The organism is Streptomyces sp. NPDC047061 (assembly GCF_040643955.1).
Classification (GTDB): domain Bacteria; phylum Actinomycetota; class Actinomycetes; order Streptomycetales; family Streptomycetaceae; genus Streptomyces.
In genome coordinates this window covers 113948-170706 of sequence record NZ_JBEYVI010000022.1, presented here as the reverse complement: position 1 = coordinate 170706, position 56759 = coordinate 113948, and the positions used below count along the sequence as shown (strand labels likewise).

The following is a 56759-nucleotide window of genomic DNA, read 5'->3' as shown; positions in this document are numbered from 1 at the left end:
CTCCGGGGCGGTGGACGCGGACGGCTCGCGCACCGCCTGGCGCGTCGTCGCCGGGGACCGGGTGCTGCACGCCGACGCGCTGGTCGTCGCCGTTCCGGCGCCCGTCGCCGCCGGCCTGCTGCGCGCCGAGGCGCCCGCCGCCGCGGCGGAGCTGTCCGCCGTCGAGTACGCCTCGATGGCCCTGGTCACCCTCGCCTACCGGCGCGCCGACCTGGCCCTCCCCGAGGGCAGCGGCTTCCTCGTCCCGCCCGTCGACGGCCGCACCATCAAGGCGTCCACGTTCGCCTCCCAGAAGTGGGGCTGGATCGCCGACGAGGACCCGGACGTCGTCGTCCTGCGCACCTCGGTCGGCCGGTACGGCGAGACCGAGGTCCTCGGCCGCGAGGACGCCGCTCTCGTCGACGTCTCCCGGCACGACCTGCACGCGGCCACCGGCCTGGACGCGGCGCCCGTCGCCACCCGTGTCACCCGCTGGACCGACGGCCTGCCCCAGTACCCGGTCGGCCACCACGCACGCGTGGCCCGCGTCCGCGAACAGGTCGCCAAGCTCCCGGGACTCGCGGTCTGCGGGGCGCAGTACGACGGCGTCGGCATCCCCGCCTGCATCGCGAGCGCGTACGCGGCGGTGGACCAGCTGGCGGGCGACCTCGGCGGCGTCGAGGAGCTGACGGCCAACCCGGTGCAGAGCCTGCACGGCGGAGCGGGAGAATAGGGACCATGAGTGACGACGCCCCCACCACCGAGTCCGGCAGGATCCCGAACAAGGGCAAGCTGGCCAAGGACCTCAACGAGGTCATCCGCTACACCCTGTGGTCGGTCTTCAAGCTGAAGGACGTGCTGCCCGAGGACCGCGCGGGCTACGCCGACGAGGTCCAGGAGCTGTTCGACCAGCTCGCCGCCAAGGACGTGACCGTCCGCGGCACCTACGACGTCTCCGGACTGCGTGCCGACGCCGATCTGATGATCTGGTGGCACGCGGAGACCAGCGACCAGCTGCAGGAGGCGTACAACCTCTTCCGCCGCACGAAGCTGGGCCGCGCCCTCACGCCGGTCTGGTCGAACATGGCGCTGCACCGCCCCGCCGAGTTCAACCGCTCGCACATCCCGGCCTTCCTCGCCGACGAGACCCCGCGCAACTACGTCAGCGTGTACCCGTTCGTGCGGTCGTACGACTGGTACCTGCTGCCCGACGAGGACCGCCGCCGGATGCTCGCGGACCACGGCAAGATGGCCCGCGGCTACCCGGACGTGCGCGCCAACACGGTCGCCTCGTTCTCGCTCGGCGACTACGAGTGGCTGCTGGCCTTCGAGGCCGACGAGCTGTACCGCATCGTCGACCTCATGCGCCACCTGCGCGCCTCCGAGGCCCGGATGCACGTCCGCGAGGAGGTCCCGTTCTACACCGGGCGCCGTAAGTCGGTGGCCGATCTGATCGCCGGGCTCGCCTGACAACCAGCGGGTCATCGGCCCGGCCGGGGGTCCGGCCCGCCGCGCAGCGGCAGTCGGGAACGGTGTCCCCCGGGAGATGCGGCACGGGCCGCCGCAAGGACGTCGCGGAGCTGGTCGCGGGCCTCGCCTGACCGGTCGTCAGTGTCGGCCGGCCTTGCCCTTCAGGGAGTCCCGCAGGGCCTTCCGCCGGGCAAGGTCGGCCGCCGGCTTCGGCTCGGCGTGGCCCGCACAGGAGGCGCGCCGGTCCGGGAGCCTGCCCTCCAGCAGGTAGGCCTCCAGGTAGCCGTTCACGCACTTGTTGGGGCCGCCGCCGATGCCGTGTGTGCCCGCGTCCCGCTCGGTCACCAGCACCGAGTCGGCCAGCCGCCGGTTCATCTCCAGCGCACCCGAGTACGGCGTGGCCGCGTCCCGCTCGGCCTGCAGGATCAGCGTCGGCGGCAGCTCACCGGGGCCCGTGCGCACGTCGAGGGGCTTCTGCCGGGCGACCGGCCAGTACGCGCACGGCAGGTTCATGAAGGCGTTGTCCCAGGTCTCGAAGGGCGCCACCCGGGCCAGCCGGGTGTTGTCCCGGTCCCAGGTGGCGAAGGCCCTCGGCCAGGATGCGTCGTTGCACTCGACGGCCGTGTAGACCGCGTTGCCGTTCTCCGCCTCGGCGGCCGTCTCCGCCACCGGCGCCGCCAGCCGGACCAGCGGCTTGGCGTCCCCCTTCAGGAACTTCGACAGCGCCTCCGCCCGGCTCGGCCAGAAGTCGTCGTAGTACCCGGCCGACAGGAACGCGCCCTGCAACTGCCCCGGCCCGACCTTCCCGCCGGCCGCCTTCTTCGCCAGCCGCCGGCTCGCCTTGTCGTAACTCGCCTGCACCTTCGCGGCCGTGTCGCCGAGCCCGTACACGTCGTCGTGCTTGGCGATCCACGCCCGGAAGTCCGCCCAGCGGCCCTCGAACGCGGCCGACTGCTCCAGGTTGTCCCGGTACCAGATCCGCTCCGGGTCCGGGTTCACCGCCGAGTCCAGCACCATCCGCCGGACGTGCGAGGGGAAGAGGGTCGCGTACAGCGCGCCGAAGTAGGTGCCGTACGAGGCACCCATGAAGGTCAGCCGGTCCTCGCCGAGCGCCGCGCGCAGCACGTCCAGGTCCCGGGCGTTGTTGAGCGAGGTGTAGTGGCGGAGCTTGCTCCCGGAGCGCTTGAGGCAGCCCTTCGCGTATGCCTTCGCCTCCTTGATCCGCGCCTTCTTGTACGACTCGGAGGGATGCGTCGGCGACTGCGACGGTGCCTTGAAGAAGTGCTTGGGGTCGACGCAGGACAGCGGGGCGGAGCGGTCCACGCCGCGCGGGGCGTAGCCGACCAGGTCGTAGGCGGCGGCGATGCGCTTCCACTCGGGCAGCACGCCGATCATCGGGAAGAGCATGCCGGAGGCGCCGGGGCCGCCCGGGTTGTAGACCAGGACGCCCTGCCGGGGCACCTTGCGCTTGCTGTTGTGCGGGTCCTTGTGGGTGGCCACGACCCGGCTGACGGTCAGTCTGATCTGCTTGCCGTCCGGGTGCGCGTAGTCCAGCGGGACGCTCACCGTGCCGCACCGGAAGGTGTCCGGCGCCTCCAGGTCGGCGGCGCACTTTCCGAAGTCGATGCCCTCGGCGCGTGCCCGCGCGGCGGCCACGGCGGTACCGCGCATTTCGGCCGTCGACGCGTCCGGGACGCGGGGGGCGCTCCCGGCCGGGGCGGCGGCCAGGGTGGTCAGGATCAGGGACCCGGCGGCCGAGTACAGGGCGGGGGCTCTCAATGGCGTATCCCTTCGGTGCACGGCTGCGGTGGCGTGGCGGCAACGGCGCCACAGCGACTGCACGGCAGCAATAAAAGGGATATTTCGACCGGTTGTCGGCGAAGGCAAGCACCATCGGGCCGGTGTCGGCGCATTGCCCCCTATGCGCCCCCGCTCACTCCCGCGGAAGCTGGTCCCGGTGTGCGAAGGCCGCACGCAGCTCCGGCTCACCGATCGCGCGGATGCCGCGCACCGCGACGGAGGTCAGCAGCGAGTGGTCGTCGACCGCGCGGTTCGCCCGCCGGTGCAGCGCGCCCAGCAGCCGCAGCCCCGCCGGGGAGGCCCAGCGCGAGTACGGGTGCACCTCGACCCGGGCGATGGCCAGGCAGCTCAGCGTCAGGGCGAGGGGCAGCGCGAACCAGACGGCGACCAGGTCGCGCGGCATCTCGGTCGGGGCGGGCAGCGTGAGCGCGGCGACGCCCAGCCCGAGGACGGCCAGTGCGGCGGCCCGGACCTGCCGGACGCCGGACGCGACCGTGGTCCGCGCCGCCGCGTCGGGCACCGCGAGCCCCGCTCGCACCAGCCCCTCGCCGAGACTGCGCACGGCGTCCGTGTCGGCCGCCGCGGAGCGCACCGGCGCTATCCGCGACTGCCCCTCGGGTCCTATGGCCCCTATCACCGACCGCTCCATCTCGTCCCGCCCCCGCGGGTCCACGACGGTCGCCCAGCCGGTGTGGGCGAGCAGCAGCCGCCGTTGCCTGGCCATGGACACCAGCGTCAGGTCGGCGACCCGCGCGGGCCCGCCGGACAGGAACGCGGCCTCGTACAGCGTCAGATCGTGTCCTCGGCCCGCGTCCGCGTCGACGACCGCCGTCCGTACGGCGGCCAGGCACAACCGGGTGCAGGCGGTGCCGGCGACGGCCCAGGCCAGGAGCAGGAGAAGGACCCAGAACATGACATGTTTCTATGCCAGCGGCCTGGCCACCGCCATGCCCTGTTCACATTCCGGACCGAGTGTTGTCGGTCTGTGACGTTCCGCTTCCCGCGCAGGTCAGGGGTTCTGGGACGGCTGCTCCGGGCTGGCGGTGGCGGGCGGCAGCGTGTACGTCGAGGACGGCGACGCGGCCGGTGCCGGTGCCGCCGTGACCGGGGTCGCGTCGGCGGGGGCGACGACCGGCGGTGAGGCCACGGGGGAGGGGGTGGTGGCCAACTGCTGCGCCAGCGTGGCGAAGTCGACGTAGCCCGTCGCCTCCAGGACCTTGATGTGGTCCAGGACGGTGGTGTTGGCGTCGTCGGCGAGGTCGCGGACCAGCGTGTTCTGGGTGGCGGCGCGGACCTGGGCGACCACGGAGAAGACCCGGCCGTGGGCCAGCCGCACGATGTTCGCGAACTCCCGGTCGAAGTCCTGTCCCTGCGCGGCGCTCAGCGTGGCGAGCCACTGCTGCTGCTGGGCGTTGGGCCCGTTCGGGATCGGCACGCCGAGCTGGGTGGCGACGGTGCGGACGTGGGCGTCGAGGGAGGTGTGCCCGTCGACGAGGTGCTGACCCGCCGTCCGTACGGCCGCCGTGGTGCCCTTCTCCTCCGCCATCTCCCCGGCCGGCAGCTCCCAGAGCCCGGCGAGCCGGACCTTCACGATGAAGTCGCGGTCCTGCGCGGACAGCGGGCCGTACGCCGTCGACACGGTCTGGGCGCTGAGCACGTTCACCGAGCCGGTCGGGTCCGAGCGGTCGGCGTACGACCAGATCGGAAACACCAGGGCGGCGAGGGTCGCCGCGAGACAGACGATGATCAGCGTGGTCCCGCTGAACATGCCTCGTCCCTGGACGGGGGGTCGGGGTCGCGCGCGCATGATGCCTCCTGCACCGCACGGTGGGGCTTCGCCGTGCGGGGTTGGCATATTACCGACGGGAAGCTTCGGCCGGGTTCCGGGTGCGGGCCGGTGGGGGTTGATCGCGCAGTTCCCCGCGCCCCTTACGGGGCGCTGCCCAGCCGCGCCCTTCCGAGCCACCCAGCTGCGGGCAGGCGTGCCGCAGGGCGGCACGGGTGGGCGCTGGGGGTCCCCCCGGCCGAAGGCTGGGGGAGGCACCCTGCAAGCGCCGGTAAGCGTCCCCCCGGCCACTAACCCCGCCGCAGCAGCACCCTCCGCGCAAGCGAGCGTCGAGGGGCGAGCCCCGCACGCTCCAGCCACCACTGCTCCAACCGTCGACGAGACTCGGTGCCCCCCTCCCGCAGCAGCACCCCCGCGAACTCCAGCGCGTCCCGCCGGTAGCCCCCCGTCATCGGCCGCTCCTGCGCATACGCCAGGAACGCCGCCCGGTACCCCGCTCCCAGGATCCCCGGCAGCTCCGGCGCCACCTTCGCCACCACGTCCGCCCGCTTCGCGGCCAGCGCCCGCGCCTGCACCCCCATCCGCACCCGGTCGAACCCCTCCGGCACCGGTGTCCCCGCGACCAGCGACGACAGCACCGCCGCCTGCGCGAGCCCGACCCGCTGCCGGGTGGCGTCGGGGACCTCGGGCGCGGTCGCCGTGGCCGAGGGCTCCCACTGCCCGCCGCCCGCCGCACCGCCCGCCGCCACGGCCGCCCGGATCGCCGCCAGCTCCCGCTCCAGCTCGGCCGGTTCGGGGAAGTTCTCGTCCCGCTCCAGCAGCACGCCCGACGGCGCCACCCGGGACGCGAGCCGGGTCAGGACGTCCAGGACCGCCGGGGGCACCGGATGGGCGTGGCTGTCGTGCCAGACGCCGTCCCGCTCGAAGCCGCCCGCGACATGGACGTAGGCGATGGCCTCGACGGGGAGTTCGGCGAGCGCCTCGGCCGGGTCCTCACCGCGGTTGACGTGGTTGGTGTGCAGGTTCGCCACGTCGATCAGCAGCCGTACCCCGGTGCGGTCCACGAGGTCGTACAGGAACTGGCCCTCGGTCATCTCCTCGCCCGGCCAGGCGATGAGCGCGGCGATGTTCTCGACGGCGAGCGGCACGGGCAGCGCGGCCTGGGCGATCCGGACGTTCTCGCAGAGCACGTCGAGGGCGTCCCGGGTGCGGGGGACGGGGAGCAGATGGCCCGCTTCCAGGGCGGCCGACGCCGTGCGCGGACCGCCCGCGCGGACGAACGCGATGTGCTCGGTGACCAGCGGCGAGCCCAGTGCCGCCACCCGCTCGGCGAGGGCGGCGAGCCGGTCCTCGTCCGGGCGGTCCGCGCCGCCGAGACCCAGTGAGACGCCGTGCGGTACGACCGTCACCCCGCGCTCGCGCAGCCGCCGCAGCGATTCGGGGAGGTGGCCCGGGCAGGTGTTCTCGGCCACGACCTCGACCCAGTCGATGCCCGGCATGCGCTCCACGGCGTCCGCGATCTCCGGCCGCCAGCCGATGCCCGTTCCCAGCCGCTCCAGAGCCATGGCCGTCCCCCCTGCTGCTTCGAGTGAGGGGGGTATGGCCCCGGAGCGCGCCCGCGAACCGCGTTGCCTGCCGCTTCAGAGCAACATTTGAGGTTCGGGGCGCGCTCCGGGGAGCTCTCCGGCTACTGGCCGAGCAGGCCGAGCGAGTCCGTCGGGTCCGGGCGGCCCGTGTTCACCGTGCCCGGCTCGCCGGGGGAGGGCTTGGACGTGGTCCGCACGTTGCCGCTGGCCTGTGCGGCCGGCGCGGAGGGCGCCACCACCCCCGGCGCCGGCGCCGCCGGACCGGTCGGGCTGGCCGTGGCCGCGCCCGCGACCTCGTTGGCGATGGCCTCGAAGTCGACCTTGCCGGTCTTCTCCAGGATCGTGATGTGGTCGAGCACGGTCTGGTTGGTGTCGGAGGCGAGCTGCCGCACCAGGCTGTTGCGCGTGGAGTTACGTATCGCCCCGACCGCGGGGAAGATCTTGCCGTGCGCGGCCCGCAGCAGGTTCACGAACTTGTACTCGTACTCCGCCCCGGTCGCTGCCGACATCTCGTTCAGCCAGCCCTGCTGCTGTTCGTTCGGCACGTTGGGCAGCTCGACGCCCAGCTGCGCCGCGACGATCCGGACCCGCCTGTCGAGGTCGGTGTGGCCGACGATCAGGTGGTCGCCGGCCTCCTTGATCGCCGTGCTCGGCGCCCGCTGGATCGCCTGCTGTCCGGCCGGCAGCTCCCAGAGCCCGGCCAGCCGGACCCGCACGATGAGATCCCGGTCGGCGGCGGTCAGCGGGCCCCACTGGGTCGCCACGGTGCCCGCCGCCACGTTCGCCTGCCCGGTGCCGGAGCGGTCGGCGTACGACCACACGGGATAGGCGAGCGCGCAGAGCGTGGTGGCCAGGGCCGCCATGATCAGGGCCGTTCCGTTGAAACGCCGCAAGGGATGCCTCCCCGTGTCGCTGGTTCAGTGCCAGGACGTACGAGTGAGGCGACAGCGGTGTTCAAACAAACGGCAAAGTTTCCAAGGAAAGGTAAAAAAGCCGAGGTCGGGATAGATGGTTTGACAATCGAGCATCTCCATGTTCAAGCTTATCTGTCTCGAAAATCGAGATACATGAACATCGAGGAAAGCGGTCGTCATGCACGTCCTGGTCATAGGCGGCGGTACCGGCGGGATGTGCCTGGCACACGGTCTGAAGAAGGCCGGTGTCTCCGTCGCGGTGTACGAGCGTTACGGCTCCCGGAGCGACGGCCTGTACGGCTACCGGGTCGGCATCGACCCCGCCGGCAGCCGCGCCCTGCACGAGTGCCTGCCGCCCGACCTCTTCACCACGTTCGTCGACACCTGCGCCCGGGACCCCCGGTACTTCAACGTGCTCACCCAGTCGAAGCGCACCACCGCCTCCATCGAGCTGCCCGAGGCGGCCGACGCGGTGGACAGCGAACGCTCCGTGTCCCGCTCGACCCTGCGCCAGGTGCTGTTCACCGGCATGGACGACGTCGTGCACCACGGCAAGGAGTTCACCCGCTACGAACAGCACCCGGACGGCGGGGTCACCGCCCACTTCGCCGACGGCACCACCGCGACCGGTGACGTCCTGGTCGCCGCCGACGGCACCCGCTCCGCCGTACGCCGGCAGTACCTCCCGCACGCGGAGATCAGGGACACCGGGATCACGGCCGTCGCCACCAGGACCCCGCTCACGCCCGAGACCCGCGCCCTGCTCTCGGACGAGGTGCTCAACGGACTCTCCCTGATCTTCGGCACCAAGGGCCTCGTCGGCATGCTCCACGTCATGGAGTTCAAGTGGGACGCCGAGGGCCGGCCCAAGAACCCCGCCGACAAGGCGCTCCTGGACAACTGGTCGGGCCTGCGGTTCGACAACACCCACGACTACATCAACCTGTCCGTGTGGAGTTCCCACGCCCACTTCCCCGAGGACACCGCCCGGCAGCGCGGCAAGCAGCTCGTCGACACGGTTCTGGGAGTGACCCGCAACTGGCACCCGGACCTGCGCAGGATCTTCGAACTGTCCGACCCGGCGGCCGCGTTCCCGCTGAGGATCGCCACCTCGGTCCCCGTCGACCCGTGGCCTACGACCACCGTCACCCTGCTCGGCGACGCCATCCACACCATGACCCCGGGCCAGGGTGTCGGCGCCAACACCGCGCTGCGCGACGCCTCGCTGCTCTGCCGGGAACTGACCGCCGCCGCCCGCGGCGACAAGCCGCTGCTCACCGCGATCGGCGACTACGAGGCGGAGATGATCCCCTACGGCTTCACCCGCGTCGCCGAGTCCCTCGACAACAACGGCACCAGCGGCGACGACCCGCTCTACCGGCCCGTCACCGGCCGCCTCGCCCTCTTCGCCACCCGCAGCTTCTTCAGCGCGACCGGCAAGGTCCCCGCCCTGCGCCGCAGGTTCCTCGCCGACCTGTACGCCTACCGGGGCGCCGACACCGACTGACCGCGCGCTAACCGCGGAGCGCGGGGTGGTCCGCGACCACCGTGCAGCTGCCCGGCGCGATCTCGGTGAACCCGGCGTCCCGCACCAACGGCAGCCCGCTGCCGGTCAGTTCACGCCACTCGGCCGGATCGGCGGGCCGTACGGCGAGCGGGAACCCGGCGTCCCGCCAGGCGTCCCGATCCTCCTGCGACAGCGCCCACCAGGCCAGTTGCGCCCCGTGCCCGGCCTGCGCCATCGCCTTGCCGGCCGACATCTCCAGCTCCGGGTTCAGCCACAGCACGGGCGCGGACCGGTCCGCGCCCACGGGCGGCTCCGGATCGTCCAACTCCGTCCCGGACACCTGCAACTTGGCCAGCTCCTTGGGCCACCCGTCCAGGGGAACGGGCGGAAACACCCGTACCTCGGCGGACTTCCCCGTGAGGGTGATCCCGGGCAGCTCCCCGGCCCGCCGCCACTCGGCACCGCGGGCCCGCCGCACGACCTTCCGGATCCGCGCGTCCTCCCAGTCCCGAAGGGCCTGCGCCCACTCGCCGTCCCCGAGCGCCCGCGGGTCGCTGAGCAGGGTCAGGACAGCCCGAGCGGCGGTTTCGAGTGCGTCGGTGCGCGCAGGAGGAGCGGACTTCTCTATCCGCACGACAAGGGGCAGCACAAACTGGGGTGCTTCGTCACGTGCGGTGGGTTCGGTTCGAAAAGGACTGCCGTCGGGTGACTTCGAATCAACGCTCACCACATCACCCTAAGGGGCGCGGGGAACTGCGCGACCAGCCACGATCAGCCCGCAGACCGAAGCGGTGCACACCCCCACGGCGAAACCGCACGACAATACGTGCATGCACCGTGATCTTGAACTGGCCCGCGTAGGCCGCCGCTACGGCATACGCGGCCCCTGGGTGTTACGAGGCGTCGACCTCACCATCACCCCCGGCTCCCTCACCCGCGTGGAGGGAGCGAACGGCACCGGCAAGTCCAGCCTGCTCCGTCTCGTCGCCGGCATAGACACCCCCACCGAGGGCCGCATCACCGGCCGCCCCCGCACCGCGTACGTACCCGAGCGCTTCCCCGCCGCCCTGCCCTTCACCCCCTCCGGCTACCTCACCCATCTCGGCACCGTCCACGGACTCTCCCGTCGGTCGGCCGCCGCCCGCGCAGCGAACTGGCTGGAGCGGTTCGGCGCCGCGGCCTACGCGGCCACACCCATGGCCCAGCTCTCCAAGGGCACCAGCCAGAAGGTCGCGGTCGCCCAGGCGCTGCTCGCCGACCCCGAACTCCTCGTCCTCGACGAGGCCTGGACCGGTCTCGACGCCGAGGCCCGTGCCGAACTGGAGCGGGCCGTCGCCGAGCGCACCGCCGCCGGGGGCGCCGTCGTGTTCGTCGACCACGATCCCCGGCGCCTCGCGGGCGTGCCCGACGCGGTCCACCAGGTCGTCGACGGCACCCTCAGACCCCGTACCGAGCCGACGGCCGCACCCGTCGGCCCGCTCACCCTCGTCACCGTCCGGGGCCCGGCCGGCGGCCGGCTGCCCGCCGACGCGACGCGCCCGGCGGCCTCGGCCGAGGAACCGGCCCCCGGCACCTACCGTCTTACGGTTCCCGCGTCCCACTCGGACGTGGTGCTGCGTGCCCTCCTCACGGCCGACCCGCCCTGGCACGTGGTCTCCGTCAGTGCCCCGGACGTCCCACCGGACGAGAGAGACCGCCCATGACCGCACTCCTCCGCTACCAGACCGATCTCCTCCTGCGCTCCCAGCGCTGGCTGCCCCCGGTGATCCTGTACGCCGTGTTCCTGGGCGTGGGCGTGCAGAGCGGTCAGCCGGTGCTGGACTCGCTCGGCTACACGGCCGCCGCGCTGCTGCCGGTGGCCGCCTGGCTGGTACGGATCTGCGTCACCGGCGAACCGGCCGCCGCCCGCGCCTGCGTCATCGCGGCGCGCGGTCCGGCCAGGACCCATCTGGCCGCCCTGCTCACCGCCTTCTTCGCCGCCGCCCTGCTCGGCACCGCGGCCACGCTCGTCGTGACGGTGATCAGCCGGCACGCCACCAACGACCACCGGCTGCCCGTACCACCCCTGCGGGCCGGCACCGCCGGTCTCCTCGCGACCCTCGCCTGCGCGCTGCTCGGCAGTGCCGTCGGCGCGCTCACCAACCGGCCGCTGCTGCGCTCGCCGGGCCGGGCGGTGCCCACCATGCTGCTGGCCGCGCTGCTCTCGACGGTGGTCGCGGGCTCCCCGGCGCACGCGGCCGTCAGCGGCCTGGTCACCGGCTCGGAGTCCGGCCGGATCCCGGTCTCCCCGCTCCCGGTGGCCGCGGCGGCCCTGCTCACCACCGCGGCCTTCGCCCTGGCCTGCGCCGTCAACGGCCGCCGCTCACCCTGAACAGGCGGCCCGCTGCGCCTCCTGCCACTCGCAGCGCGGACACATCGTGATGCCCTTGTACGACTCCGGGTACTCCGTCGGCTCCCGGCACAGCACGCACTCCGCGAACGGCGGCCCCTCCGCCGGCGCCGGCTGCGCCGCCACCCCGTCGGTCGTGCAGTAGCCCTCGTCGCTCATCCCTCCAGCGTAGACAGGTTTCCGCCGGTGGAAGTACAGGCAGCCGGATCGAGGATCGATGGAGGTCCGGCTCGGACATGGCCGGCCCGGTTGGTGTCGGTTCCGTCGGGTCGGCAGTGTGGACGGCGGGCGGAGCTTCCCCCGGGAGGCTCGCCCCGGCCCGAACACCCATGGCACATCACTGCTCTTCCAGGAGCCTCTTCCCGTGAACGCGAAACTCCCCGGCGGCACCCTGCGCCTGTCGGACACCCTCACCCTCACCCGCGTCGGCTTCGGCGCACTCCAGCTCGCCGGCCCGATGGCCCACGGCCCGCCGCGCGACCGCGACGAGGCTCTCGCCGTACTGCGCGACGTGGCCGACGCCGGGATCACCCACCTGGACACCAGCGACTACTACGGTCCGCACCTCGTCAACGGACTGATCCGTGAAGCCCTCCACCCCTACCGCGACGGCCCTGGAGGACGTCCCCGACCCCGGTCACGGCAGCGCGGGCTGAGGGAGGAGGCACACACCATGTCCACCCCCAGCCCCGTGCACCGCACCCTGGTCCTCTCCGGCAGTCTGCGCCACGCGTCCGTGACCACCCTGATCGCCCGGACCGCTCTCGCCCAGGCCGGTCCCGGACACGAGGTGACCCTCGCCGCCCGCCTGGACGGACTGCCCCTGTTCAACGAGGACCTGGACACCGACCGGCCGCCACCGCAGGTCGCCGCCCTGCGCGCCCAGGTCGGCGGCGTCGACAGCCTCTTCGTCCTCACGCCCGTCTACAACGCCGGCATCTCGGCGGCGCTGAAGAACGCCATCGACTGGCTCTCCCGCCCCCGTGACCACTGCGAACTGGCGGCCAAGCCCGTCGCGGGCCTGGTCGTCGGCTACCACTCACAGGGGGCGGAACACCAGCTCAACACCATCCTGCGGGCCACCGGCGCCACGCCCCTGACCGTCCCCCTCCCGATGCTCGGGCTGCGCACCATCGACCAGCGTGACATCACGGGGGACCCGCGGGTGCACCGAACCGTCCGGGACACCCTCGACGTCCTCCGCCGGGCACCCGCGCACGCACCGGGGTGACATCGGCCCGCCCGGTCACCGGTGACCGGGCGTCTGCCCGATCAGCTCGGACACCTTCACGAACCGGAAGCCCCGCGCGCGCAGCTCCGGCACGACGGTCCGCACCACCTGGTCGGTGGTCGGGGCGGCGCTGCGGGTGCAGTGCATGACGACCACGGAACCCGGCTTCACCCCGTCCAGCACCTGTTTGGTGACCGCGTCGGCGTCCGTCGCGAACGCGTCCCCGCTCACCACGTCCCACTGCACCGCGGTGACCCCGAGGGCGCCGACCGCGCGCAGCGCCTGCCGGTCGTAACAGCCGCCGGGGAACCGGAAGTACGGCATCGGGTGCGGAACCCCGGCGCGGAGCAGCGCGGCGTAGGCACGCTCCACGTCCGACTTCATGTGCGCGGCGGAGACGGTCGGCAGGCCGTAGCAGTCACCGGTGAAGGCGTAGTGGCTGTAGGAGTGGTTGGCGACCTCGAACTGCGGGTCGCGGCCGAGGGAGCGGGCCTGGGCCGGGTACTGGTCGGCCCAGCGGCCGGTCATGAAGATCGTGGCCGGCACCTTCAGCCTGCGCAGGGTCGCGATCAGCGCCGGGTTGTCGAAGTGCTCGCCGGCGGCCGCGCGGGGCCCCTGGTCGGCGGTCATGTCGGCGTCGAAGGTGAGGGCGACGGTCTTGCCCAGGGTGCGCGGGCCGTTCATGAAGACGGGCGCCGCCCCGCCGGGGCCGGGGGTGAGCGTGGGCGGCGGGGTGGCGGACGAGGAGGCCCTGGCGGGGGCCGGGGGGCCGGCATGGGGTGCCTCGTTGGCGCCGCAGGCGGCGAGCGCGGCGCCCAGGGCGACGCAGACGGCGGTCGTACCGGTAAGACGGCGTACTGGTCGGATCACCGTATGAACGTAGGGCGGAATGTCCGTTTTTCTCGGGTGGCGCGGCGGACCGTGCGGCGCCGGGTCACCCGGGCGGCGGCCCGGTCCGCAGGGTGCTGTCGGCGATCCCGGCCGGGGCGTTGCCGTTCGGCCCCGGCTGCTGCCGTCCGGCCCGCTCCAGGAACCGCAGCAGCTCCACCGGGAACGGCAGGACCAGGGTGGAGTTCTTCTCGGCGGCCACCGCCACGATCGTCTGCAGCAGCCGCAGTTGCAGGGCCGACGGGGTGTCCGCCATCTGCTGGGCCGCCTCGGCCAGCTTCCGGGAGGCCTGGAGCTCGGCGTCGGCGTTGATGATCCGGGCCCGGCGCTCCCGGTCGGCCTCGGCCTGGCGGGCCATCGAGCGCTTCATCGTGTCCGGCAGGGACACGTCCTTGATCTCGACCCGGTCCACCTGCACGCCCCAGCCCACGGCCGGGCTGTCGATCATCAGCTCCAGGCCCTGATTGAGTTTCTCGCGGTTGGAGAGCAGGTCGTCCAGGTCGCTCTTGCCGATGATGGAGCGCAGCGAGGTCTGGGCCATCTGCGAGACGGCGAACTTGTAGTCCTCGACCTTGACCAGCGCGCTCACCGCGTCGACCACCCGGAAGTAGACGACCGCGTCCACGCGCACGGTCACGTTGTCGCGGGTGATGCCCTCCTGGGCGGGGACCGGCAGCGTGACGATCTGCAGGTTGACCTTGTACAGCCGGTCCACGAACGGGATCACCAGATTGAAGCCGGGCGTCCGTACGTCACCCGTGACCCGGCCGAGCCGGAACAGCACGCCGTGCTCGTACTGCTTGACGACCCGCGCGCCGGCGGCCAGGTACAGCGCGCCGAAGCACAGCGCCGCCACCACCGCGACCAGCAGCTCCTGAACCATCACGACCCCCAGGTAAAGAGGTCCGATATTTCCGTTGCTGTAACGATATGCCCGACAGGAGGGTCGGGGCCACGGCCGCCGGGAAGCAGGTCCGGGCCGGGATGCCGAGGGGCGTCGGCACCCCGGCCCGGGGCGGCCGCCGGTTCAGACGGCCGTGACCGAGGGGTCATGACCTTGGGGTCATGACCTTGGGGTCGTGGCTCAGGCCGCTGTGACCTTCACCGGCTCGGTGTTCGCGTCGCTGTGCCGCTCGGCCCAGCTCTCCAGCGCGGTCCGGCAGGCGTGGTCGAGGTGGTGCAGCCCGGAGAGGTCCACCCGGACCGGGCGGTCCTGGGGCAGCGCCTCCAGACTGTCGAGGATCTTCGGCAGCCGCAGGAAGGTCGCGTTGCCCGACAGGTAGGCGTCGACAGGCCCCGAGCCCTTGTCGACGACCTCCAGCTTCAGGTGCGAGGCCTCCCACGCCGTCTTGACGATCGACAGGGCGAGCCCGATCAGCACCCCCTCGAACATGCTCACCGCGACGATGGACACCGCCGTGACGACGAGGACGATCGCCTCGCCCCGGTGCTCGCGCCACAGCACGGCCAGCGCGCGCACCGGGATCAGCTGGGCGCCCGAGTAGACGAGGATTCCGGCGAGCGCCGGGATCGGTAGGTAGCTCAGCACCCCCGGCAGCAGCGCCGCGAACAGCAGCAGCCAGACGCCGTGCAGAACCCGCGACGCCTTGGTGCGGGCGCCCGCCTGGACGTTGGCCGCGCTGCGGACGATCACCGCGGTCATCGGCAGCGCGCCGAGCACCCCGCAGAGCGCGTTGCCCGCGCCCTGGGCGATCAGCTCCTGGTTGTACCGGGTGCGCGGACCGCTGTGCAGCCGGTCCACGGCCGCCGCGCTGAACAGCGACTCGGCGGACGCGATCAGCGTGAACGCGACGATCGTGCCGATCAGCCCGACGCTCGCCAGCTCGCCGAAGGCGCTCAGCGGGGGCGGCTGGACGGAACCCAGCAGCCCGTGCACCTCGACGGTGGCCACCGGAAGGCTCAGGAGGAACGCGGCCAGGGTGGCGAGGCCGACGGCGGCCAGCGGCCCGGGGACCGTCCGTACCTTCGCCGGGGCGTACTTCCACAGCACGAGGACCGCGATGGTGCCGGCGCCGAGGGCCAGCGAGGCCAGCGCCCTGCCGTCCCCGAGGGCGTCCAGGAACGCCCCGGGCAGCCCGGCGATCTTGCCGGGGCCCGACTCGGGGGCCTTGGCGGCGAGCGCCGGATACAGCTGGCCGGCGATGAGCACCAGACCGATTCCGGCCAGCATGCCCTCGACGACCGAGACCGAGATGGCCCGGAACCAGCGCCCCAGCCTCAGGACGCCCATGGTGATCTGCAGGACGCCGGTGGCCAGCACGATCACCCCGAGCAGCGGCAGCCCGAACTCCCGCACCGCCTCGAAGACGAGCACGGTCAGGCCGGCGGCCGGCCCCGACACCTGAAGGCTGCTGCCGCGCAGCATCCCGGTGACGAGACCGCCCACGATGCCGGTGACCAGGCCGAGTTCGGCCGGGACACCGGAGGCGACGGCCACGCCCACGCAGAGCGGGAGCGCGACCAGGAAGACGACGAGAGAGGCGGCGAAGTCCTGCCGTATGTAAGGGAACTTGATGTGGGGGAACTTGGTCATCGCGACGCTCACAGGGTCTCGAACGCGTCGGTGTCGGCGCGGTGTTCGCGCACGGCACCGGTGTGGACCTCGTAGTACCAGCCGCGCAGGGTCAGTTCGCCCTCCGCCAGCTTCCTGTCGATGAACGGGTACGAGCGCAGCCGCAGCAGCTGGGCGAGCACATGGCTCTGCACGCCCTCGGCCACGGCCGGATCCTCGACCGCCCCGGTCGGGCGCGGCTCGGCACTCGCCAGCCAGTCCCGGACGGCGGGTACGGCGGTCAGGTCGTCGCCGCGCACCAGCGCGCCGACCGCGCCGCAGTGCGAGTGCCCGCAGACGACGATGTCGCGGACGCCGAGCACCTCCACGGCGTACTCGATGGTGGCCGCCTCGCTGGTGGGGTGGACCGAGGCGTACGGCGGGACGATGTTGCCCGCGGTGCGCAGCTCGAAGAGCTCGCCCGGGCGGGCACCGGTGATCAGGGCCGGGACGACCCGGGAATCGGAGCAGGTGATGAAGAGCACCTGCGGAGACTGGCCTTCGGCGAGCCTGGCGAACTCCTCAGGGCGCTGTCCGAACGTACGGGCGTTGTCGATGAGGGGCTGCATGGTGTGTGGGTTCCTCCTGGCGCGCTACAGCGGCGCGTCGGGCTTGCACGACGTCTGTGGGGGGATGAGGGGCATGGAGAGCCCGGGGCAGAGCCCGTCCCGTCAGCAGCGGAAGACCTGAAGCGTGGCCGGTGAGTGGGCTCTCGACGCTCTTGACGTGCCGTGGTGCCTGGCCGGGGGAGGCCCCGGGGTGCGTATGGCCTCCGTGTGCCGGGGGCCGGGCTGACGGTCGTCCGCCCAGCCGGCGGTGGCGCTGCGATGGCGGTCGGCGGTCTGCGGCGGGCTGGGGGGCTCGCCGCAGCGGCCGTGGTCCCGGAGGGCGGGCGAGGCGTCGCGCACGGCCTTCGCCGAGGGGTGCGGCCCGGGCTGGGCTTTGGCCTCGACATGACTGAGGGTGTGCGCGGTTGCGAAGGTTGCCGTAGGTGCGAAGAACTGGACGGCGAGCAGGGTGGCGGCCAGGAGCGCGAGCACGGTCCGGGCCGTCGTACCTCGGAACATGGGCCCCCCTCGCGGCAGTTCACGCCTCTCGTGCGCACCAAGCACAGGTCAATGATTGGTCAAGAAACACGTTAACCCTGCAAAGTTGTTTGCAGGGTTAACTCGGCGTTGCGAACCGAAGAGAGCGTGAAAAATGCCGGTGGCGTGGCCTGATCAGGCTCTTGACCCGAGGAGCTTGATCAAATAAGGGCCGGTCGCGGGGGCTGCTCGGGGTGTGCTCAGGGTTTACTCGGGTGCCACGAAGGCCTTGCCGTCCCGGGCCAGGGCCGTGAGTCGCGATATCGCGCGGAAGTACTTCTTCCGGTAGCCGCCGTTCAGCATCTCCTCGCTGAACAGCTTGTCGAAGGGCATCCCGGAGGCCAGGACCGGGACCTCGCGGTCGTAGAGCCGGTCCGCGAGGACCACGAGCCGCAGCGCGGTCGACTGGTCCGGCACCGGCCGGACGTCCGTCAGGCAGACGGCCGACACGCCGTCGGTCAGCGCGCCGTACCGGCTGGGGTGCACCTTGGCCAGGTGGTCCAGGAGGTGCGGGAAGTCGTCGAGCGAGGCGCCCGGGGTGGCGTACGCCGCCTTCGTCACCTGTTCGTCGGAGTACGGCGCCGGCGCCTCGGGCAGGCCGCGGTGGCGGTAGTCCTCGCCGTCGATGCGCAGGGCACGGAAATGGGCCGACAGGCCCTGGATCTCGCGCAGGAAGTCGGCGGCGGCGAACCGGCCCTCGCCGAGCTTGCCGGGCAGGGTGTTGGAGGTGGCGGCGAGCGCGACACCGGCGTCCACCAGCCGGCCCAGCAGCGTCGACACCAGGACGGTGTCGCCGGGGTCGTCCAGCTCGAACTCGTCGATGCACAGCAGGCGGTGGCCGGAGAGGGTCTGCACGGTCTGCTGGAAGCCGAGGGCGCCGACCAGGTTGGTCAGCTCCACGAAGGTGCCGAACGCCTTCAGCGCGGGCTCGGCCGGGGTGGCGTGCCAGAGCGAGGCCAGCAGGTGGGTCTTGCCGACGCCGTACCCGCCGTCGAGATAGACCCCACGCGGTCCGGCGGGCACCTTGGCCGCCCTGGCCCTCCCGAAGCCGAGAAAGCCGCGCCTGCCGCCGGCCACCGCGTGCGCCCCGCCGAGACCGCCGGCGAACCCTTCCAGAACCCGTACGGCCTCGGTCTGGCTCGGCTGGTTCGGGTCCGGGATGTAGGTGGCGAAGCGGACCGAGTCGAAGCGGGGTGGCGGCACCATCTCGGCGACCAGCCGGTTTGCGGGGACGTGCGGGGAACGGGCGCACAGCGACAGCGGGGCCGCGTCGGCTATGGGGCTGACCTCGGATGCGGCGGGAGAAGACGACACGGTTACCCATGCTAGTTGCCGTGCCACACTGCACGGCATGCGACGCCTGTTCCCTGTGACCGAACAAACAGCAGCCCGGGCCTCCGGCGGTTCGGCCGAGGAGCTGCGGTTCGCGGGTGGCGCGGGTGCCTCCGGCGGTTCGGCCGAGGAGCTGCGGTTCGCGGGTGGCGCGGGTGCCTCCGGCGCGGAGGCCGAGGGGGCGGCCCACGGGGGTGGGGGTTACGGCTCCTCCGGCGGTGCGGCCGACGGGGTGCGTGCCGAGGGGGTGCGTGCCTTCGCTTCCGGTTTCGTCGATCGGGAGTGGAGCCTCGGGGAGCTGGCGCTCGCCTATGCCTATCCCGAGTCCGCCGGGCGGGAGGTCTGGCTGCGGGCCAACATGGTGTCCACGCTCGACGGGGCCGGTCAGCACGACGGGCGGTCGCAGCCCATCTCCGGTACGGCCGACATGCGGATCTTCGGCACCCTGCGAGGGCTCGCGGACATCGTCGTCGTGGGCGCGGAAACGGTACGGCAGGAGGAGTACCGGCCGGTACGCGAGCGGGCGGAGTTCGCCGGCGCCCGGGCCGCGGCGGGGCAGGCCAGGGTCGCCGCGGTCGCCGTCGTCAGTGCGAGCCTCGACCTCGACTTCTCGCTCCCGCTGTTCACCTCGCCCCTCGTGCCCACGCTCGTCCTGACCGGCGCGGCGGCCGCCCCCGACCGCGTCGCCGCCGCCGAGCGGGCCGGCGCCCGGGTGGTGGTCGCCGGTGACGGCGCCGGCGTCGACCCCGCCCGCGCGGTCCGCGCCCTCGCCGGCCTCGGCCACACCCGGCTGCTCACGGAGGGCGGCCCTAGGCTGCTCGGGCAGTTCATCGCCGCCGGTGTCCTCGACGAGCTGTGCCTGACGCTCTCCCCGATGCTCACGGCGGGGGACGCGCAGCGGATCGCCGGGGGCCCCGGTGTCGCCGTACCCCGGCGCTTCGAACTAGTGTCCCTCCTGGAAGAGGCCGGATTCCTGTTCGGCCGCTACCGCCGGTCCTGAAAACAGCGGAATATCCCGTTCCGCTTAGCTTTCGGCGGGCAAACTGAATCCGGCAGTACCCGTGCGATCACGGGGCAGGATGGTTTCCGCAGGGGTGCCGGCCCCACGGAGGACAGAGGGTCGAGCGACCCTCTAGGGAGAAGAGGCGCCTGGTGTTCACAAGCGTTCTGATGATCGAGAAGGCCCTGACGTCCGCCGACGTGGAGTTCGTCACCACCTTGCACGGGGACGAGCAGGTCGCCTTCCATGTGCTGCTCCAGCCGCGCGGCGACCAGGCGGACCGCCTGCTGCGGGCCATCGACGACATCGCACTCGGCGAACTCGACGAGGCCGCGCGCGAGCGGGAGACGCCGGAGGGCGATGCGGCGAAGGGGCCGGCCGAGCAGGCGCTGGACGTGTCCCTGACGGCCCTGCGGGCGGCGGGGAGCACGGCGGAGGGGCGGATGGTCGAGGACCACCCGCTGGACGCGCTGCGGAAGCTGGTGGAAGAGGTGGGTGCGGACGAGGTGATCGTGCTGACCGACCCGCACTACGTGGAGGAGTTCTTCCACCGGGACTGGGCGTCCCGGGCGCGGCACAAGGTGGGGGTGCCGGTGCTGAAGCTGTTCTCGCACAGCAAGGCGTAGGCGCCGTAGGGGGTGCGGTGCGTCGGCGGGTGCGGGTGCGTGGGGGCTGGTCGCGCAGTTCCCCGCGCCCCTTTGGGGCGGCTGTTCTCGCGTCGGCTGTGATGTGTTTGCTGGTCGCGCCCACGCGGCGGCAGCCGCATGTCGATACAGCCCCGCGCCCCTTTGGGGCGGCTGTTCTCGCGTCGGCTGTGATGTGTTTGCTGGTCGCGCCCACGCGGCGGCAGCCGCATGTCGATACAGCCCCGCGCCCCTTCAGGTAGGGGTGCCGAGAGTCCCTTGCAAGGCCGAGCGTGCTTCAGCACATAGGCTAGGCACGCTTTCGCACGTCACCGTCTCTGGGAGAAACACATGGCACCCGGCCTTCCTTCCGCCATGGAGCGACCGCACTTCATCGGGATCGGCGGCGCCGGGATGTCGGGGATCGCCAAGATCCTCGCCCAGCGCGGTGCCGAGGTGGCCGGGAGCGACGCCAAGGAGTCGGAGACCGCCGAGGCGCTGCGGGCGCTCGGCGTCACCGTGCACATCGGGCACGCGGCCGGGCACCTCGCCGACGACGCCAGCTCCGTCGTCGTGTCGTCGGCGATCCGGAAGGACAACCCCGAGCTGGCCCGCGCGGCCGAGCTGGGGATCCCGGTGGTGCACCGCTCGGACGCCCTCGCCGCGCTGATGGACGGTCTGCGTCCGATCGCGGTCGCCGGTACCCACGGCAAGACCACCACCACGTCCATGCTCGCGGTGTCCCTGACCGCGCTGGGCCGCACCCCCTCGTACGCCATCGGCGGCGACCTCGACGCCCCCGGCTCCAACGCCCTGCACGGCGAGGGGGAGATCTTCGTCGCCGAGGCGGACGAGTCGGACCGCAGCTTCCACAAGTACGCGCCCGAGGTCGCCATCGTCCTCAACGTGGAGCTCGACCACCACGCCAACTACGCTTCGATGGAAGAGATCTACGAGTCCTTCGAGACCTTCGCCGGCCGGATCGTGCCCGGCGGCACGCTGGTGGTCAACGCCGACCACGAGGGGGCGCGCGAGCTGACCCGGCGGGTGGCGGGGAAGGTGCGCACGGTGACGTACGGCGAGGCCGCGGATGCCGACGTCCGGGTGCTGTCCGTCGTACCGCAGGGCCTGAAGAGCGAGGTCACCGTCGCGATGGACGGGGCCGAGCTGACGTTCACGGTGTCCGTGCCCGGCCGGCACTACGCGCACAACGCCGTCGCCGCGCTGGCCGCCGGAGCCGCCCTCGGGGTGCCGGCCGCCGAACTGGCGCCCGCCCTGGCCGCGTACACCGGCGTCAAGCGCCGTCTCCAGCTCAAGGGCGAGGCGGCCGGCGTCCAGGTCATCGACTCCTACGCGCACCACCCGACCGAGATGACCGCCGACCTGGAGGCCATGCGCGCCGCGGGCGGGGACGCCCGGATCCTGGTCGTCTTCCAGCCGCACCTCTTCTCCCGGACCCAGGAGCTGGGCAAGGAGATGGGCGACGCGCTGGCCCTCGCGGACGCCTCGGTCGTCCTCGACATCTACCCGGCCCGCGAGGACCCGATCCCCGGGGTCACCAGCGAGCTGATCATCGAGGCGGCGCGGGGCGCGGGTGCCGACGTCACCGCCGTGCACGACAAGGACGAGGTTCCCGCCGTGGTCGCGGGAATGACGAAGCCCGGTGATCTGGTTCTCACCATGGGCGCGGGAGATGTGACCGACCTGGGCCCGAGGATCCTGGAACGCCTGGCGAAGTGAGGGGCTGAGAGTCATGTCGTACGACGTCGAGAAGCCGGACGAGCAGTGGCGGGCGGAGCTGTCGCCGGCCGAGTACGCCGTGCTGCGTCAGGCGGCGACCGAGCCGGCCTTCAGGGGTGAGTACACCGACACCAAGACCAAGGGCGTGTACTCCTGTCGCGCCTGCGGTGCCGAGCTGTTCACCTCCGACACGAAGTTCGAGTCGCACTGCGGGTGGCCGAGCTTCTACGACCCGAAGGACACCGACGCGGTCGAGCTGATCGAGGACCGTACCCACGGGATGCTCCGCACCGAGGTGCGCTGTGCGCGCTGCGGATCGCACCTCGGGCACGTGTTCGAGGGTGAGGGGTATGCGACCCCGACCGACCAGCGGTACTGCATCAACTCGATCTCGCTGCGGCTGAGCGCCGACGAGAGCTGAGTCCGGCCGGGCCCGTCATCGGACGGGCCCGTGGGCCGGCTGCCCGTGCCGCGGCGTCCCGAACCGCCCCCGGGAGGGGTGACGCACGGATGGCCGGTGCCCGGACCGGCGCTGTTTGAGATTCTGTGAGGGTGTCCGGTGTCGCGCGATGGTTCCAGTCCCGCCGGGGACCCGCGTCCGCCGACGGCGGGGGCGGACAGGGCGGCCGCACGGCGGGCGCCGACCGCTCCGTCCCGCTGCGGGCGTTGCGCACGGCCGCGGCCGGTATCGGCACGAGCCTCGACGAGTCCACCACCTGTACGGAACTGACCCGGGCGGCGGTACGGCTGGTGGGCGGCGGCGCGGCCGTGATGCGGCGCGTCGGCGACACCGTCTCCGGCTACGAGTCGATCACCGGCGGCGCCGATCTGCTGCCCGACGCCCGCTGGGCCACCGCGGTGGCCCGGGACGCGGGCACCCCGGCGGCCGACCACTGGGTGGACCCCTGGCTCTCCCGTCCGGTCGGCAGCCGTACCCGCCCGGCCCTGTGCGCGCCCCTGACCAGCGGATCCGACCAGTACGGTGTCCTGGTCTGCGCCCGCGAGGGGACGGCCTACGCCCCTGCCGAGGCCGAACTGCTCGCCCTGCTCGCCGAACGCGCCGCCTCCCACATCCGGCACGCCCGCGAGTACGAGCAGGTCAACCGCACCGCCGGTGACCTGCAACGCGCCCTGCTCTCCGAACCGGGCCGGCCGCACCCCAACCTGGACGTCGCGATCCGCTACCTCCCGGCGGGCGGGCGGGTGCTGGTCGGCGGCGACTGGTGCGAGACCGTACGACTGCACTTCGGGCGGACGCTGCTCGTCGTCGGCGACGTGATGGGCCACGGACTGGAGGCCGCCGTCGACATGAACGCGTACCGGTCCTCACTGCGCTACATCGCCTCCTCCGAGCTGCCCCCGCACCGGGTGCTGCGCCAGATGGACGACATCGCCGCCACCGAGGCGGACCGCAGACCCGCCACCTGCCTGCTCGTGCGCGTCGATCCCGGCCGCGGGCAGGTCACCCTGGCCAGCGCCGGCCATCTGCCGCCCGCGCTGATCACCAGGGAAGGCCGTACCGCACTCCTGCTGGTCCCCGTCGGCCCGCCGCTGGGCACCGGCTTCGGCGGCTACGAGTCGGCCACCCACCGGCTCGAACCCGACGAGGCACTGGTGCTCTTCACCGACGGCCTGGTGGAACACCGCGGTGAGGACATCGACCGCTCCCTGCAACGCCTCGCCGATCTCCGCTTCACCCCCGCGGCCGGCGTGGACAACCTCCTGGACTCCATCCTCACCCGCCTCGACGCCCGCCACGCCGAGGACGACGTCGCGGTGCTGGCGGCGCGCCCGCATCCGCGGGAGGGCGGGTTCAGCCTGGAGGGCGCGGTGGAGGAGGGCTAGCCGGCGGTGCGGGCGGCGGCCGGTTCCCTGGGCAGCGTCAGCGTGAACACCGTGCCTGCCGCCGGGTCCTCGCCCAGCCCGATGGTCCCGCCGTGCGCCTCCACCAGCGCCCGGGCCACCGACAGGCCGAGCCCGCTGCCGCCCCGGTCGCGGCTGCGGGCCTTGTCGACCCGGTAGAAGCGGTCGAAGACCCGGGCGCGGTCGCCGGCCGGGATGCCGGGGCCGTGGTCGGCGACGCTCACCGACGCCGAGTCGGCGGTGACGGCGACGGTCACGGACACCGGGGTGCCGGTGGGGGTGTGGACGGCCGCGTTGGTGAGGAGGTTGTCCAGCACCTGGCGGATACGGACCGGATCGAGGCGGACCGGGACCGGGTCCGGACCGGCGGTCACCGCCAGGGGATGGTCGGCGTGCGCGGCACGGAAGGCGTCGGCGGCCTCCCGGACCAGCTCCCTCAGGTCCGCCTCCTCCAGCCGCAGCGGGGTCTCCACCTCGGCCGCGTCGAGCCGGGCGAGGAGCAGCAGGTCGTCGAGGAGGATGCCCATCCGGGCGGCCTCCGCGCGCAGCCGGGCCAGATGACGGTCCCGTTCCGCGGGCTCGTTGGCGGCCGCGTACTGGAAGAGGTCGGCGTACCCGCGTACCGACATCAGCGGGGTGCGCAGCTCGTGCGAGGCGTCCGCGACGAAGCGGCGCAGCCGCTGCTCGGCCTCGGCGCGTACGGCCAGGGAGTGGTCGATGTGCTCCAGCATGGTGTTGAACGCCGTGCGCAGCTCCTCGACCTCGGGCCCGCCGCCCCGCTTCGCCGCACGCAGCGGCAGCCGGGCCGCCGACTCCGTCAGGTTGTGCGAGGCGATGCCGTGGGCCGTGTGCGCCATGTCGCTCAGCGGCTCGAGACCGTGCCGCAGCAGCCGGCGGCCGAACACCACCAGCGCCAGCAGCGCCACCCCGAAGGCGACCACCTGGACCGTGACCAGCTGTCGTACCGTGCCGTCGATGCTGTCCATCGGCGCCCCGCTGACCAGCACCACCCCCGGCTCCACCTCGCAGCCGCGCAGCCGGTACTCGCCCTCCCCGGTCAGGTCCTTGGTGCGCAGCACCTCGGTGCCCGCGGCGATCTGCGCCTTCGCCACCGAGGTGAGCGGGGCGATGTCCGGGGGCAGGTCGCTGCTCTCCTCCGGCTTGCGCAGCACCGGGGTGCCCTGCGAGACGTCGTACACGGCGTAGTACCAGTGGTAGTACTTCTTGCCCTGGAGCGTGCCGTTCTGCGCGATGCTCTTGGACTGGGCGACCTGGGCCAGCCCCAGCTGGTCGTCCAGCTGGGCCGACAGGTAGTCCCGCATGTACATGGTCAGGGTGGTGCCGACGACCGCGAACACCACCAGCGCCAGCGCCCCGAGCCCCAGCGCCAGCCGGGTGCCCAGGCGCATGCTCCGGTACGAGCGCCGCAGCCGGCCGATCCGCGGCAGGCCCGGCCGCGGCAGGCCGATCCGGAACCGGCCTCTCACTCCGCGGCCTGCTGCCGGATGACGTACCCGAAGCCGCGGACGGTGTGGATCAGCGGCTCCCCGCCGGTCTCGTCGTCCATCTTGCGGCGCAGCCGGCTCACCACCAGCTCCACCACGTTCGAACGGCCGCCGAAGCCGTACTCCCACACGTGGTCGAGGATCTGCGCCTTGGTGAGCACGGTCGGCGACTTGCGCATCAGGTAGCGCAGCACCTCGAACTCGGTCGGGGTCAGCGAGAGCAGCCGGTCGCCGCGGCGCACCTCGCGGGTGTCCTCGTCCATCGTCAGGTCGGCGACCCGCAGCACCGAGCGCTGGAAGCCGGGCCCGGCGCTGCGCCGCAGCACCGTGCGCAGCCGGGCCATCAGCTCCTCCACCGCGAACGGCTTGACCAGGTAGTCGTCTCCGCCCCGGGTCAGCCCCGCGACCCGGTCGGCGACCCCGTCGCGGGCCGTGAGGAACACCACCGGCACCATCGTCCCGGAGTGCCGCAGCCGGTCGAGGACACCGAAGCCGTCGAGATCGGGCAGCATCAGGTCGAGCACGACGATGTCCGGCCGGAACTCGGCGGCCCGGGCCAGGGCGTCCTCGCCCGAGTACGCGGTGACCGCCTCCCAGCCCTCGTACCGCGCGACCGTCGCGACCAGGTCGGCGATCGGCGGGTCGTCGTCCACGACGAGGAGTCGTACTTTTTCCACCCGCTCATACTGCGCCACCGGGCCGTGGACGCCAGACCCCGTCCTGCACAGAAAAGACATCGATAAGCAGTTGTAAGTAGTCCGACAGGAAAACGACAGCAGCCACGGGTGAAGCTCGACTCCCAGGACCCGATCAAGGAGCTGCCGACCCGTGACGACCGTCCAATCACCCCCTGCGCCCCCCACGGCGATACGCCCCAGGGTGGTGGCCCGCACGGGCCTGTACGCCGTACTCGCCGCGAACGCGGCCGTGGTCGCCTCCTTCTTCGCCCAGGCGGGCTTCGCCTCCAACGCCCTGATCGTCATCGGCCGCTTCTTCGGCCTCTACGGCGCCCTCGTCATGGCCTTCCAGCTGGTGCTGGTGGCCCGGCTGCCCTGGCTGGACCGCCGCATCGGCATGGACCGGCTGACCTCCTGGCACCGCTGGACCGGCTTCGCGCTGCTCTGGACGCTGCTCGCACACGCCGTCTTCATCAGCTTCGGCTACGCCGACGGCGCGGGCGTCGGCCCGGTCGGTGAACTCGTCGACCTCGCCGAGACGACCGAGGGCGTGCTCCGCGCGGTCGTCGCCCTCGGCATCATCATCGTGATCGGCGCCGTCTCGGCGCGCTACGCCCGCCGCCGGCTCGCCTACGAGACCTGGCACTTCATCCACCTGTACACCTACGTGGCCGTGGTCCTCGCCTTCAGCCACCAGGTCGCGGTCGGTACGACCTTCACGGCGTCGACGGCCGCGAAGACGTACTGGTACACGGTGTGGGGCGTGGCGCTCGGCGCGGTGGCCCTCGGCCGTCTAGTCCTCCCGCTCTGGCGCAACCACCGGCACCAGTTCCGGGTCTCCGCCGTCGTCCCCGAGTCGGACAACGTCGTCTCGGTCCACGTCACCGGCCGCGACCTCGACAAGCTGGGCGCCCAGGCCGGTCAGTTCTTCCTCTGGCGGTTCCTCACCAAGGACCGCTGGTGGCAGGCGAACCCCTTCTCCCTCTCCGCCGCCCCCGACGGCCGCACCCTGCGCCTGACCGCCAAGGCCGCCGGTGACGGCAGCGCCGCGCTGCGCCACCTCAGGGTCGGCACCCGCGTCTTCGCCGAGGGCCCCTACGGCGCCTTCACCACCCTGCACCGGCAGAAGACCGAGTCCCTCCTCATCGCGGGCGGCGTCGGCGTCACCCCCATCCGCGCCCTGCTCGAGGACCTCGAAGGCCACGCGATCGTCATCTACCGCGTCGGCACCGACCGGGACGCCGTCCTCTACGACGAGCTGCGCGACCTCGCCGTCGCCAAGGGCGCCGAACTCCACCTGGTCACCGGCCCGCCCGTCCCCGACAAGCTGGCCCCGCGCGAGCTGGTCCGGCTGGTGCCCGACATCGCCGACCGGGACGTCTTCCTCTGCGGGCCGCCGCCGATGATGAACGCGGTGCTGCGCACCCTGGGAGACCTGGGCGTGCCCAAGCCGCAGATCCACTTCGAGCGTTTCAGCCTGGCGGGATGAGAGAGACACCGTGAAGCGAGCCATATCCGTCGTCGTCCTGAGCATCGCGGGCCTGATCCCCGTCTGGCGCTACGAGCCGTCGATCGGCGGTACGACGTCCACCACCGCCGAGTCCTCCACGAGCGAGTCCTCCACCGCCGATTCCTCCACGGCTGGCTCCTCCTCGACCGGGTCCGGCGCCTCGCCGTCGGCCTCCTCGACCGCGGCTTCGGGCGCCTCCGCCGGCACCGTCGTCAAGGGCACCACCGTCAACACCGACAAGGGCCCGGTGCAGGTCCAGGTGACCTTCTCCGCCGACAAGATCTCCGCGGTCTCGATGCTCCAGCAGCCGAACCATCCGCAGACGACCGCCGCGGTGCCGGTGCTCATCTCGGAGACGCTGAAGGCGCAGAGCGCGGACATCGACACCGTGTCCGGTGCGACGATCACCAGCGACGCCTACAAGGAGTCCCTCCAGGCCGCGATCGACGCGAAGGGCTGAGCGCGTGCAGCGGGTCGAACACGTCATGGGCTTCCCGGTCTCGCTCCGCGTCGACGACGGAGGGGACTTCACCGGGGCCGCCGACGCCGTCTTCGCCTGGCTGCGCGAGGCCGACGAGCGGTTCAGCCCCTTCCGGCCGGACAGCGAGGTCCGCCGGCTCGACCGAGGGGAGATCACCGCGTCCGAGGTGAGTGCGGACCTCGCCGAGGTGCTCGCGCTGTGCGAGGAGTACCGGCTGGCGACCGGGGGCGCGTTCGACGTACGGCTGCCGGGGCGGGGACTCGACCCGTGCGCGGTGGTCAAGGGCTGGTCGGTGCAGCGGGCGGCGGACCTGTTGTCGGCGGCCGGGGCGCGGAGGTTCGTGCTGAACGCCGGCGGTGACGTGGCCGCCGCCGGCGGGCCCTGGCGGGTAGGGGTACGCCACCCCGTGCACGCCGACCGGCTGTGCACGGTCCTCGAACTCACCGACGGGGCGGTCGCCACCTCCGCCCGCTACGAGCGCGGCGACCACATCGTCGACGGCCGCACCGGGCGCCCGGCGACCGGCCTGCTCAGTCTGACGGTCGTCGCCTCCTCGCTGACCGAGGCGGACTCCGTGGCCACGGCCGCCTTCGCGATGGGCGCCGAGGGCGTCGGGTGGGCGGCGGCGCGCCCCGGCTGCGAGGTGTTCGCCGTGGACGCCGGGCGGCAGGTGCTGCGGACGGCGGGCTTCCCGGTCGCGGGGGAGCCGTCGGCGGACCTCCTCGCGGCTCACGACGGGACCTGACTCCAAGGGTGTTGGCGCAGGGCGGCATGGACCAGGCGGAGCATCCTGGACTGTTCGCCCAGCGCCTTGGCCCGGCCGGTCGTCTCGTGACCGCCGCTGTACCAGTCGACGACCACGTCCCCGCCGGCCGCCCGCAGCGCCTCCTCGTACCGGCGTACCTGCTTGGGCGCGGTACGGGTGTCGTGCGTGCCCTGGTTGATCCAGACCGGTGCGACGACATCGGCCACGTAGGTGATGGGCGACGCCCGCACGAAGCGTTCCAGGTCGTCCTCCGGCTTCGCGCCGAAGAACGACGACCAGGCCGCGCGCAGCGCCGGGTTCATGTCCTCGTACCCCGCCAGCCAGTCCGCCATCGGCACGTGCGCCAGCGCGCCGGCGAACAGTCCGGGCAGCCGTCCCACGGACAGCAGCGACAGGAAACCGCCGTACGAGGCGCCCGTGACGAACACCTTGTCCGGGTCGGCCACGCCCTCCGCGACCAGCCACCGCACCGCGGCCTCGATGTCCTCCAGCTCCCGGTCGCCGATCGCCGGCATGAACCCCTCGCGGAAGCGCCGCCCGAAGGTGACCGAGCCGCGGTAGTTGAGCGAGGCGTAGGCCACGCCGCTGTCCAGCCAGGCCTGGGCGGCGGGGTCGTAGCGGTCGACCGTCACCAGGTTGGGGCCGCCGTGCAGATGCAGGACCAGGGGGACGGGGCCGTCGGCGCGGCGCGGCCGGGCCCACCACAGCTGGACGTTCGTGCCGTCCGCCGAGCGGACCGCGTTCGACGTGCACCGCACGCCGTCCAGGTCGAGCTGCGGGAAGAGCCGGGGGACGGGCAGGGAGTCCGGGCAGCCGCACCGAGCCCTCGGCCACGGCGTTGCGCGGCAGCAGCCCCATCAACGCCAGCGAGGCGGCGCTCTTCCCGGAGCCCGACTCGCCGACGACGGACAGGGTCTCCCCGGCGTGCAGGTCGAAGGAGAGCCGGTCGAGGGCGGCCACGGGACCGGCGTCGGTGCGGTAGGTGACGCTCAGGTCGCGGACCGACAGCAGCGGGGCCGCCGCCGCGGCGGCCTCTTCGGCGGCGGTCTCTTCGGTGACGGGTCTCATCACTGCCTGCCTTGGGGGTCGAGCGCGTCGCGCAGCCCGTCGCCGAGGAAGTTCACGGCGAGCACGGTGACGAGGATCGCCAGGCCGGGGACGTACAGGAGATAGGACTGTGAGGTGCCGATCAGCCCGGCGGCCTGGGTGAGCATGTTGCCCCAGCTCGACTTGGGCGGCTGGACGCCGTAGCCGAGGAAGCTGACGGTCGATTCGAGGATGATCGCCGAGGCCACCGACAGGGACACGTTGACCACGATCAGGCCGGTCAGGTTGGGCAGCAGGTGCCGTACGACGATCCGCGGGCCGGAGGCGCCGATGACCCGGGCCGCCTCGACGAACTCCTGGTGGCGCAGCTGGATCACCCGGGACCGGACGACCCGGGCGATCAGGGTCCAGCCCAGGCCGCTCAGCACCACGACGATGGTCAGCGGGGAGGGACCGAGGCCCTGCAGGGACACCGCGAGGACGGCGACCGGGGGCACGATCAGGAACAGGTCGGCCACCCGCATGATCACCTCGTCGGGCCAGCCGCCGAGGTACCCGGCGACGGCCCCTGCGGCCGTCCCCACCAGGGTGGCCAGCAGAGCGACGCCCAGGCCGATCGCCAGGGAGAGCTGCCCCGCGTAGAGCATCTCGCTGAGGTAGTCGCGGCTGAGGGAGTCGGTGCCCAGCCAGTGGGTGCCGGACGGCGGCTCGGAGGCCGCGAGGAGGTTCTGCGCGTTGCGCGGGAAGGGCGCGATCCAGGCGGCGCCGAAGCAGCAGACCGCCAGCAGGAGCAGTACGACCAGCGAGGCGACCGCGAGCCGGTGGCGCAGGAAGCGGGACAGGACGACCCGGGAGGTCCGCGGGTCGCCGGACGTGGCCGGCGGTCCGGGCACGGGCGGCGGGGGCGCCGGGAGGGCGGTGGGCTGGGTCATCGCAGGGCCACCCGGGGATCGAGGAGGGCGTAGGACAGGTCGGCCAGCAGGTTGAAGAGGACGACGGCTCCGGTCGAGCCCGAGGCGGACCGTCTCCCGGTGCAGGGCGGTGGGGTCGACCGACTGGCGCAGTTTCGCCAGCGGGTCGAAGGTCGCCCGCACCGCCCAGAACAGGATGAACGAGGCGACGCAGACCACGGGCACGGAGGCGAGCAGGCGGCGCAGGGCGTACCGGGTCATGGCAGGCCCCTGCGGGGTGAGCGGACCGGTGTCATTTCGTCAGGCCCCATTCCTCGAGGTTCCACCAGGGGCCTTCCACCGGGTTGATGGAGAGCGGTCCGCCGACGCGCGCACCGGTGACCAGGATGTTCGGGACGGCGGCCAGCGGCAGCGAGGGGACGTCGTCGGCGATGAGCTTCTCCGCCCTGCGCGACTCCGTGATCCGGGCGGTGTCGTCCAGTTCGGTCTCCACCTGCTCCAGCACCGGGTCCAGACCGGGGATGCGGATGCGCATGAAGTTGATGCCGGACCGGCCGTTGGCGGCGCTCGGGATGGCCGTGCTGCTGAAGCTGGCGGCGAGGGTCGGGTTGGGGAACGCGTCGGTGAGGTTCCACAGGCCCAGCTGGAAGTCACCGGCGGGGGCGAGCTTGCCGAAGAGCTCCGCGGGCGTGGAGTTCTTGATCGTCACCCGGAACCCGGCCTTGGCGAGCTGGGCCTGGAGTATCTGCTCGGTCAGCTCGCGGCTCTGGTTGCCGGCGAGGGAGGTGACGGTGAACGCGGCCTCCTTTCCGTTCTTCGCCCAGTACCCGCTCCCGTTCTTCGTCCACCCGTCCGCCTTCATCAGCTGCGCCGCCTCGGCCGCGTCGGGCCGGTAGCCGGAGAAGTCGGTGGACGCGTAACGGGAGACCAGGGGCGAGAGGAAGCTCTGGGCGGGGGCGGTGACGCCGTAGGAGCCGAACAGGCGCCTGACGATGGCCTCGCGGTCGACCGAGTAGGCGAAGGCCTTGCGCACCGCCGCCGAGTCGAAGGGGAACTTGGCGTTGTTGAGCCACAGGGCCTGGAGGTTGCCGGTCTGCGACTGCACCTGCATGCGGGCCGCGCTGCCCAGGGTCCTGATCTGGTCGACCGTGGTGAGCTGCGGGGTGGGGTAGAGGGCGTCGAAGGTTCCGCCGGCGAAGGCCTGGATCGCCGCCGAGGTGTCCGAGGCGAACTGGAAGGTGACCTTGTCCAGGTGCGGCTTGGGGCCCCAGTAGCGGGCGTTGGGGACGAGGGTGACGGAGACTCCCTTCTTCCAGGAAGCGATCTTCCAGGGGCCGCCGCCGAAGGTGTAGCCGTCCTTCATGACGGCGTCCCGGTCCTTGCCCTGGAGGAGGTGGGAGGGCAGCACCCCGTAGCCGGCGCCGAAGAGCTGTTTCCAGTTGCCGTAGGGGGACTTGAGGGTGACGACGGCGGTGGTGGCGTCGGGGGTGGCGATCGACGTGATGCGGTCGTAGCCGCTCTTGTCGAAGATCGCCTTGCCGTCGCGGACCTGGAGGGCGGTGTACTTCAGGTCGGCGGAGGTGATCGGCTTTCCGTCGGACCACACGGCCTTCGGGTTGAGCCGGTAGGTGATCTGCTGCTGCTTCCCGACCAGTTTCGTGGTCGGCTCGGACGCCATCAGGTTCGAGGCGACCGGTGTCCAGTTCCCGCCCTTGAGGCGGACGTCGAAGACCTGTGGGACGGTCTCGGTCTGCATCAGGTAGGTGCCCCAGACGGAGGCGCCGCAGGTGCCGATCCAGTCGGCGCAGTCGGGTTCCTGCTCGGCTCCGATGACGAGGCTGCCGCCCTGCCTGACCGGCAGGTTCGTGCCGGAGTCCGACTGGGGGGAGGCAGCCCCGGAGGTGCATGCGGTGGCGGTCAGCGTGAGTGCGGTGAGGAGTGCGCCGGCCGCCGGGAGTCTGGCCGGGAACCGGCCCTGAACGGTCGCCGTGAGCGGTTGAGGCATGGCTGGAAACCTTCCGTGGCGAAGCCGTGGGCTCATCGTAGGGAGCCCCACAAGACTTAGCAATGCAGATAGGCTAGTAACTATGCGTCTGTATTGCCCAGGTGTGTGAATAACGTTTTGGTGCAGGCGTGCAGGCGATAGGGTCGCGACGGCGGCCCGGAACGCCGAGGGAGCCGAGGGAAGGGAAGAGCATGAGTGGTGCGCGCGCGGGCGACGGCAAGGGAGCCGCGGCGGGTGGGACCGGGGGACGGCGGCGGCTGGCGCGGGACACGCTCAGCCGGCGGGTGATCCTGGACGCGGCGGAGAAGGTCGCCTCCCGGGACGGGCTGGAGTCGTTCACCTTCCAGGCCCTGGCCAAGGAGCTGCACGCCCACCCGACCTCGCTCTACCGGCACTTCCGCGACAAGGACGAGCTGGTCCTGGAGCTCATCGACGACCTGCGGGCGCGTTCCTACGGCGGACAGCTGAAGGCCACCGACTCCTGGCGCGAGGACCTGCGCACGCAGGCCCGGTACATCCACGAGCACTACCTGCGGTATCCCGTGTTCGCCTGGCAGATGGCGGCGCGTACGACGCGCCGGCCGACCGAGTTCGCCAACGTGGAGTTCGCCCTCGACTGCCTGCACCGGGCCGGTCTCGACGACGAGGAGGCGGTGGCGTTCGTCCGGGTCTTCGGGAATGTCGTCCGCTCGCTGTCCGCCATGGAGGCCGGGCTCCAGGCCCTCGACCCCGACTCCCGCGACCGGGACACGCTGGCCTGGGAGCTGGAATACCGCCGCCTCCCGGCGGACACCTACCCGCGGATCGCCGGTCTGACGGCCCCGCTGACGGCGATCGGCGATCCCGGGATCTTCGACAACGCGATCGACATGCTGCTGGACTCGGTGGAGACCCGGGTGCGGGACAGGGCGACGGGGGCGTGACCGGCGCCCCGGTCTCAGGGCGCCCGATCGGCGAGCAGGCCGGCGACGAGGGACGTACGGTCCCGGACGGAGGTCAGGTCCACCCACTCGTGGCGGGCGTGTGCGCCACCGCCGTCCGGGCCGAGGCCGTCCAGGGTGGGCACCCCCAGACTCGCGGTGATGTTGCCGTCCGAGCCGCCGCCGACGCCGGTCTCGGTGACCGGGGCGAGCCCCAGCCGCTCGGCGACCGCCCGGGCGGAGTCCAGCAGCCCGGCGGACATCGCGCGTTCCAGCGGGCCGCGGTTGACGCTGCCCTGGCAGGCGAGTTCCGCGCCGGGCTCCCGCGGCCGCAGCGCCCGTAGTTCCCGTTCCACCCGTTCCAGTTCCGTGCGCTCCCAGGCGCGCACGTCGACGTCCAGGAACGCCCGCTCGGGAACGGTGTTGGTGGTGGTGCCGGCGCTGCCCACCGTGGGCGTGACGGTGGTTCCGCGGTCCCGGTCGGCCAGATCGCTGATCGTCAGCACCTGATGGGCCAGCTCGATCAGCGCGTTGACGCCGTTGTGCGGTTCGAGGCCGGCGTGCGCGGCCCGGCCGCTGACGCCGAGGCGGTACTGCGCGACGCCCTTGCGTGCGGTCTTGAGCGCGCCGCCCTCGCCGGGTTCGAGCACCAGGACGGCGCCGCAGGCCGCGGCGGCCTCCTCGACGAGGGCGCGCGAGGTGGCCGACCCGCGCTCCTCGTCACCGGACACCACCATGCTGACGTGGGAGACGTCCCCCGCCTGCGCGAGTGCCTCGAAGGCGAGGACGAGACCGGCCTTCATGTCGAAGACGCCGGGGCCGGTCGCGCGCGTTCCCGTCACGGCGAACGGGATCTCCGCCAGGGTGCCGAGCGGCCACACCGTGTCGGCGTGCCCGAGCAGCAGGACCCGACGGCTTTTCGGTACGGCGGGATCGGCGCCGCGCCAGTACAGATGCGGCACCCCGTCGGAGGCGACCCGTCGCGGGCGGCCCAGCGCGCTGCCCGCCCAGCTTTCGAGCAGGTCGTAGGCGTCGTTCAGCCCTCGGTCCGCACCCGACGGCGTCTCGATGCCTACCAGTTGCCCCAGTCGCCGCGTGAAGCGCTCGGGGGGCGTGAAGCCGGAACTGAAGGACAAGGCAGCTCCCTTCCGGTCGATGACGGTCCCGGACCCTCCCGCCGGCCGTGCGCCGCCGGGATTCCGGAAGCATCACCATGCTCTTAGTCTAGGAGATAGTCAATATGCGTTGCTATCTTTCGCGGGTACGACGGAGAACACCTCGGGCCCGGCATGACACACCACCTTCCGGGGTGTGTCATGCCGGGCCCGAGGCCGGCGGCCTTCTCGGCAGGACCGCGAAGAAGGCGACGGGGCGGAGCGGGTCAGCCGACGTCGGACGCGTCCAGGCGGTACAGACCGCTGTACGCGCTGACCGCCGTGCCGTGCTTCTTCACCCAGGTCGCGATGTCCGAGTTGGTGCCCTGGCCACCGTCGCTGCTGACCACGATGTAGTGCAGCTTGCCGGCCTTCACCAGGCTCTTGAGCTTGGCGAGGGTCATCGCGTCGTCGCTGCCGGACCAGCCGCCCATGGAGATGACGGGCTGACCGGACTCCAGGATGATCGAGGACGCGGTCTGGTCGGTGGCCACCGCGACCAGCCAGGTGGCGCCGTCCTGGTGCTTCTTCAGGTACGTGATCATCGCGGAGCTGACCTGGGTGCCACCGCCCATGCCTCCGGCGGTACGACCGGACTCCGACTGGCTGCTGGAGCTGGAGTCGGTGCCAGTGCTTCCCGTGCCGGTCGGCGGCTGTCCCATGGACTGCCCGCTGGAGCTGCTGGAGCCGGTGGAACTGCCGGAACCGCTGGGGGCGGTCCCGCTCGGCGCGCTGCCGCTCGGGCGCTGGCCGCCGCCGCCCATACCGCCCATGCCGCCACCGGTGTTCGGCCCCGCCGTCGGGTTGGTGCCGTTGGTGCTCGCGGTCGTGGCCGCCGAGACGGAGTAGGCGGCCGGGCCGGCCAGCAGGGCGACGACCGCCGCCACCGCCGCGAGGCCCATCAGCTTCTGCCGCCGCATGAACCGCCCGGCCAGCAGCCCGGCCACCGCCAGCGCACCGCCCAGCGCGGCCACCGCCTCGGCGACCGTGTACACCGTGCCGGAGCCGGAGACCCGCTGGAGCAGCACGACCGCCCAGACGGTGGTGGCGGCGACGGCCGCCGGAAGCACCCAGCCCCACTTCGCGACCGAGCCCTCCTTGAACGCCTTGTACAGCATGACCCCGCCCGCACCGGCCAGGGCGGCGATCCCCGGCGCCATGGCGGTGACGTAGTACGGGTGGAAGGTGCCCTCGGCGAGGGAGAAGGTCAGGAAGTGCAGGACGAACCAGCCGCCCCAGAGCATGAGGGCCGCCCGCCTGGCGTCGGTGCGCGGTGCCCGGCCGCGCAGCACCAGGCCGCCGACGAGGGCGATCGCGGCGAACGGGATCAGCCAGGAGATCTGGCCGCCCATGATGTCGTTGAACATCCGGTACAGGCCCGAACTGCCGCCGAAGCTCGCGCCGTTGCCCTGCGAGCCCACCGAGGAACTCGCCCCGAAGATCCGGCCGAAGCCGTTGTAGCCGATGACCAGGTCCCACACGGTGTTGTCGGTGGAGCCGCCGATGTAGGGCCGCGAGGAGGCCGGGATCAGGTCGACGACCACCATCCACCAGGCGCTGCTCACGACCAACGCGACCGTGGCGACGGCGAGGTTGCGGATGCGCTTGCCCAGCGACAGGTTCGTGGCCCAGAGATAGACGACGAAGAACGCGGGCAGCACCACGTACGCCTGCATCATCTTGGTGTTGAAGGCGAACCCGATCGCGACCGCCGACCAGACCAGCGGCATGAGCCTGCCCGTGCGCACGGCCTTCAGCAGCGCGGCCGCGCCGAGCAGCATCAGGAAGACCAGGACCGGGTCGGGGTTGGTGTCCCGGTTGATGGCGACGGTGATCGGCGTGAGGGTCAGGACGAGGGCGGCGATCGTGCCCGCCACGACCCCGAAGTCCCGCTTCACCAGCCGGTAGAGCAGGGCCACGGAGCCGACGCCGACGGCGACCATCGGCAGCATCAACTGCCAGGTGCCGTACCCGAAGACGCGGGCGGACAGGCCCATCACCCAGAGGGCGAAGGGGGGCTTGTCGACGGTGATGAAGCTGCCGGCGTCGAGGGCGCCGAAGAAGAACGCCTTCCAGCTCTTGGTGCCGGAGTAGACCGCCGCGTCGTAGAAGGTGTTGCCGGTGATCGAGGTGAGGTTCCAGGCGTACAGGGCGGTGGCCAGGAGCAGGATCGCCCACAGCGCCGGGCGGGCCCAGCGCGGGTCCTCGGGGGCGCCCAGGAACAGCCTTCTGGCACGGGAGACCGGCGGGGTGGCGGCCCGGTGCCGGCCGTCCTGGACCGGGGTGGGCGGCGGGGCGAGGGTCGTCATGACGCGTACTCCAAGGGCTCGACGGCGGTGGCTGCCCCGGTGGGCAGGGCCGTGACGTTCTGGGGGACGGTGGTGCGGCGGGGTACGGCGTGGACGCGGGTGCGGCCGGTGACGGTGGCCCGGAACATGCGGGCCATGCCCCTGAGGTCGTCGGCGGCGGTGCGGACGATGTCGACCCGGCTGTCGGGGTCGTCGACCCAGTCGACCGGGACCTCGTGCACGCGCAGCCCGTTGCGCTGGGCGAGCACGAGGAGTTCGGTGTCGAAGAACCAGGCGGTGTCCTCGATGTGCGGGGCGAGGGCGCGGAACACCTCGGTGCGCACGGCCTTGAAGCCGCACTGCGCGTCCGAGAAGCGGGCGCCGAGGCCTGCCTTGAGGAGCAGGTTGTAGGAGCGCGAGATGAACTCCCGCTTCGGGCCGCGCACCACGGCCGACTGCCGGTGCAGCCGGCTGCCGATGGCGAGGTCGCTGTGCCCGGAGAGGAGTGGGGCGACCAGGGGCAGGAAGCCGTCGAGCCCCGTCGACAGATCGACGTCCATATAGGCGACGACGTCGGCGGTGGACCGGCTCCACACGTGCTTCAGGGCGCGGCCCCGGCCCTTCTGCTCCAGCCGCTGTGCGTGGACGTGCGGCAGGCGCAGGGTCAGGTCGGTCGCCACCGTCCAGGTGGCGTCCGTGCTCGCGTTGTCCGCGATGGTGATGCGGAACGGGAACGGGAAGGAGTCTTCGAGGTATGCGTGGAGACGGCCGATGCTGCCGGCGAGGACGTGTGCCTCGTTGTACACCGGCACCACGATCTCGACCGACCGGCGCCGGACGCCTCCCGCGTTCGTTTCGTTCATGACACTGACGATCGGACCGCTGTCTGGGGCGGCTCTGAGGCTTCACTGAGCGACGGATGAGAATCAGGGAACTCACAGCTTTCGCACAGTGGACTCGCCCCTTGTACCCAGGAAACGCCTCGGCGGGGGGTTACCGGGTTTCCGTGGCCGGGTATTCGAGGCTGTTTCGGTGTGCCTGGTCCGGTGGCCGGGACCACTCAAAAGGAGTGGGTGCTCCGGAGCCGATTGAAGTGCGCGGGCGCGGCGTCGCAAGATTCTCTTGAGACACATGGGGGGCCAGTGACTCTGTGACTCAAGGATCGAGGTTCCCTTGGAGACTGGCCGCGGTGACGGGACGGACACCCGCCTTTCCGCGAAGGAATTGCAGTCGGCCTTCCGGGACATCCGGCACGATCACCTGTCCGGCCTTCCGCGCAGCTCGGATCCCCGGGCTGTCCTGGTCGTGGGCCAGCCGGGCAGCGGCAAGACGGAGAGCGGGCACCGATGGCGTCCGCTGATCCCGGGCCGAAGTCCGGTACGGATCAGCGGCGACCGCTTCAAGAGCTACCACCCGCACCATCAGCGGCTCCTGATTCGGGATCCGCGCACGGCCGGCAAACTCATTCGTCCGGACTACCAGCTGTGGCAGGAGATGGCGGAGGAATATGTTCGGACGATTCCCGCGGACGTCGTCGTCGAGATCGCCCCGGGTTCTCCGAAAGGGCTTCTGGCGAGCGCGGCGGCCTACCGGGAAAGGGGCTACCACCTGACGCTCGTGGCGTTGGCCGTGCGCCGGGCGGACAGCCGGCAGGGCATCCTCCACCGGTACGCCGTGGGGAGCCAAGGGGGTGAACTTCCCTGCCGTCTCACCCCGGCCGACGGGCACGACGCGTGCTACACGTCCCTTCCCGGGGCGCTGTCGGCGGTGGAGCGGTCGGCGGCGGTCGATGTGCTCACCGTCGTGCGACGCGACCAGACCGAGCTCTACCGTGCGGAACGGCATCCTGACGGGCGGCTGGGATCGGGCGCCGTATCCGCTCTGGAAGCCGAGCGGCTGCGACCGTACAGCCCGCCGGAGGCGGTGGAGTTCTGCCGGGTCCAGCAGGAACTGGACCGGGACCTGCCGGAGGAGCGCCCCGAACTGGACGAGATCGCCGCGCTGGCGTGGCCTCTGTTGCCGTCCGACATGCGCCCTCAGTCCGGTGTGCGCAAGCCGCGGTAGCGCCGGGCGTAGGCGGTGGCGGTGCGGGTGATCTCGGCTGCGTCGGCGTCCGCCAGTGCTCGTTCGTCGGCCGTGCAGCTGCGCCGTTCGGCGCGCAGTGCGGCCAGTCGGGTCACATCGGGAGACTCCGACTGCTCCTCCTGGCCGATGGCTTCGGAATACCAGGCGGTCACCAGACGAATGCGTTCAAGTGCCGCCGCGTATCCGATGAATGGGGTGGGAGATGTCTCGTCCGACGGATCGGGTGACTGTTGCTGTCGGCTCTTCGGATCGGACACCTGGGTCACCTCGAAGGCTGGCCTGCCTCGGGCTGTGTCGTACGCGAGGAATTTCTCGTCGGGTGGACAAGTCTGGCGTCGACGGGTTCGGATGTGCCCGACTGGTTCGGCGGTCGTTCCCATTTCTCATGCGTAGCAGAGAGTGTTCCACAGGTCGTGAAGGCCCGCAGCGAAATCGGACAGAAGGGTCACGGGAGATCGGAGGAGGTCCGGGGTGGAGGGTTGGCTGCCGTGCGAGTTCCGTGGCCCGAGTGCACCCTTGTGGCGGGGTACCGGGCCGCGATCTCGGGAGCGAATGATGGTTGGCCGAATTCTCCGTGAAAGTCCGCTCGTGCCAGGGGATAAGCTGCTTCTGAATCCTGGGGGTGGCGTGGGTGGACGGGATCTGCGGTCGCTGTTCAGTTCGAATGACCGGTTGGCGGTCCAGGAGCCCTTCACCAACAGGGCGGAGCAGTGGACGGTCGTCACCTCCGCGCTCGCCGACCATCTGAGGGCCGTCGGCCGGCCCGGATTCGACGTCGAGGACCTGGAAACCCCGCGCGACAACGTCCTCGTCTTCCACGGCGTCGGCGGCATCGGAAAATCCACGCTGTCCCGGAAGGTGGAGGCGGCGCTGGCCGCCGCCGAGCACCGCCCCGCCCAGTGGGGCGAGCCCGTATGGGGGAACAGCGGGGCCCGTGTCCTGCCCGTGCGCATCGACCTCGCCCGTTCCGCGAACACCGACTTCGAACGGGCCGTCCTCATGGTCCGGCTCGCGCTCGCCGACCTCGGCCGACCGCTGCCCGCCTTCGATCTGGCGCTGCGCCGGTACTGGGACCACGTCCACCCCGGCGAGCCGCTGGAGGAGTTCCTGCGCCGCGGCGGCCTGGGCAGGCGGTTCGGGAAGGCTCTCCCGCAGCAGATGCAGTCGGCGCTGAGCGACGTCGCCCAGGCCCTGCTGCTGCCCGGCACGGTGGGCGCGGTGGTGGGCCAGGTCACCGGCGCCCTGGTCCGCGCCCTGCGTGAACACCGGGCCGCGGTACGCGCGCTCGCCGGCTGCTCCCGCCTGGCCGACCTGCTGGAGGCCGAGCCCGGTCCGGACGCGCTCTCCTACTATCCGCATCTGCTCGCCTGGGAACTCGCCCGGCAGCCCGCCGGGCGGGCCGTGGTCCCGGTGATCCTGCTGGACACCTTCGAGGACGTCGGCGACCGGGTGCACCGGGACCTGGAACGGCTGGTGCAGCGCCTGGTGTGGCTGATGCCCAACGCGTTCTTCGTCGTCACCGGCCGCAGCATGCTGCAGTGGGCCGACGAGGGCCTGGCCGGCCAGCTCGACTGGACCGGACCGGAATCCTGGCCGGGCCTGGCGGCCCCGCCGGGCCCGGCCCAGGGTGCCCCGGGCGGCGAACGGCAGGTGCTGATCGGTGACTTCTCGGCCGAGGACTGCGACGACTACCTCACCCGTCGGCTGACCCGGGACGGCCGGCCCGTCATCGACGCGGATGTCCGCGCGGTGATCACCGACTGCTCGCACGGGCTGCCGCTCCACCTGGACCTGGCCGTGCAGCGGTTCCTGGCGATCCGCCGGACCGGCCGCACCCCGCGCCCGACCGACTTCGACCTCGGTTTCCCGGCGCTGATCAGTCGTACGCTCAGTGATCTGACCCCCGACGAACGGCATGTGCTGCGCTCGGTGTCGCTCCTCGACAACTTCGACGTGGCGCTGGCCACCAGGGCCGCCGGACTGCCCCACGAGTCGGCGGCCCTGCGCCTGGTGGAGCGGCCGTTCGTGCGGACGGACCCGGCCGCCGACTGGCCGTTCCACCTGCATGCCGTCATCCGGACGACGCTGCGCACCACCGAGGACCGGGCCGACGACCGCTGGTCGCGCACCGACTGGGAGCGGGCGGCGCGGCGGGCCTTCGACGCGATCGGCGAGCGGTGGACCGGGGCGCCGGTCCGGGACCGGGCCCACCTCGTCGCCTGTCTGCGCCAGGGCCTGCGCCTCGCGCGCGATTTCGCCCTCGAACCCGGCTGGCTCGCCGACGCCGCCTGGAGCTACGTCGGCGACTCCGTCTGGGAGCCCCTTGCCCCGCCTGCCCCGGCAGACGGCGAGTCGGCCGTGCTGAGGACACCGGCCGACGCCCTGGTGGAGACCCTCAGCGCCCTCGCCCGCCGCCAGCACGAGCATCGGGAGCGCACGGTGGCCCGGCTCACGGCTGTGGTCGACTCGGGGCTGCTGCCACCGGAGTTGCGGGACATGGCGGTGTACTACCGGGCCAAGGCGCAGCGCGATCTGGGCCGTTCGCAGGAGTCGCGTGGCGGTATGCGGGCCGTCGCCGAGGGCGGCGGACGGCTCGCCCCGGCGGCCCGGCGGGGCCTGGCCCATCTGGCCCGGCTGGCCGGTGACTTCCCGACCGCGCTGAGCGCCGCCGCCACCCTGGGCTGGGCCGGGCGCCGGCACCGCGTGCTCGGTGACGTCTGGTGGGTGCAGGGGGAGATGACGCGGGCCGCCGAGGCATACGCGGCGGCGCGGGACGAGGCCGAGCGGCACGCCGTGGCCGGTGAGTACGCCATTGCCCAGACCCAGCGCGCCTTCGTCCTGGCCTTCGTCGACCCGACCGCCGCCGCGGACGAACTGGATCTGGCCCAGCTACTGCTCGACGGTCTCGTCCTGCGCACCACCCGGCTCACCGCGTGCATCGCCGCCCTGGTCCGGGACGCAGGAACGCCGGGCGCCGAGGTGGCCGACCGCGCCGATGTACTGCGCGCCGAGGCCGCGGTCGCCGGCGTCACCGCCGCCCGGTTCACCCTGGAACTCGCTCTCGGGTTCCACCACGCGGTCCTGGACGACCGGTCGCAGGCTCAGGCGGTCGTCGCACGACTGCGGGATCTCGGCCCCGGCCCGGACTACGCGTACTACGGCGACGTGGTGTGCTTCATGGCGGGCATCGAACCGCCCTGTCCGGCCGCGAGCGGGGTGCGTTGGGTGGACGGCGAGGACGTCACCCGGGCCCGCTGGCGTGCCCTGGCCACCGGCCGGCGAGGCTGAGGACCGGCCGGTTAGATCACAAACTGAAGAGGATCAGTCAGCCGCCAAAGTGCTGAAACACTTCCGGTCTAGACTCTCTCCGCAACGGCCTGCGCTACGGCGACCGTGGTCGATAACTGGGCACTTTCTGCCAAACCCGAAGGGCATTCGGCGTTTTGATACGGATAGATTCAGTCACCAAGCGGTACCCGGACGGTACGGTCGCCGTCGACCGGCTCTCCCTGGAGATACCGGATCGCTCGATCACCGTCTTCGTCGGTCCTTCGGGCTGCGGCAAGACGACGACCCTTCGGATGATCAACCGGATGGTGGAGCCCAGCGAGGGCCGCATCCTCCTCGATGGCGCCGACATCCACGCCCAGCCGGTCAACACCCTGCGTCGGTCGATGGGTTACGTCATCCAGAACGCCGGTCTCTTCCAGCACCGCACCATCATCGACAACATCGCCACCGTGCCCCGGCTGCTCGGCTGGAGCAAGCAGAGGGCACGGTCCCGGTCCGCCGAGCTGATGGAGCGGGTCGGTCTCGACTCCGCGCTCGCCAAGCGCTACCCGTACCAGCTCTCCGGCGGCCAGCAGCAGCGCGTCGGTGTGGCCCGGGCGCTCGCCGCCGACCCGCCGGTGCTGCTGATGGACGAGCCGTTCTCCGCCGTCGACCCGGTGGTCCGCAAGGGGCTCCAGGACGAACTGCTGCGCATCCAGGACGAGTTGGGCAAGACCATCGTCTTCGTCACCCATGACATCGACGAGGCGATCAAGCTCGGCACGATGGTCGCCGTGATGCGCACCGGCGGCCACCTCGCCCAGTACGCCCCGCCCGCCGAACTGCTCACCGACCCCGCGGACGCCTTCGTCGAGGACTTCCTCGGCGCCGACCGGGGCATCCGGCGGCTCTCCTTCTTCCCGTCCGCGGACCTCGAACTGCAGACCGCGCCGGTCGTCGCGATCGACGCCGACGCCGCCCGGCTCGGCGCCCGCGGCACGGCCGACGCCCCCTACCTCCTCGTGACGGACCTGGACGGCAGGCCGCTCGGCTGGGGCGAGCCGAGGGCCCTCACGGCCGGCTCGATCCGCCCGGAGCAACTGGTCTCGTACGGACGGCCCTTCATGCCCGGCCGGGACTCGCTGCGTGCCGCGCTCGACGGTTCCGTCCTCTCGCCGACGGGCTGGGCCGTGGCCGTGGACGGCGAGGGACGCGCGGTCGGCGTCGTCTCCCAGCAGGTCATCGGCGCCGCGATCCGCACCGCGCACGCCGAGGGCCGCGACGACGCGAAGGTCGGGGGATGAGCGGCTTCTTCGACATCCCGAGCGACCTCCAGAACACCTACTTCGGGCTGATCGGCCTCCACCTGCGCGAGGCCCTCATCCCGGTCCTGGCCGGTCTGCTGGTGTCCCTGCCCATCGCCCAGCTCTGCGTGCGCTTCCGCTGGCTGTACCCGCCGGTGCTGGGCGTGACCACGATCCTGTACGCCATCCCCTCGCTGGCCTTCTTCGTCGTCCTCATCGACTACACGGGCCAGACCGAGACGACCGTGATGATCCCGCTTGCGGTGTACAGCCTGGTGGTCCTGGTCCCGGCCATCGTGGACGGCGTCCGCTCGGTCCCGGCCGAGACCCTGGCCGCGGCGACCGCGATGGGCCTCGGCCCGGTACGCCGTTACTTCCAGGTCCAGTTGCCGATCGCGGTCCCCGCGATCATCGCGGGCCTGCGCGTCGCCACCGTCTCCAGCATCTCCCTCGTCAGCGTCGGCATGCTGATCGGCAACCAGGGCGCCCTCGGCAACCTGCTCAACGACGCGAACATCTACCACCGCCCCGAACTGGCGGTGAACTCGGTGGTGACCACAGCGGTGCTGGCCATCCTGGCCGACGCCGTCCTCGTCCTCGTACGCCGTGTGCTGACGCCCTGGATGCCGAAGGAGAGCACCCGGTGAACGTCCTCAACTACGTCCACGCCTTCTTCAGCGACAGCTCCCACTGGCACGGCTACGACGGCATCCCCACCCGCCTCTGGGAACACATCCAGTACTCCCTGGAGGCGCTGGCCTACGCGGCGGGCATCGGCCTGCCGATCGGCCTGATCACCGGCCACTACGGCCGCGGCGGCAACACCCTCGCCCTGATCGCCACGGCCGGCCGGGCGCTGCCCAGCTTCGGCCTGCTGGTCCTGATGTTCATCTGGCTCGGCTTCGGCATGCTGCCGGTGATGATCCCGCTGGTGATCCTCGCCGTGCCGCCGATCCTGGTGACGACGTACGAGGCGATGCGCTCGGTCGACCCGTCCCCGGTGGACGCGGCGCGGGGCATGGGAATGCCGGAGGCACGCGTCCTCTTCCAGGTCGAACTCCCCGTCGCCCTCCCGCTGATCCTCAGCGGCCTGCGCTCGGCGGCCATCCAGATCGTCTCGACGGCGACGATCGCGGCCTACGTCAGCCTGGGCGGCCTCGGCCGCTACATCATCGACGGCCTCTACCAGAAGAACTACGAGAAGGTCGTGGGCGGCGCCACCCTGGTGGCGGCAATGGCCCTGGCGACGCTGGGCATCTTCTGGGCGGTACAGCGACTGACGGTGTCTCCCGGAGTGCGGAGGAGCTGACGCCCCATTCTTCAGGGGCGCGGGACTGTATCAATATGCGGCTCCGCCGCGTGGGCGCGACCAGCCCCACGCGGCGGACAGTTCCCCACCCACCGCACTACCCCCCACTACGCGCCAGCGCCAGCTCCAGGACAACAAGCAGCGCATCCCGCACAGAACCCCGTTCACGCGCGTCGAAGACGACCAGCGGCGTCCCCTCGGCGACGTCCAGCGCCCACCGCACCTCGTCCAGCGTGTGCTCGACGCGGCCGTCGAACGCGTTGATCGCGACGGCGAACGGAATCCCCTTGTGCTCGAAGTAGTCGACCGCGGCGTAGCAGTCGTCCAGGCGACGCGTGTCAACGATGACCAGCCCGCCGAGCGCCCCTTCGACGATGTCGTCCCACATGAAGCCGAACCGTTCCTGCCCGGGCGTGCCGAACAGGTACAGCTTCAGGGTCGGGTCGATGGTGATGCAGCCGAAGTCCATCGCCACGGTCGTGGTCGTCTTGCGCGGGGTGAGCGAGAGGTCGTCCACACCCGCCGCGACCTCGGTGATCGACGCCTCGGTGGTCAGGGGCTCGATCTCCGAGATCGAGCCGACGGCGGTGGTCTTGCCCACGCCGAAACCGCCCGCGATGACCATCTTCACCGGCAGCGGCGGCCGTACGGCCGTACGCCCGGTGCCCCGGGTCAGCGAGTCAGTCGGTGTCACGGAGTACCCCTCGGGAGTCGGGGATGGCCCGCAGGCCATCGATAACCCTGCGCAGGACGGACGAGTCGTGGGTGGCCTCGAAGTCGGGCACGTGGACCGTCAGCTGCCCGGCCTCGCGCAGGTCCTCGGCCAGCACCCGGACCACGTTCAGGTGCAGCCGCAGCCGGGCCGCCAGTTCCGCGAGCGACTGCGGAATCCGGCACGCGGCGACGATGTCGTGCTGCTCGAAGGAGAGCCGGTCGAGCACCGCGAGCCCGGCGACGGTGGCCACCACCTGGGTCTCGACGGGCATCGCCGGTCCGGAGGCGCTGTCCGCCACCCGGCCCGCGGTGACCAGGAACGGCCGTACGGCGGGGGCGGGGCCGACCGGGTCCGGGCCCGGAGGCGGGTCCGCCATGGCTGTGTCTTCCTCTCTCGGCCTTCTCGGCAACTCGACCGGCGGTGCCGGTCAGCGCGTCTGTGGGACGCCGACGCTGTTCTTCAGCTCCAGGACGAGCTGCGGACTGAGCGCCGAACCCGCGCGGTTGGCGAACAGCGTCATCTCGTAGGCGATGTTGCCGAGCTTGGCCTCCTTGTCGGCGACCACGCCGAGTACGGCGCCGCTGCCGATCGCGGAGACGATGACATGGCCGCCCTCCAGGTCGATGATGACCTTGTTGAGGCCGCCCAGGCCGTAGTTGCCGGACGCACCGGCGGCCAGGCTGGTGATGCCGGAGACGATCGCGGCCAGTCGCTCGGAATGTGCGCGCTCGCGCAGTTCCGAGACCGCGATCAGCAGACCGTCGGAGGACACGGCGATCGCGTCGACCACGCCTGCGGTCTCGGTGGCGAAGCGGTTCAGCAGCCAGGTGAAGTCGGCTGCGGCCGCCTGCAGGTCGGTCGGCGTGATGCCGCCCGTCGGGGTGTCACCTGTCGACGTGCTCACTGCTCGGCTCCTTCCGGAAGGTGGTTCTGGTCCTGCGGGGGGTGCGTGGGGTCGATGTGCGGCAGCGGCCGCTCGTGGCTTCCGGTGTCGCTCTCGCGCCGGGCGCGCTCCACCGCCGCCTCGAACTCGTCCAGCGCGTCCCGCTCGGCCTCGGCGTCGCGGGTGCGCGGCGCCTGGGCGAGACTCTGGGCGGCGCCGACGGTGGTGCGGAGGGTCGCGCCGCGTACCCGGCGGCGCAGCGGGCGGTTCCCGTCGGCGGAGTCGTCGCCGGCGTTGGCCGGAGGTTCGCCGGAGCGCGCGGCCGGGATCAGCGGGGCCTGCGGCTCGGCGGGCTCGGCGGCCGGTTCGCGGCGCGGCTGCCGGCGGGGGAGCGGGTTCTCCGGCTCGGCCCAGGACGGCACCGTGACGGCGGCGGTCGGGCCGGTCGCCTCGGCCGACGCCACCGGTGCCGCCGGCTTCGTCAGTGCGGCCGGTGCCGCCGGCTCAGCCGGCTGCGTCGGCCGTATCGGCTGCGTCGGTTCTGCGGCGAACGGGGTGCCGGACGTGTCCGCCACCGCGCTCATCGTCAGCAACAGCCGGGAGGGCAGCGTCACTTCGGCGGTGACGCCACCGCCCGGGGTCCGGGTCAGCTCGACGCCGATCTCCCAGCGCCGGGCCAGCGCACCCACCACGAAGAGGCCGAGCACCTTGGTCGGCACCAGGTCGAGCCGCTCACGGCGGATCAGCCGCATGTTCTCCTCGGCCAGCCGCTCGGCGCTCATGCCGAGGCCGTGGTCGGTGACAACGATGTGCGCGCCCGCGTCGCTGGAGCGGACGGTCACCTCGACGGGGCTGCCCGCCGGCGAGAACGACACCGCGTTCTCCAGGAGTTCGGCCACCATCAGCGTGAGGTCGCCGATGATGTCCGGCTCGATCATGGCGTCCGTGCCGGCGTACAGCCGTACCCGCTGGTAGCCCTCGATCTGGCCGAGCGCGGCCCGGACGACGTTGGACACCGGGGTCGGGCCCGAGGCCAGCACCGTCTCCCGGATGCCGGCCAGCAGCATCAGGCTGTCGGCGTTGCGGCGCAGACGGACGGCGATGTGGTCGATGGAGTAGAGGCGTTCGAGCAGGGCCGGATCGGTCTCGGCCCGCTCCACCGCGTCGATGAAGGCGAGCTGGCGGGTGGTCAGGTTGCTGACACGGCGGCCCACGTTGCCGAACATCTCGGCGGTGTTGCGGCGGCTGAGCACCTGGCGTTCGAGCAGGGCCGCGGCCGTGCCCTGCACCTGGTTGAACGCCTCGGCCAGGTCGCCGATCTCGTCGCGGGCGGTGACCGGCATGTCCCGCAGCCGGGGCGGACCGGAGTCCTCGGCGTCGTCGTCGGCGACGCGGGCGAGTTCACGGCCCGCCACCTCGGCGACCTCGTGCGCGACCCCGGTCAGGGCCTGCACCGGGCGGATCACCGAGCGGCGGACCAGCGCCGCGAGGGTGATCCAGAGGATGAAGCCGAGCAGCGCGCCGTTCAGCAGGTAGATCGCGTGCCACTTGGCCGACTCGGCGGCGGCGTCGGCCCGGTCGGCGATCTGGCCGATGAGCGAGGTGGTGATCGTCAGCCGGGCGGTGGCCTGCTGGAGGTAGGCCGGGTAGTCGGAGAGCGCGTCCTTGACGGCCTGCCGGATCTGCTCCTGGTTCCCGGACTCCAGCTGCGCCGGGTCGATCTGCAGCTCGGCGAAGGACTGGGCGATGGTCGTCTGGGCCTTGGTGTGCTCGACGTCGGCCAGCTGCCGGGCCTGTCCCTCGGTGGCGAACCGGGTGAAGCGGTCGGCCTGGTGCTGGTAGAGGTCGTAGGCGCCGACCGCGTTGGTGAACTCGATCAGGGCGTTGGTGTCCCCGGTGGTCGCCGCGAGCACGTTGGTCTCGAAGGCGCCGTGGGCGGCGTCCGCGCGCAGCAGCGAGTCCAGCAGGTTGCCGGTGAAGGTGGAGGCGAGGTTGGCGTCACGGTCCAGACCGAGCCCGTCGATCAGGTCGTTGGACGCGTTGGTGTAGGCCGGGTCGATGTTGTCGGCGGGCAGATAGGACTGCTCGACGGAGTCCCGCAGGCTGGACAGGCCCTCGACCTGCCGCAGGGCGTCCGCCTCGGTGTCCGGCAGCCGGTCGCCGAAGGCGTCGCGGACCTTCGCGACCTGGGAGTTCACCGACTCCTGGGCCGCGCGATAGGCGGCCGCCGAGGGGGTGGAGTAGCCGGACTCGTAGCGCGCGGAGAGCAGGATCGCCTGCTGGTGCTCCGCCTCGACCTTGTCCACGAGACGTGCCACCTGCGTGCTGTCCCGGACGGTCTGCGCCGCGTCCTCCGCGCTGGTGGACTGCTCCACCAGGTCGGTGAAGACGTAGGCCAGCAGTACCGCGATGACGGCGAGCGGTACACCGACCAGCAGGTTGAGCTTGCGCCGGAAGGGCCAACGGTCGGCGAAACCCCTGATCCCGCCCCGCGCCTGGGCGGGCAGGACGGGCGCGTCCACCTGGTTCGTGGACACCGGGCCTCCTTCATGAGGGTGTCTGGTCTGGGGGGCGTCTTCACCCCGAGCTGCTGCGGAACGACACCGAGTAGCGGGCCCCGTGCACCGCTGTGACCGATATCAACTGCCGTGAGACTACAGCGTTCTTGAAGCGCCATTCCGCTTGCTGTTTATCAAGAATCCGTTACAAAGAGACCGCTCTCCGTCCACAACTGGCCACGGATCGAAGCCAATCGGTGACCCGGAGACACTTGACTCACCGAGAACCGGCTGGATTGGATCGTCGGGAGTGGTTCGCATCAGCCCCGTGGCACGCAACAGGCCGCGCGTGGTTCGCAACACCCCCACCCTTCCCACAGCTCCCGGAACGGCAACCGTGACTTCCAACACCCTTCCCAGCAGGTCAATCCGGACATACCGAGGCGTGGCGGCCGTCGCGCTCGCCGCGACGACGGCCCTGCTGGCGGGCTGTTCCTCTTCCGACGACAGCAAGTCCGACCCGCTGTCGGACAGCAAGGCGAGCGGGGACACCGTCGTCGTCGGCTCCAACAACTTCGCCGAGAGCATCCTGATCGCCGACATCTACGGCGAAGCACTCAAGGCCAAGGGCGTCAAGGTCACTTACAAGTCGAACATCGGCAGCCGCGAGACCACCTACGGTCTGCTCAAGAACGGTTCGATCTCGGTCCTGCCCGAGTACAACGGTGCCCTGCTCGCCTACCTCGACCCCAAGGCGGCCCCGAAGACCGTCGAGGAGACCACCTCGGCGATCGAGGCGAAGCTGGACTCCAAGCTGACGCTGCTCGACCCGGCGGACGCGCAGGACAAGGACACGGTGACGCTCAACGCGACCACCGCCGCCAAGTACAGCCTCACCGAGAAGTCCTCCATAGCCGACCTCAAGAACATCGCCAAGGACCTGGTCATCGGCGCCTCGCCGGAGTTCCAGACCCGCCAGCAGGGCCTGGTCGGCCTGAAGTCGGTGTACGGCCTGGAGTTCAAGTCCTTCAAGGCCCTGGACGCGGGCGGCCCGCTCACCGAGGCCGCCCTGAAGAAGAACGCGGTGCAGGCCGGCGACATCTTCAGCACGGACCCGACCATCACCAAGGAGAAGTTCGTCGTCCTCCAGGACCCGGAGAACCTCTTCGGCTTCGAGAACGTCCAGCCCCTGGTCTACAAGAGCGCCCTGAACCAGACGGCCACCGACGCCCTCAACGCGGTCTCCGCCAAGCTCGACACCGCGGCCCTGCTGGACCTGGACACCCAGGTGCAGTCGGACAACAAGGACCCGCTGGACGTCGCCCAGGCCTGGCTGAAGAAGGTCGGCCTCACCAGCTGACCCGTGTCCGACCTGCCACGGATCCTCCCCGGGCCTTCCTTGGACCGTGTGGTGCTCGACGGCAACGGCCTCGGCCTGACCGGACTCGTCCGGCTCGCCGACGCCGTTGCCGGCCCCGTCGTACCGCCCGGGGAGCTCGACCGGGTCCGCCGGGCCCACGAGAGCGCCGACCGGCTCGCCGCACAGGGGCAGTGGTACGGCCGCGGCACCGGCGTGGGCGCCCACCGCTCCGTCGCCGTCGACCCCTCCGACGCGGTCGGCCACGCCCTGCGCCTGCTGCGCAGCCACGCCGGCGGCGCCGGCCCGGTGCTGCCGGCCCGTCAGGCCCGCGCGCTGATGGCCGTCCGGGCCAACCAGCTGCTGGCCGCCGGCTCCGGCATCCACCCCTCCTTCGTCACGGCACTGACCGAGGCCCTGCGCCTCGGCGTGCACCCCGCGATCAACGAGTACGGCGGTGTGGGCACCGGCGACCTGACGGCCCTGGCCCAGACCGGCCTCACCCTGATCGGCGAACGCCCCTGGCTCACGGCGTCCCCCGACGCCGAACTGCCCGCCCCGGTCGCCCTCCGCCCCGGCGACTCGCTCGCCCTCCTGAGCAGCAACGCCCTCGCCTGGGCCGGGCCGCCCTGGCCTGCCACGACCTGGACGTACTGCTGCGGGCCACCCACGCGGTGGCCGCCCTCTCGCTGGCCGCCGTCTCCGGTTCCCCGGAGGCCTACGCCCCCGAGGTGCACGCCCTGCGCCCGTACCCCGGCCCGGCCAGGGCAGCGGCGGAGGTACGACGCATCCTCGCGATCCCCGACCGCCCGCTCACCACCGGCCGCCGCATCCAGGACCCGTACGGCTTCCGTGCCTTCCCCCAGGTCCACGGCGCGGCCCTGGAGGCGGCCGACAGACTCCGCCACATCATCGAGACGGAGCTCAACTGCCCCACGGAGAACCCCGTACTGGCCCCCGACGGCAACGTCTACCACCACGGCGGCTTCTTCGCGGCCCCGCTCGCCCTGGCCCTGGACGGCCTCGACCTGGCACTCCTCCAGACCGCCCAGCTCTCCGCCGCCCGCCTCCAGGCCCTGACCCGCGCCGACCTCACGGGCCTGCCCGCCTTCCTGGCCGCGGGCCCGCCGAGCAGCTCCGGCACGATGATCCTGGAGTACACCGCCAACTCGGCCCTGGCAGAGCTCCGTTCGAGCGCGGCCCCGGCCACGGCCGGCCACACCGTCCTCTCCCACGGCCTGGAGGAGGCGGCCGGCTTCGCGGGCCAGGCGGCGAAACAGGCCGAACGGGCGGCGGAGGCGTACCGGGTGGTACTGGCCTGCGAACTGGTGGCGGCGGTACGGGCGTTGCGACTGGGCCCGGTGGAGCCGTCGGTGCCCGCCTTCAGGCTGGCCGCGGCAGCCCTGCCGGCGGACATGGAGGACCGCGCGCTGACGGGAGACGTGACGACGGCGACGGAGCTGCTCCCACTGCTGGCCGACGTCTGAGCAGCCAACCTTCTTGGGGGCGCGGGGAACTGCGCGATCAACCCCCACCCACCCGCGGCCAAAACTCAACGTGTGGGATTCCGTCACAAACACCGGGTTCGACGGAAGAAAGCAACCGTCTCCCGACCGAAACCGTCGGCACCCGCACAGCGCCCCGCACGCTGCCCCCATGACAACCACATCCACACCCGCCCCCACCGCTCCGGCCCCCTACCCTTGGCGCTGGCCCGCCCTCACCGCGCTCCTCCTCGCCGAGGCGATGAACCTCCTGGACGCCACGATCGTCCAGGTCGCCGCCCCCGCCGTGCACGCCGGCCTCGGCGGCTCCGTCTCCGACGTCCAGTGGTTCAGCACGGCGTACACCCTGCCGTTCGCGGTCCTGCTCATCACCGGTGGACGGCTCGGCGACATCGCGGGCCGCCGCCGGCTCTTCGTCCTCGGCGTCACGCTCTTCACCGCGGCCTCCGTCGCCTGCGCACTCGCACCGACGGCGGGCCTGCTGATCGCCTTTCGCGCGGTGCAGGGCGCGGCGGCGGCCGTGATCATTCCGCAGACCATCGGACTCATCAAGGCGATGTTCGAGGGCGACGAGCTGTCCCGGGCGCTGGGCAGCATCGGTCCGGTGATGGGCCTCGCGGCCGTCTGCGGCCCGGTCCTCGGCGGTGTCCTCACCCATGCCGACCTGTTCGGCTCCTCCTGGCGGGCCGCCTTCCTGGTGAACGTCCCCGTGGCCCTGGTCGTCCTCGCCCTGTCCCCGAAACTCCTGGAGAACCGTGCCCCGCACCGCCCCGCCCTCGACGGGCCCGGAACGGCACTCGCGGCGACCGGCACGGGCCTGCTGGTCTATCCCCTGATCGGCACGAACCTCACCGAACTCCCGCCGCACGACTGGGCGTTGCTCGCGCTCGGTCTGCTGGCCCTGGCCGCCTTCGCCCTGCACCAGCGCCGCACGACCACGCCCCTCCTGGAACCCAGCCTCTTCACCCACCGGGGCTTCCTGCCCGCCCTCGCCACCTCGACGACGTTCTTCGCGGTGACCAACGGCCTGCTGACCGTGGTGCTCCTCCAGCTCCAACTGCAGGCGGGCCAGGGCGTACTGGCGGCAGGACTGAGCCTCACGCCGTGGTCGGTCGGCCTGGCGGTGTCGTCCTGGCTGTCGGGCCGCCGCGGTGCCCGGCGCCGCATGATGCCGTACGGCCTGGCCCTGGTGCTCCTGGGCCTGACGGCCGCCGCGGCCGTGTACGCCACCACTGCTACTGCTACTGCTACTGCCACCGCCCCGGCCCACTACCCTTGGCCGCTCCTGCCCGCGCTGGCCCTGGTCGGCCTGGGCGCGGGCCTGTTCACCCCCGCCTTCTTCACGCTGGCCCTGCGGCCGCTGCGCCCCCAGGAGGTCGGCTCGGCGGCGGGTGCGCTGAACGCCGTACAGCAACTGGGGGCGACGCTGGGAGTGGCGGTCCTGGGCAGTGCCTATCTGGACGGCTCGGCTGTGGCCGCCTGCGCCGTGGCCGTGGCCCTCACGCTCCTCTGCTGGGCCGCGAGCCGGCGGATGTGAGCCGCTCGCGGCCGGTGGGCGCCGGTCAGAGGTCGAACTCGTGCGGCGGCAGGTCGAGGGTGTAGCACGCCTCGCGGACCACGGCCTGCTCGGTCTTGTCGAAGTCGCCGTCGGCGCCGCCGATCACGATGCCGATCTGGATGACGGCACGTGCCTCGGCCGGCTTCTTCTTCGCCTTGGCGACCTCCTGGAGCACGCTCACCTTGCCGAAGGCGAAGTCGGCGGTCAGTTTGTCGAGGTTCTCCTCGAAGCGGCGGCGCAGGTCGTCCGCCGGGAAGTTCTGCAGCACCTCGTTGGTCGAGATGAGCTGGGCGACCCGCTGCCGCTCGGCCGGGTCGATGGTGCCGTCGGCGGCGGCCACGAGCGCGCACATCGCCATGCTCGCGTCCCGGAACGCACCGCTCTTCAGGTCGTTCTTCTTCGCCACGAGCTGGGTCTGCATCTGCGTCGCGGAATCCTTGATGCGGTCCCACAGGGCCATGCGCACTCACTCCTCGGTCGGTAAGAGACCTTCTTGCCAAGAAATTACTTCTACAACACCGTAGAAACTTGCGCGGCGGCCGATAAGTTCCCGCGTCCTAAACTGTCCCTCCGACCCGGCGGACAGGAGGACCACGACGGTGGCGACGGTGCCCGGCAGCGGCTACGAGGACCCCACCGCGGACGTGCTCGCGGAGGCGGCCGCGGCCTTCGGGCTGCTCGCCTCGCCCGCCCGGCTGCACATCCTCTGGGCGCTGGCCCAGGACGAGAGCGATGTCACGGGCCTCGCCGAGCGGGTCGGCGGCGCGCTGCCCGCCGTCAGCCAGCACCTCACCAAGCTGAAGCTCGCCGGCCTCGTCCGCTCCCGCCGGGAGGGCCGCCGCCAGGTGTACCTGGTCGACGACCCCGACGTCGTCGACGTCGTACGCCTGCTCGTCGGCCGCCTCACCGCCCGCACCACCGGCGCCGAACTCCCCGCCCCCCGGCGGCTCCGTGGTCTCTGAGGACGAGGCCGCCACCTCGCTGCAGGTGCTGCGCCGACTGGACACGGGACCGCGGGGGCTGACCGAGGCCGAGGCCGCGGCCCGGCTCGCCGGCCTCGGCGAGAACACCCCGCCCCGCCCGCACACCGACTCCTGGCCGGTGCGCTGCGCCCGTGCCCTGCGCGACCCCTTCACCGCCGTCCTCCTCACCCTCGGCCTGGTCTCCGCGCTGGTCGCCTCCTGGGGCACGGCCGTGGTGATCCTCGCCCTGGTCGCGGTCAGCTGCGGACTGCGGGCCGCCGGTGAACGCCGTGCCGACCGCTCGATGGCCGCCCTGCGCGCACTCGTCGCCGGCACCGCCACCGTGCTGCGCCGCTCCGGCGCCGACACCGAGCCGCGGGCGCGAGAGGTCCCGGTCGCCGAACTGGTCCCGGGGGACGTCGTCCGGCTCGGCCCGGGCGACCTGGTCCCGGCCGACGTGCGGCTGCTGCGCTCCCGCGGGCTGACCGTGCACCAGGCCGTGCTCACCGGCGAGTCGGCGCCCGTCGCCAAGGCCGCCGTCGACGTCCCTGCCGCACCTGGTGCTGCGGGGCCCTTCCAGGAGCCGTACCTCTGTTTCCAGGGGAGCGGGGTCGCCTCGGGCAGTGCCACGGCGGTGGTCGTGGCGACGGGGGCGCGGACCCGGTTCGCCGTCGCGCAGGACGGAGCCGCGCCGCGCGGGGCGAGCGCCTTCGACCGGTCCGTGCACGGCATCTCCTGGGTGCTCGTCCGGTTCATGCTGCTGACCCCGCCGCTGGTCCTCATGGCCAACGCCGCCCTGCGCGGCCGCGGACTGGAGACACTGCCCTTCGCGGTGGCGGTCGCCGTCGGACTCACCCCCGAGATGCTCCCGGTGATCGTCACCACCTGCCTGGCCCGGGGCGCGGCACTGCTGGCCCGCGCCCACCGGGTCGTCGTACGAAGGCTGCCCGCGCTGCACGACCTGGGCGCGGTCGACGTGCTCTGCATCGACAAGACCGGCACCCTCACCCAGGACCGGCCCGTCGTCGAACGCGCCCTCGGCCCCGACGGCGACGACGACCCCGAGGTGCTGCGCTGGGCGGCCGTCGGCGCCTGGTGGACCCTGCAGCTCGCCGAACTGCCCGCCCCCGACGCCCTCGACGAGGCCCTGCTCACGGCGGCCGGACCGGTGGGGGAGGAGTACGACGGCATCGGCGCCGTCCCCTTCGCCCCCGAGCGCCGCACGGCCACCGCCGTCGTCGCCGGCACCCTCGGCACCCATGTCCTCGTCACCAAGGGCGCTGCCGAGGACGTACTGGGCCGCTGCGTCCTCGACCCCGCCGAACGCGAGCGCCTCCTCGGCCTCGCCGCCCGCGAGGCCGGCGCCGGGCTGCGCGTCCTGGCCGTGGCCACCGCCCGGGTGCCGGCCCGCACCCGGCCCTACACGGCCGCCGACGAACACGGCCTCGCCTTCCGCGGCCTGGTCACCTTCCGCGACGCCCTCGCCCCCGGCGCCGCCGAGGCCCTGCGCGGCCTCGCCGACCTCGGCATCACGATCCGGATCCTGACCGGCGACCATCCGGCCACCGCCGCGCGGGCCTGCCGGGACCTGGGGCTGGGAGCGGTCGAGGTGGGGGTGGCGGCGGACGTACCGCGTCCGGCGGAGGCTGCCGGGCCGTCCGCCGGGTCGATCGCCGGGCTGACCGCCGGGTCGATCGCCGGGCCGTCCGCCGGGCCGTCCGCCGGACCCGTCGTCGTCGCCCGCTGCACCCCCGCGGACAAGGTCCGGATCGTGGCCGGACTGCGCGCCGCCGGGCACACCGTCGGGTTCCTCGGGGACGGGGTCAACGACGTCTACGCCCTGCGCGCGGCCGACGTCGGGATCGCGCCCCGCACCGCCGTGGACCTCGCCCGCGAGACCGCCGACGTGGTCCTCGCCGAGAAGGACCTCGGCGCCGTCGGGCACGCCGTCACCGCCGGCCGGCGCAGCAGCGCCAACATCGCCTCCTACCTCCGGGTCACGCTCTCCTCCAACCTCGGCAACGTCATCGCGATGCTCTCCGCGGGCCTGCTCCTCCCCTTCCTGCCGATGCTCCCGGTCCAGGTGCTCGCCCAGAACCTCTGCTTCGACGCCGCCCAGCTCGCCTTCGCGTACGACCGCCCCGCGCCCGCGGCACTGCGCCGCCCGACCGTGCTGCGGCCCCGGGCCTTCCTGCGGTTCATCACCGGCTTCGGCGTGCTCAACGCGATCGCCGACCTCGCCACCTTCGGCGTCCTCGCGCTCGCCCTGCGCGGCCCCGACGCC

Annotated in this window: 51 protein-coding genes and 2 pseudogenes (2 of these 53 running past the window's edge); 25 read left to right on the top strand and 28 right to left on the bottom strand. The window is 72.2% G+C overall.

Annotation, left to right across the window (positions count from 1 at the left end; genetic code table 11):
• Positions 1–712 carry the final stretch of a protoporphyrinogen oxidase gene (gene hemG / locus ABZ887_RS28750; RefSeq protein WP_361295045.1) on the top strand. 821 nt of this gene lie to the left of the window's left edge, so 712 of the gene's 1533 nt are visible here — the last part of the coding sequence; the start codon falls outside the window, past its left edge; its stop codon occupies positions 710–712.
• A gap of 5 nt (positions 713–717) precedes the next feature.
• The gene (gene hemQ, locus ABZ887_RS28745) at positions 718–1449 is read left to right on the top strand and encodes a hydrogen peroxide-dependent heme synthase (RefSeq protein WP_361295042.1); all 732 of its coding nucleotides are present in this window, start codon (positions 718–720) and stop codon (positions 1447–1449) included.
• A gap of 138 nt (positions 1450–1587) precedes the next feature.
• On the opposite strand, the gene ABZ887_RS28740 is transcribed toward hemQ, so the two are convergent.
• The 5 genes from ABZ887_RS28740 to ABZ887_RS28720 all read right to left on the bottom strand — a co-directional run bounded on the left by ABZ887_RS28740 (position 1588) and on the right by ABZ887_RS28720 (position 7514).
• Positions 1588–3228: an alpha/beta hydrolase gene (locus ABZ887_RS28740; protein ID WP_361295039.1), complete on the bottom strand. Its 1641-nt coding sequence runs from the start codon at positions 3226–3228 to the stop codon at positions 1588–1590.
• Between the two features lie 154 nt (positions 3229–3382).
• On the bottom strand, positions 3383–4162 hold the full coding sequence (locus ABZ887_RS28735; RefSeq protein WP_361295036.1) for a TIGR04222 domain-containing membrane protein: 780 nt from the start codon (positions 4160–4162) through the stop codon (positions 3383–3385).
• A gap of 96 nt (positions 4163–4258) precedes the next feature.
• A complete protein-coding gene (locus ABZ887_RS28730) occupies positions 4259–5056 on the bottom strand; it encodes a DUF4142 domain-containing protein (protein ID WP_361295033.1) in 798 nt (265 codons plus the stop codon).
• Positions 5057–5325: 269 nt separating this feature from the next.
• Positions 5326–6600: a DUF692 domain-containing protein gene (locus tag ABZ887_RS28725; protein ID WP_361295030.1), complete on the bottom strand. Its 1275-nt coding sequence runs from the start codon at positions 6598–6600 to the stop codon at positions 5326–5328.
• A 122-nt stretch (positions 6601–6722) separates the two neighbouring features.
• Positions 6723–7514, bottom strand: a complete 792-nt coding sequence (locus tag ABZ887_RS28720; protein WP_361295027.1) for a DUF4142 domain-containing protein — start codon at positions 7512–7514, stop codon at positions 6723–6725.
• A 199-nt stretch (positions 7515–7713) separates the two neighbouring features.
• Between ABZ887_RS28720 and ABZ887_RS28715 the strand changes: the two genes are divergently transcribed.
• Entirely contained in the window at positions 7714–9042 is a 1329-nt protein-coding gene (locus ABZ887_RS28715; RefSeq protein ID WP_361295024.1) for an NAD(P)/FAD-dependent oxidoreductase, read from the top strand.
• 7 nt (positions 9043–9049) lie between these two features.
• On the opposite strand, the gene ABZ887_RS28710 is transcribed toward ABZ887_RS28715, so the two are convergent.
• On the bottom strand, positions 9050–9769 hold the full coding sequence (locus ABZ887_RS28710; RefSeq protein ID WP_361295021.1) for a peptidyl-tRNA hydrolase: 720 nt from the start codon (positions 9767–9769) through the stop codon (positions 9050–9052).
• A gap of 103 nt (positions 9770–9872) precedes the next feature.
• Here ABZ887_RS28710 and ABZ887_RS28705 point away from each other — a divergent pair, with 103 nt between their 5' ends.
• Positions 9873–10745: an ATP-binding cassette domain-containing protein gene (locus tag ABZ887_RS28705; RefSeq protein ID WP_361295018.1), complete on the top strand. Its 873-nt coding sequence runs from the start codon at positions 9873–9875 to the stop codon at positions 10743–10745.
• Positions 10742–11413: an ABC transporter gene (locus ABZ887_RS28700; protein WP_361295015.1), complete on the top strand. Its 672-nt coding sequence runs from the start codon at positions 10742–10744 to the stop codon at positions 11411–11413. The genes ABZ887_RS28705 and ABZ887_RS28700 overlap by 4 nt, the downstream gene beginning before the upstream one ends.
• Here the strand turns inward: ABZ887_RS28700 and ABZ887_RS28695 are convergent.
• The gene (locus ABZ887_RS28695) at positions 11405–11590 is read right to left on the bottom strand and encodes a hypothetical protein (RefSeq protein WP_361295012.1); all 186 of its coding nucleotides are present in this window, start codon (positions 11588–11590) and stop codon (positions 11405–11407) included. The two genes, ABZ887_RS28700 and ABZ887_RS28695, sit on opposite strands and share 9 nt — an antisense overlap.
• Positions 11591–11795: 205 nt before the next feature.
• Here ABZ887_RS28695 and ABZ887_RS28690 point away from each other — a divergent pair, with 205 nt between their 5' ends.
• Positions 11796–12662 carry an aldo/keto reductase gene (locus ABZ887_RS28690; RefSeq protein ID WP_361295009.1) on the top strand — a complete coding sequence of 289 codons (867 nt, stop codon included), beginning with the start codon at positions 11796–11798 and terminating at the stop codon, positions 12660–12662.
• 15 nt (positions 12663–12677) lie between these two features.
• On the opposite strand, the gene ABZ887_RS28685 is transcribed toward ABZ887_RS28690, so the two are convergent.
• The 6 genes from ABZ887_RS28685 to zapE form a co-directional block, all read right to left on the bottom strand.
• Complete coding sequence (locus ABZ887_RS28685; protein ID WP_361295006.1) at positions 12678–13532, bottom strand: polysaccharide deacetylase family protein; 855 nt, start codon at positions 13530–13532, stop codon at positions 12678–12680.
• Between the two features lie 64 nt (positions 13533–13596).
• Entirely contained in the window at positions 13597–14433 is an 837-nt protein-coding gene (locus tag ABZ887_RS28680; RefSeq protein ID WP_361295078.1) for a slipin family protein, read from the bottom strand.
• A 201-nt stretch (positions 14434–14634) separates the two neighbouring features.
• Entirely contained in the window at positions 14635–16104 is a 1470-nt protein-coding gene (locus tag ABZ887_RS28675) for a SulP family inorganic anion transporter (protein ID WP_361295003.1), read from the bottom strand.
• An 8-nt stretch (positions 16105–16112) separates the two neighbouring features.
• Entirely contained in the window at positions 16113–16691 is a 579-nt protein-coding gene (locus ABZ887_RS28670) for a carbonic anhydrase (RefSeq protein WP_361295000.1), read from the bottom strand.
• Positions 16692–16793: 102 nt separating this feature from the next.
• Positions 16794–17189 (bottom strand): hypothetical protein, encoded by a 396-nt coding sequence (locus tag ABZ887_RS28665; protein WP_361294997.1) that lies wholly within the window; start codon positions 17187–17189, stop codon positions 16794–16796.
• 225 nt (positions 17190–17414) lie between these two features.
• Positions 17415–18521, bottom strand: a complete 1107-nt coding sequence (zapE, locus tag ABZ887_RS28660; RefSeq protein WP_361294994.1) for a cell division protein ZapE — start codon at positions 18519–18521, stop codon at positions 17415–17417.
• Between the two features lie 250 nt (positions 18522–18771).
• Between zapE and ABZ887_RS28655 the strand changes: the two genes are divergently transcribed.
• From ABZ887_RS28655 to ABZ887_RS28635, 5 genes are all read left to right on the top strand, one after another.
• Positions 18772–19539 (top strand): pyrimidine reductase family protein, encoded by a 768-nt coding sequence (locus ABZ887_RS28655; protein WP_361295074.1) that lies wholly within the window; start codon positions 18772–18774, stop codon positions 19537–19539.
• Positions 19540–19691: 152 nt separating this feature from the next.
• A complete protein-coding gene (locus tag ABZ887_RS28650) occupies positions 19692–20165 on the top strand; it encodes an indole-3-glycerol phosphate synthase (protein WP_089104693.1) in 474 nt (157 codons plus the stop codon).
• A 348-nt stretch (positions 20166–20513) separates the two neighbouring features.
• Positions 20514–21902, top strand: coding sequence for a UDP-N-acetylmuramate--L-alanine ligase (gene murC, locus ABZ887_RS28645; RefSeq protein WP_361294990.1), 1389 nt, complete (start codon positions 20514–20516; stop codon positions 21900–21902).
• A 13-nt stretch (positions 21903–21915) separates the two neighbouring features.
• A complete protein-coding gene (msrB, locus tag ABZ887_RS28640) occupies positions 21916–22323 on the top strand; it encodes a peptide-methionine (R)-S-oxide reductase MsrB (protein WP_361294987.1) in 408 nt (135 codons plus the stop codon).
• A 131-nt stretch (positions 22324–22454) separates the two neighbouring features.
• Positions 22455–23747 carry a PP2C family protein-serine/threonine phosphatase gene (locus ABZ887_RS28635; protein WP_361294984.1) on the top strand — a complete coding sequence of 431 codons (1293 nt, stop codon included), beginning with the start codon at positions 22455–22457 and terminating at the stop codon, positions 23745–23747.
• On the opposite strand, the gene ABZ887_RS28630 is transcribed toward ABZ887_RS28635, so the two are convergent.
• Both ABZ887_RS28630 and ABZ887_RS28625 read right to left on the bottom strand, forming a co-directional pair.
• Complete coding sequence (locus tag ABZ887_RS28630; protein ID WP_361295071.1) at positions 23744–25174, bottom strand: HAMP domain-containing sensor histidine kinase; 1431 nt, start codon at positions 25172–25174, stop codon at positions 23744–23746. The genes ABZ887_RS28635 and ABZ887_RS28630 overlap by 4 nt on opposite strands.
• 74 nt (positions 25175–25248) lie before the next feature.
• The gene (locus ABZ887_RS28625; RefSeq protein ID WP_361294981.1) at positions 25249–25947 is read right to left on the bottom strand and encodes a response regulator transcription factor; all 699 of its coding nucleotides are present in this window, start codon (positions 25945–25947) and stop codon (positions 25249–25251) included.
• A gap of 151 nt (positions 25948–26098) precedes the next feature.
• Here ABZ887_RS28625 and ABZ887_RS28620 point away from each other — a divergent pair, with 151 nt between their 5' ends.
• Genes ABZ887_RS28620 through ABZ887_RS28610 form a run of 3 tightly spaced genes read left to right on the top strand, consistent with a single transcriptional unit; the run spans position 26099 to position 28683 of the window.
• Complete coding sequence (locus ABZ887_RS28620; protein ID WP_361294978.1) at positions 26099–27436, top strand: ferredoxin reductase family protein; 1338 nt, start codon at positions 26099–26101, stop codon at positions 27434–27436.
• Positions 27437–27446: 10 nt separating this feature from the next.
• Complete coding sequence (locus tag ABZ887_RS28615; protein WP_361294975.1) at positions 27447–27917, top strand: FMN-binding protein; 471 nt, start codon at positions 27447–27449, stop codon at positions 27915–27917.
• A gap of 4 nt (positions 27918–27921) precedes the next feature.
• Complete coding sequence (locus ABZ887_RS28610) at positions 27922–28683, top strand: FAD:protein FMN transferase (RefSeq protein WP_361294972.1); 762 nt, start codon at positions 27922–27924, stop codon at positions 28681–28683.
• On the opposite strand, the gene ABZ887_RS28605 is transcribed toward ABZ887_RS28610, so the two are convergent.
• The 4 genes and pseudogenes from ABZ887_RS28605 to ABZ887_RS28590 all read right to left on the bottom strand — a co-directional run bounded on the left by ABZ887_RS28605 (position 28668) and on the right by ABZ887_RS28590 (position 32667).
• Positions 28668–29462 carry a prolyl oligopeptidase family serine peptidase gene (locus tag ABZ887_RS28605; protein WP_361294969.1) on the bottom strand — a complete coding sequence of 265 codons (795 nt, stop codon included), beginning with the start codon at positions 29460–29462 and terminating at the stop codon, positions 28668–28670. The genes ABZ887_RS28610 and ABZ887_RS28605 overlap by 16 nt on opposite strands.
• 97 nt (positions 29463–29559) lie before the next feature.
• Positions 29560–29772 (bottom strand): annotated as a pseudogene (locus ABZ887_RS28600) (ATP-binding cassette domain-containing protein); the annotation flags it as partial.
• The gene (locus ABZ887_RS28595) at positions 29772–30923 is read right to left on the bottom strand and encodes an ABC transporter permease (protein WP_361294966.1); all 1152 of its coding nucleotides are present in this window, start codon (positions 30921–30923) and stop codon (positions 29772–29774) included. The pseudogene ABZ887_RS28600 and the gene ABZ887_RS28595, both read right to left, overlap by 1 nt.
• A 31-nt stretch (positions 30924–30954) precedes the next feature.
• Positions 30955–32667 carry a peptide ABC transporter substrate-binding protein gene (locus ABZ887_RS28590; protein ID WP_361294963.1) on the bottom strand — a complete coding sequence of 571 codons (1713 nt, stop codon included), beginning with the start codon at positions 32665–32667 and terminating at the stop codon, positions 30955–30957.
• A gap of 191 nt (positions 32668–32858) precedes the next feature.
• Between ABZ887_RS28590 and ABZ887_RS28585 the strand changes: the two genes are divergently transcribed.
• Positions 32859–33590 carry a TetR/AcrR family transcriptional regulator gene (locus ABZ887_RS28585; protein WP_361294960.1) on the top strand — a complete coding sequence of 244 codons (732 nt, stop codon included), beginning with the start codon at positions 32859–32861 and terminating at the stop codon, positions 33588–33590.
• 14 nt (positions 33591–33604) lie between these two features.
• Here the strand turns inward: ABZ887_RS28585 and ABZ887_RS28580 are convergent, their stop codons facing one another.
• The 3 genes from ABZ887_RS28580 to ABZ887_RS28570 all read right to left on the bottom strand — a co-directional run bounded on the left by ABZ887_RS28580 (position 33605) and on the right by ABZ887_RS28570 (position 37892).
• Positions 33605–34723, bottom strand: a complete 1119-nt coding sequence (locus ABZ887_RS28580; protein WP_361294957.1) for a M20/M25/M40 family metallo-hydrolase — start codon at positions 34721–34723, stop codon at positions 33605–33607.
• A gap of 245 nt (positions 34724–34968) precedes the next feature.
• Positions 34969–37050, bottom strand: a complete 2082-nt coding sequence (locus tag ABZ887_RS28575) for a glycosyltransferase family 39 protein (protein ID WP_361294954.1) — start codon at positions 37048–37050, stop codon at positions 34969–34971.
• Positions 37047–37892, bottom strand: coding sequence for a dolichyl-phosphate beta-glucosyltransferase (locus tag ABZ887_RS28570; RefSeq protein WP_361294951.1), 846 nt, complete (start codon positions 37890–37892; stop codon positions 37047–37049). Before ABZ887_RS28570 ends, ABZ887_RS28575 begins: the two co-directional genes overlap by 4 nt.
• A 310-nt stretch (positions 37893–38202) precedes the next feature.
• Here ABZ887_RS28570 and ABZ887_RS28565 point away from each other — a divergent pair, with 310 nt between their 5' ends.
• Entirely contained in the window at positions 38203–39093 is an 891-nt protein-coding gene (locus ABZ887_RS28565; protein ID WP_361294948.1) for a zeta toxin family protein, read from the top strand.
• Here ABZ887_RS28565 and ABZ887_RS28560 read toward each other — a convergent pair.
• On the bottom strand, positions 39066–39371 hold the full coding sequence (locus tag ABZ887_RS28560) for a hypothetical protein (protein WP_361294945.1): 306 nt from the start codon (positions 39369–39371) through the stop codon (positions 39066–39068). The genes ABZ887_RS28565 and ABZ887_RS28560 overlap by 28 nt on opposite strands.
• 415 nt (positions 39372–39786) lie before the next feature.
• Between ABZ887_RS28560 and ABZ887_RS28555 the strand changes: the two genes are divergently transcribed.
• From ABZ887_RS28555 to ABZ887_RS28540, 4 genes are all read left to right on the top strand, one after another.
• Entirely contained in the window at positions 39787–42402 is a 2616-nt protein-coding gene (locus tag ABZ887_RS28555; protein ID WP_361294942.1) for an ATP/GTP-binding protein, read from the top strand.
• A gap of 155 nt (positions 42403–42557) precedes the next feature.
• Positions 42558–43688 carry an ABC transporter ATP-binding protein gene (locus ABZ887_RS28550; protein ID WP_361294939.1) on the top strand — a complete coding sequence of 377 codons (1131 nt, stop codon included), beginning with the start codon at positions 42558–42560 and terminating at the stop codon, positions 43686–43688.
• The gene (locus tag ABZ887_RS28545) at positions 43685–44335 is read left to right on the top strand and encodes an ABC transporter permease subunit (RefSeq protein WP_351497229.1); all 651 of its coding nucleotides are present in this window, start codon (positions 43685–43687) and stop codon (positions 44333–44335) included. Before ABZ887_RS28550 ends, ABZ887_RS28545 begins: the two co-directional genes overlap by 4 nt.
• Positions 44332–44997 carry an ABC transporter permease gene (locus ABZ887_RS28540; RefSeq protein WP_361294936.1) on the top strand — a complete coding sequence of 222 codons (666 nt, stop codon included), beginning with the start codon at positions 44332–44334 and terminating at the stop codon, positions 44995–44997. Before ABZ887_RS28545 ends, ABZ887_RS28540 begins: the two co-directional genes overlap by 4 nt.
• A 97-nt stretch (positions 44998–45094) precedes the next feature.
• Here ABZ887_RS28540 and ABZ887_RS28535 read toward each other — a convergent pair whose 3' ends face one another.
• From ABZ887_RS28535 to ABZ887_RS28520, 4 genes are read right to left on the bottom strand one after another with little or no spacing between them, the layout of a single operon-like run.
• Positions 45095–45691 (bottom strand): ATP/GTP-binding protein, encoded by a 597-nt coding sequence (locus tag ABZ887_RS28535; protein ID WP_217547088.1) that lies wholly within the window; start codon positions 45689–45691, stop codon positions 45095–45097.
• Entirely contained in the window at positions 45678–46088 is a 411-nt protein-coding gene (locus ABZ887_RS28530; RefSeq protein ID WP_361294932.1) for a DUF742 domain-containing protein, read from the bottom strand. The genes ABZ887_RS28535 and ABZ887_RS28530 overlap by 14 nt, the downstream gene beginning before the upstream one ends.
• Positions 46089–46139: 51 nt before the next feature.
• On the bottom strand, positions 46140–46616 hold the full coding sequence (locus ABZ887_RS28525; RefSeq protein ID WP_361294929.1) for a roadblock/LC7 domain-containing protein: 477 nt from the start codon (positions 46614–46616) through the stop codon (positions 46140–46142).
• Positions 46613–49132, bottom strand: a complete 2520-nt coding sequence (locus tag ABZ887_RS28520) for an ATP-binding protein (protein WP_361294926.1) — start codon at positions 49130–49132, stop codon at positions 46613–46615. Before ABZ887_RS28520 ends, ABZ887_RS28525 begins: the two co-directional genes overlap by 4 nt.
• A gap of 358 nt (positions 49133–49490) precedes the next feature.
• Here ABZ887_RS28520 and ABZ887_RS28515 point away from each other — a divergent pair, with 358 nt between their 5' ends.
• The 3 genes and pseudogenes from ABZ887_RS28515 (at position 49491) to ABZ887_RS28505 (ending at position 53492) form a co-directional block, all read left to right on the top strand.
• Complete coding sequence (locus ABZ887_RS28515) at positions 49491–50453, top strand: ABC transporter substrate-binding protein (protein ID WP_361294923.1); 963 nt, start codon at positions 49491–49493, stop codon at positions 50451–50453.
• A 3-nt stretch (positions 50454–50456) separates the two neighbouring features.
• Positions 50457–51937: pseudogene (locus ABZ887_RS28510) on the top strand (aromatic amino acid lyase).
• A gap of 169 nt (positions 51938–52106) precedes the next feature.
• The gene (locus tag ABZ887_RS28505) at positions 52107–53492 is read left to right on the top strand and encodes an MFS transporter (RefSeq protein WP_361294920.1); all 1386 of its coding nucleotides are present in this window, start codon (positions 52107–52109) and stop codon (positions 53490–53492) included.
• Positions 53493–53517: 25 nt separating this feature from the next.
• Here ABZ887_RS28505 and ABZ887_RS28500 read toward each other — a convergent pair whose 3' ends face one another.
• Complete coding sequence (locus ABZ887_RS28500) at positions 53518–53973, bottom strand: TerB family tellurite resistance protein (protein ID WP_361294917.1); 456 nt, start codon at positions 53971–53973, stop codon at positions 53518–53520.
• A gap of 139 nt (positions 53974–54112) precedes the next feature.
• On the opposite strand from ABZ887_RS28500, the gene ABZ887_RS28495 reads away from it, so the two are divergent.
• Both ABZ887_RS28495 and mgtA read left to right on the top strand, forming a co-directional pair.
• Positions 54113–54475, top strand: coding sequence for a metalloregulator ArsR/SmtB family transcription factor (locus tag ABZ887_RS28495; protein ID WP_361294914.1), 363 nt, complete (start codon positions 54113–54115; stop codon positions 54473–54475).
• On the top strand, positions 54465–56759 hold the 5' portion of the coding sequence (gene mgtA / locus ABZ887_RS28490; protein ID WP_361294911.1) for a magnesium-translocating P-type ATPase. The gene runs 279 nt beyond the window's last position; the window shows 2295 of its 2574 coding nt (coding positions 1–2295); it begins with the start codon at positions 54465–54467; the stop codon falls past the right edge of the window. Before ABZ887_RS28495 ends, mgtA begins: the two co-directional genes overlap by 11 nt.

Excerpts from the sequence above, each read along its gene's own strand:
- ABZ887_RS28725 (WP_361295030.1), bottom strand. The coding sequence starts at position 6,600 with ATGGCTCTGGAGCGGCTGGGAACGGGCATCGGCTGGCGGCCGGAGATC.
- ABZ887_RS28545 (WP_351497229.1), top strand. The coding sequence starts at position 43,685 with ATGAGCGGCTTCTTCGACATCCCGAGCGACCTCCAGAACACCTACTTC.
- ABZ887_RS28695 (WP_361295012.1), bottom strand. The coding sequence starts at position 11,590 with ATGAGCGACGAGGGCTACTGCACGACCGACGGGGTGGCGGCGCAGCCG.
- ABZ887_RS28705 (WP_361295018.1), top strand. The coding sequence starts at position 9,873 with ATGCACCGTGATCTTGAACTGGCCCGCGTAGGCCGCCGCTACGGCATA.
- ABZ887_RS28680 (WP_361295078.1), bottom strand. The coding sequence starts at position 14,433 with ATGGTTCAGGAGCTGCTGGTCGCGGTGGTGGCGGCGCTGTGCTTCGGC.
- murC (WP_361294990.1), top strand. The coding sequence starts at position 20,514 with ATGGCACCCGGCCTTCCTTCCGCCATGGAGCGACCGCACTTCATCGGG.
- ABZ887_RS28585 (WP_361294960.1), top strand. The coding sequence starts at position 32,859 with ATGAGTGGTGCGCGCGCGGGCGACGGCAAGGGAGCCGCGGCGGGTGGG.
- ABZ887_RS28715 (WP_361295024.1), top strand. The coding sequence starts at position 7,714 with ATGCACGTCCTGGTCATAGGCGGCGGTACCGGCGGGATGTGCCTGGCA.
- ABZ887_RS28505 (WP_361294920.1), top strand. The coding sequence starts at position 52,107 with ATGACAACCACATCCACACCCGCCCCCACCGCTCCGGCCCCCTACCCT.
- ABZ887_RS28590 (WP_361294963.1), bottom strand. The coding sequence starts at position 32,667 with ATGCCTCAACCGCTCACGGCGACCGTTCAGGGCCGGTTCCCGGCCAGA.
- ABZ887_RS28570 (WP_361294951.1), bottom strand. The coding sequence starts at position 37,892 with ATGAACGAAACGAACGCGGGAGGCGTCCGGCGCCGGTCGGTCGAGATC.
- ABZ887_RS28530 (WP_361294932.1), bottom strand. The coding sequence starts at position 46,088 with ATGGCGGACCCGCCTCCGGGCCCGGACCCGGTCGGCCCCGCCCCCGCC.
- ABZ887_RS28730 (WP_361295033.1), bottom strand. The coding sequence starts at position 5,056 with ATGCGCGCGCGACCCCGACCCCCCGTCCAGGGACGAGGCATGTTCAGC.
- hemQ (WP_361295042.1), top strand. The coding sequence starts at position 718 with ATGAGTGACGACGCCCCCACCACCGAGTCCGGCAGGATCCCGAACAAG.
- ABZ887_RS28575 (WP_361294954.1), bottom strand. The coding sequence starts at position 37,050 with ATGACGACCCTCGCCCCGCCGCCCACCCCGGTCCAGGACGGCCGGCAC.
- ABZ887_RS28595 (WP_361294966.1), bottom strand. The coding sequence starts at position 30,923 with ATGACCCGGTACGCCCTGCGCCGCCTGCTCGCCTCCGTGCCCGTGGTC.
- ABZ887_RS28670 (WP_361295000.1), bottom strand. The coding sequence starts at position 16,691 with ATGCAGCCCCTCATCGACAACGCCCGTACGTTCGGACAGCGCCCTGAG.
- ABZ887_RS28665 (WP_361294997.1), bottom strand. The coding sequence starts at position 17,189 with ATGTTCCGAGGTACGACGGCCCGGACCGTGCTCGCGCTCCTGGCCGCC.
- ABZ887_RS28675 (WP_361295003.1), bottom strand. The coding sequence starts at position 16,104 with ATGACCAAGTTCCCCCACATCAAGTTCCCTTACATACGGCAGGACTTC.
- ABZ887_RS28500 (WP_361294917.1), bottom strand. The coding sequence starts at position 53,973 with ATGGCCCTGTGGGACCGCATCAAGGATTCCGCGACGCAGATGCAGACC.
- ABZ887_RS28735 (WP_361295036.1), bottom strand. The coding sequence starts at position 4,162 with ATGTTCTGGGTCCTTCTCCTGCTCCTGGCCTGGGCCGTCGCCGGCACC.
- msrB (WP_361294987.1), top strand. The coding sequence starts at position 21,916 with ATGTCGTACGACGTCGAGAAGCCGGACGAGCAGTGGCGGGCGGAGCTG.
- ABZ887_RS28700 (WP_361295015.1), top strand. The coding sequence starts at position 10,742 with ATGACCGCACTCCTCCGCTACCAGACCGATCTCCTCCTGCGCTCCCAG.
- ABZ887_RS28630 (WP_361295071.1), bottom strand. The coding sequence starts at position 25,174 with ATGCGCCTGGGCACCCGGCTGGCGCTGGGGCTCGGGGCGCTGGCGCTG.